This window comes from Mycolicibacterium iranicum, from assembly GCF_002101705.1.
GTDB classification, from domain to species: domain Bacteria; phylum Actinomycetota; class Actinomycetes; order Mycobacteriales; family Mycobacteriaceae; genus Mycobacterium; species Mycobacterium iranicum.
In genome coordinates this window covers 1-55,800 of sequence record NZ_LQPC01000015.1, presented here as the reverse complement: position 1 = coordinate 55,800, position 55,800 = coordinate 1, and the positions used below count along the sequence as shown (strand labels likewise).

The following is a 55,800-nucleotide window of genomic DNA, read 5'->3' as shown; positions in this document are numbered from 1 at the left end:
CCGGGGTGGCTGCGGCCTTTCGCCAGGTTCGATGTGCAGGATCACCTCTGGGAGGCCCCGATCGACACACTGCGCGGCCGCGTCGACGCGTTCCTTGCCACCAAAGGGATTGAACTTCCGGGCGGCAAGGTCTTCGCTCTGTTCCAAGCCAGGGTGCTCGGCCACGTGTACAACCCGCTGAGCCTGTTTTGGTGCCACGACGCCGACGGCGTGTTGCGTTACGTCATCGCCGAGGTGCACAACACGCACGGTGAGCGCCACGCGTACCTTCTCCCGCCTTCGGGCGTCCAGCCCACGATGGTCGACAAGAAGCTCTACGCATCCGCGTTCAACGACGTCGACGGGCACTATCTGGTTCAGGCTCCCCTGCCCGACGAGGACCTCGATGTCCGGATCTCGTTGCACCGCGATCACCAGCCGGCGTTCGTCGTGACGCTGCGAGGCAGCCGGCGTCCCGCAACGATTCGGCAGGTCCTCGCGCTGCAGATGATCTCTCCGCTGGCGCCGCAGATGAACGTGCTGAGCATGCGAATTCAGGGCACCCTGCTATGGCTGAAGCGGGTTCCGATGGTGCCGCGCACAGCCCACCACAGCGATGAGGACCGCGAGAAAGTGGACCAGCTGTGACCCGCGCGAAGCCGACCCCGACAGCAGCGACGTGAACGCGGTCGGCGGCCTGCGGACCAGGAATATCGGCGCCACGGCCCTACAAGGTGCCGTGACTGCAACTGCATCGGCCCTGGTGGACGCTAGGCTACGGCTCGTGACCGCCGAACTCGACGCATTGTTGCGCCAGGTGGCCCGTCGTGACGCCGAAGCGTTCGCCGCCTTCTACGACCAGACACGCTCTCGGGTGTTCGGACTGGTCACCAGGGTGCTGCGCGATCCCGGCTACAGCGAGGAGACGATGCAGGACATCTATCTGCAGGTGTGGCGCAACGCAGGTAATTACGATCCGTCGGCCGGTTCCCCGCTGGCCTGGCTGCTCACGCTGGCACACCGGCGCGCGGTCGACCGCGTGCGTTCCGAGGAGGCGGCCAGCTCCCGCGAGTCGCGCTACGGCGCGGCCACGGTCGAGCCCCCGCTCGACCACGTCTCCGACGCGGTGATCACCGGTGACGAACGACGTCAGGTGACCGATTGCTTGGACACACTCACAGACACCCAGCGGGAGTGCATCCAGCTCGCTTATTACGACGGCCTGACCTACGTCCAGGTGTCGGAGCGGCTGGCGGCAAACCTTGCAACCATCAAGTCCCGGATGCGCGACGCGATCCGCGGCCTGCGTAGATGCCTGGGGGTCGCATGACCAATCCACATTCCGCCGACGAGCTGCTGTCGCTGGCCACTCCGTACGCATTGCACGCGGTCAGTGATTCCGAGGCCGCCGACATCGATCGTCAGTTGGCAGGCGCGCCGCCTGAGGTCGCCGAGGCGTTCGCCGCCGAGGTGCGCGCGGTTCGCGAGACCATGGCCGTCATCTCGGCCGCCACCGCTGTTGAACCGCCATCGCATCTGCGGGGCGAGATTCTGCGACAGATCTCCGATGACAATGTCCGCACTCTGCCCCCGCAGCCACGGGAGCGGCGCTGGAGCCGGGCCGTGCTTGCCGGCGCGGCAGCTGTGGCCATCGGACTCGGCGCCCTTGTAGTCGGCTACACGCTGCGGCCGCCCGCGACCCCGACGACTGCGGAGGAGATCTTCGCCGCGCCCGACGTGCGCACCGTCTCAGGCGACATTCCCGGTGGCGGCACAGCCACGGTCGTGTTTTCCCGCGAAGAGAATGCGGGCGTGCTCGTCATGAACAATGTGACGCCGCCGCAGGCGGGCACGGTCTACCAGATGTGGCTCATCGATTCCGACGGTCCGCACCCCGCGGGCACGATGGATTCCGGGCAGGTCGCACCGTCGACGACGGCTGTGCTCCCGGACCTCGGGACGTCGCAGACGCTGGCGTTCACCGTCGAGCCGCCCGGCGGCTCGACGCAACCCACAAGCCCGGTGTTCGCGCAGCTGCCACTGGTCTGATTGCGCCGAGACTGAATCCTCGCAGGCCCCTACTCGCACTCTTGCCGCACAGATTCAGTTTCGGCCAGAGGTCAGGGCGCTTCGAGAGTCGCCGCAGCGGCTGCGGCGACCACGTCATCGACGTTGTGGCGCTGGCGCCATGCGCGGCGCTGGCGAGTCGCGCCGTTGCCGCGCTCGGCGATCCTCGCCAGCCCCGTTCTGACGAACTCGTGGTCACCCGCGACTTCCAGCGCGGGCCGGACATGGTCGACGAGCCCTTCCAACAGACCGAGCATCGGCGCCGCGCCGTGGTTCTCCAGGTCGAGGCCGTCACCGTCGATGCCGTTGCGGGCGGCCTTCCAGTACGCGGCCTTGAGCGCATACGGCGCCAGCGGCAGGACGGGCGCGCCACGACGCTCGTCGTCGAGCGCGGTCATCACGCACCCGCGGACCAGCGCGGCGAACACCACCGTCTCGGCCACCGTCGCCGGGACGTCGGCGACGCGCACCTCCACCGTCGGAAAGTTCTTCGACGGCCGCACATCCCAATAGACCATGCCGTCGTCGCGGATCACATCGCTGTGGCACAGCATGCGCACGGCGGCGTCGAACTCGTCGGCCGAATCGAAGTGCGGCGGCGGTCCAGCGCTGGGCCAGCGTGCCCACAACACGCTGCGCCAGCTGGCGTGGCCCGTATCGGCGTTGCGGTAGATCGCCGAGTTCGCCGTCAGGGCGAGCAAGAACGGCAGCCACGGTCGCAGACGATTGCTCACCGCGATCGCGGTGTCGCGATCAGGCACGGCGACATGTACGTGGCAGCCGCAGATGCCCTGCTCGTGGGCGATCATGCCGTACCGCTCGCCGATGTCGTTGTAGCGCGGCGTGTCGGTGACCGGGAAGTCGTGCGGCAGGGTCGGCGGCAGCCCGACAGCGAGTAACCGGGCGCCGGCACACTCGGCGGCGTGGGCGACGTTGCGGCGCAGCCTGACGAGGTGCTCTCGGAGTTCGTCGATATCGTCGACGACGTCCGTCGTCGTCTCGACCTGGCAGCTGGTGAGTTCGAGCTGGAGCTCGACATCGAGCTCGGCGGCGCGGTCTGCGACCACGCGATTGAGGGCGACGAGAGCCCCGGATTCCGGATCGACGAGGAGAAACTCCTCTTCGACGCCGAGGGTGGGGATGTCTGCCATTTCTCCAACGAACCGAAAATATTGATCCGGCCCGTCGGATGTTTCGACGACGGGCCGGATCGGGGTGATGAAAGTCGATTGCGTAATGCCCAGGCCCAATACGGTTCAAACCTGGCTCTACGATCACGATGTGGCAACGGAATTCCGCTTCGGTGTCGGCGTCACGCGGGCCAGCTCGCGAACCAAACTCGAAGACAGCGCACGTCGCGCCGAGGCTCTCGGCTTCGATGTGTTGCACGTCCCCGACCACCTGGGCGGTCCTGCGCCGTTCCCGGTGATGACGGCCGTCGCGATGGCGACCTCAACCCTTCGGGTCGGCACCTTCGTCATCAACTCGGCGTTTTACCGGCCGGCGTTGCTCGCCCGCGACGTCGGCGCGCTCCACGATCTGAGCGACGGCCGGTTCGAGCTGGGCCTGGGTACGGGCTACGTGAAAGAAGAATTCGATGCCGCCGGCATTGCGTATCCCAGCGCACGTGAACGGGTGGACCACCTGAAAGCCACCACCGAATACATGGCCGAGCACCTTCCCGACGTCCCGCTGATGATCGCGGGCAATGGCGACCGCGTGCTGCGGATCGCCGCGAGATCGGCAGACATCATCGGCCTCACCGGGGGTGACCGGGCAGCCACGCCCGACGAGGATCCGTTGGCGGACCGGATCGCGTTCGTGCGGGACGCCGCCGGGGACCGGTTCGGCGAGTTGGAGCTCAATGTCGCGATCACGGCGATGCCGGTCGACGACTCGGGGCAACCTGATCTGACGATCCCGCGAATCTCGTTGCCCGGCCTGTCCGACGAGGAGCTGCTGCGGCACCCCGGCGTGCTGTCGGGGACGACCCAGGAGATCGCCGACCGGATTCGCGGTTACCGCGACGTGTACGGAATCAGCTACCTCATCGTGCAGATGCGCCACGCCGAGGCGTTCAGCAAGGTGATCGAGCTACTCCGCTAGAGCCACAGATACAGCGCGGACAACACCGCCCACATCACGACGCAGTAACCCTCGAACGCTGCGCGCAGTGGGATCGGGGCGTGTCGCAGCTCCATGAAGTCGAGCCCGACCAGACGGACCTTGATCGCGGCGATGCCCAAAACCAGGACGGCCACCATCGACCCGGTGCCGTGTTCGGCACCGACGGCCCACGACACGACGGTCGCGGCGACGAGGAAGAGCCAGCTGGCGCCGGCGCGGTTCTTCAGCAGGTCGAGAGCTCTCATCAGCTCACCAGGTAGAGCAGTGCGAACAGGAAGATCCACAGCAGGTCGACGAGATGCCAGAAGCAGGCGCCCCCCTCGACCAGTGCGGTGCGGGTGACGCTCAGCTCGGCGTTGCGTGTCTGGCTCAGGACAAAGGACAGTGCGCCGAGTCCTAGGCAGACGTGGAACAGGTGCAGCCCAGTGAGAATGAAGTAGTAGAGATAGAAGTCGTTGGCGCCAGGCCCGTGCCCTGCCCCGGCGAGCGAGACGTACTCGTAGACCTTGAGCGCGATGAATGTCACGCCGAAACCTATGGCCGCCGCCACTGCGCGGGCTGCGATCTGATGCGCGCCTGCACGTAATGCGTTGAGCGACAAGACGACACACAGCGAGCTCGTCAGCAGTACCAGGGTGTTGACCACGCCGATGCCGATGTGCAAGGTGGCACGGGCGGTGTCGAAGACCTCCGGCGCTTTGGCGCGCTCGACGAGGAACGTGACGAAAAAGGCGCCGAAGACGAGCATGTCGCCGAACAGGAAGACCCAGGTCCCGCTCTCACCCGGGATCCGCCTCGCGTCGCGCGGCGGATGAGCAGTCGTGGTCACGCGGGGACGGGCTCGACCGAGAGGGCCTTCTGCTCGGCCTTGATCGACTTGAGCATCACCGCGGTGGTGGAGAACAGCCAGACCACGAGCACGAGACCCGGTATGTAGAAGGCGAATACGCCGTCCCATGCCAGCGGCCCGTCGTTGAAGACCACCACCACGCATCCCGGCAACGACAGGGTGGCAACCCATAGGTTGAGATAGCCGTACCACCGCGGGAAGGTCGGCGGGTCGGTCTTGTCCGTGAAGGCGGCGGCGGCCAGCGTCAGGTTCTGGATGATGATGGTCCCGACGATGCCGATGAACCACAGCCAGAACACGTCGTTGAGCGCCTGGGTGAGTTCAGCGGAGCGCTCTTCGGGACGGTAGGCCGCCACGCCGAGGAAGAATTGCGGAAACAGCAGTGCCGGGACGAAGACCGTAGCCGCCATCAGCTGGGTCATCGACAGCATGCCGAAGTGACCCTCGACCCTGCGGATGCGCAGCACAATCGTCGCAAGGAACGGCAGCGCGAGCACAGCACTGAGCAGCGCTCCCGACACTCCGAAGCGGATCCACAGTTTATGGTCGACGAAAAACGCGGCGATCTCGTCTGCCGGAGCGGCCGGGGACAGAGGCGGAAAGAGTTGCGCGATACCGGAGAAGCTGGCGCCGTACAGAAGGATCATGACGGTGCCAGACCAGGCGCCGATGCGTTGCAGTGTCAGCTCCACGTCAGGCACGCTACCGGCCTTGACATGAAGTTTTGACACTTTTGCCATAACTCTCATTTCCCATTGTGGGCGCGCAATAAGAGCCAGGTAAGCTTCCCCCGGTTGTCGCCCCCGTAGCTCAGGGGATAGAGCACGGCTCTCCTAAAGCCGGTGTCGCAGGTTCGAATCCTGCCGGGGGCACCCTAGTCCGACGAACGTGGGCCATACGCACGCGGATCGGACGAAAAGCGTACGCAGGGCCCACGTTGACCTTGATTTCACCCATTCCGGGGGATGTCCTCACCCCTCCAACCGGTCACATTGACATCAGCGTAAGCCGGGCACCGGCCCGCGAAACGTTGGCGATCGGGTCGGGAGGTAGCGATGCGGAAGTCCTACTACGCAATACCGTTTCTGGCGGCGGGAGCCGTGGCCACCGGGCTGGCGTCGGCGTCGCTCGCCTCCGCAACCCCAGTCATAGCGCCGATCCCCACCCAGTACCCATGGTGCGAATTCGACATGTTCTGCTACGACGACGATCTGGACATCGTCCTGAATCCTCGTGAGCAGCGCCGGGACGTCGAATACGGCGGTGGTGCCGCGTTCGGTAGCGAAGACGATGACTGGTGATGGCAGTACAGCCGGCACGATCGACCCGACCAGGTAGAGGAGTAGGAATGTCTGTTCTCGTCCGTTCCGCAAGCGCGATGGTGCTCGCCGGAGCTGCGCTTTTGGGCAGCAGCGCAATCGCCGCGTCGCAGCCACCGCCACCGGCACAGAACTGCTCGCTCGCAGACCAGGCGGGCATTCTCTCCGGCGTCTCGGCGTCGCTGTCGGCTTACATGTTCACCCACCCGGACGCGAACTGGTTCTTCACCAGCCTGCGCGGGCTGCCGCCCGAGGAGAGGCGTGCCAAGGTCGACTCCTACCTCGACATGAATCCGCACACAGCGGCGGAACTGCAGGGAATCCGCCAGCCGATGACCGATTTCCGCGCCCGGTGCGGGCTGCCGCCGGCCGGCATGCCCGACGCCTGAACCAGCAGGCGGGGATTCCGAGTCCCTGGCTGGCGGCGTCTCCCGAGACGACAATGGCCGGATGGATCGAGAGGCGCTGGCAGAGTTTCTGCGTCGCCGCCGCGAGGCGATGCGACCCGAAGACGTCGGGTTGCCGACGGGTACCCGGCCACGGCGCACCGTCGGCCTGCGCCGCGAGGAAGTCGCGCAGCTGACGGGGATGTCCGTCGACTACTACGGGCGCCTGGAACAGTCACGCAGCACGCAGCCCTCGCCCCAGATGGTGCGGGCGCTGGCGCGCGCGCTACGGCTCACCGACGACGAATCCGACCATCTGTACCGGCTGGCCGGCCATGCCGTTCCGGACCGCCTTGCCGCGTCGATTCACGTGCGGCCGGCGTTGTTGTTTCTTCTCGACCAGATGCGCGACGCGGCGGCATTCATCTGCTCCGACACCTACCTGCTTCTTGCCCAGAATGACCTCGCAAAACGCCTCATGGGCGACCGCACGACCGTCACCGGGGCGTTCGAGGAGAGCATCGCGTGGCAGTGGTTCACCGATCCGGACAGCCGGGCCAGCGTGCCCGCCGGCGACCACGACGAGCACAGCCAGATAACCGTCGCCGACCTCCGCGTGACGTGGGCACGCCGCCGCCACGACCGCGATGTACGCCAGCTGATCGAGGCGCTGCTGGCCAACAGCACCGAGTTTGCGGAGCTGTGGGCACGCCACGAGGTCGCCGCGCGACGCATGCAGCGCAAGACGTTCGCGACGAAGGTCGGCCCGATCACGCTCGACTGCGAAGTGCTGGCCACCTACGACGGCCAGAATCTGGTGGTGCTCACTCCCCCGGCCGGCTCGTCCGCGCTGGACGATCTACACCTGCTGCGAGTGCTCGGCGACCAAGCTGTCGACTCACACTGACCGCGGCGGGCAGGCTAGGTGCCCCTGGTATCGATGACCTTCTGAGCGACCTCGACGAGCTTGACGTTGCTGTCCTGAGACAGCTTGCGCAGCATCTCGAAGGCCGCGACATCATCGACGTCGTAGCGCTCCATGATGATCCCTTTGGCCTGACCGATCCGGTCGCGCGTCGACAGCGCCGATTCCAGTTGCTCACTTTCGCGGCTGGCCAGGATCGCGGCGGCCGCGTGCGCGGCGAGCACCGCACCGATCGTCTCGGCCTCCCCGTCAAACGCGTCGGCCTTCGTCGCGAACAGGTTCAGCGCACCTGCGGTCTGGCTGCTCGTGTAGAGCTTGAACGACAGCGCACTGAGGATCCCGAGTTCGACGACAGCCGCCGAGTACAGCGGCCACCGCTGCTCGGTACGAAAGTCGTCGGTGCGCACGATGAGATCGTCGAGCGCCGCCTGGTAGCACGGCCCCTCACGGTATTTCATCTGCAGCGCGTCGAGCCGGTGCGGCAGGTCCGACGTGGCCGCCACCGAGTCCCACTTTCCGGACTTGCCGATCAGCAGGACACCGGCGGTGTCGGCTCCCGGGATCAGGCGCTGCGCCTCGGCCGTGACGTCGGACAGGACGTCTTCAACCTTGCGGGGCGCTGCCACTGCGCGGGCCAACTCCGCCATGCGCTGCGCGAGCTCGTGGCCGGACGGTTCGGTCATGGCTACAGAATTCCAAATGCACAGCCCGGCGTACACAGCAGGGGGTTTGCTACCCCACGGCGGGGGCAATGCAGCCGTGAGACAGGCGTCGACGGTCGACAGTGACGCCTGTCGAGGTCTCGTCGGTTCAGACTCGAGCCGGCGGGGCCGCCTGCCTCCAGTCACTCTGCTAGTTGTAGTACGGTGCCGAGATGGACTCGACGGGCGTGTGGATCCTCGGTGGCTATCAGAGCGACTTCGCGCGCAACGTCGACCGCGAAGGCCTGGACTTTTCCGGATTGACGGCCGAGATCGTGAGGTCGACGCTCGACGCAGCCCGAATCGACGCCGGCGAGGTCGGCGTCGTCCACGTCGCCAACGCATTCGGCGAGCTGTTCGCGCGCCAGGGGCACCTGGGCGCCATGCCCGCCTCCGTCGAGGACGGACTGTGGGGGACCCCGGCGGCACGGCACGAGGCCGCCTGCGCCTCGGGCAGCGTCGCCGCCCTGTCCGCCATCGCCGACCTGCGGTCCGGCGCCTACCGGACAGCACTGGTCGTCGGCGTGGAATTGGAGAAGACGGTGCCCGGCGACGCCGCGACGTCGATCCTCGGGACCGCGGCGTGGACTGGCCACGAGGGTGAGAGCGCCAAGTTCATGTGGCCCCACATGTTCGACGCCGTTGCCGCCGAGTACGACCACCGCTACGGACTCGACCCGGCCCACCTGCGTGCCATCTCGGCGCTGAACTTCGCCAACGCGCGCGCCAACCCGCGCGCTCAGACCCGCGGCTGGTCGATACCCGAAACACTGAGCGACGACGACATTCAGAACCCCGTCGTGGAGGGCCGAGTCCGCCGCTTCGACTGCAGCCAGATCACCGATGGCGGGGCGGGCGTCGTCCTGGTCACCGACGACTGGTTGCGCGACCATCCCGCCGCGCGGCCGCTCGGCCGGATCGACGGGTGGGGCCATCGCACGGTCGGCCTGGGCCTGCGCCAGAAGCTGGACCGCTCCGCCGGCGAAACGCACGTCTTCCCTCACGTTCGCACCGCCGTTCTCGACGCCTTCGACCGCGCCCACCTCACGCTCGACGACATCGACGGATTCGAAGTCCACGACTGTTTCACCCCCAGCGAATACCTCGCCATCGACCACATCGGCCTGACCGCCCCCGGTGAATCGTGGAAAGCCATCGAGGCAGGCGACATTGAGCTCGGCGGCCGACTCCCGATCAATCCCAGCGGCGGCCTGATCGGCGGCGGACATCCCGTCGGCGCGACCGGGGTGAGAATGCTCGTCGACGCCGCCCGCCAGGTGAGCGGCACTGCGGGCGCCTACCAGGTCGACGGCGCAAAAGCATTCGGCACGTTGAACTTCGGTGGCAGCACCGCCACCACCGTCAGCTTCGTCGTCAGGAGAGCACCGTGAGCATGACCGAGATCGTCGGCAAGTTTCTGTCGACGCTGCCCGAAGACGACGATCACCCCTACCGCACCGGCCCCTGGCGCCCACAGACCACCGAGTGGGACGCCGACGACCTGGCCGTCGTCGAGGGGCAGATCCCGCTCGATCTCGACGGCGTCTATCTCCGCAACACCGAGAATCCTTTACATCCCGCGTTGAAGAACTATCACCCGTTCGACGGGGACGGCATGCTGCACATTGTCGGCTTCCGCGACGGCAAGGCGTTCTACCGCAACAGATTTGTGCGCACCGACGGCTTTCTCGCCGAGAACGAGGCAGGCGGCCCACTGTGGCCCGGCATCGCAGAACCGATCGAGCTGGCGCGGTGCGACTACGGCTGGGGCGCCCGCACATTGATGAAAGATGCCTCGTCCACCGATGTCGTCGTGCACCGCGGCACGGCGTTGACGAGCCACTATCAGTGTGGCGACCTGTATCGCATCGATCCCTGCACCGCCGAGAATCTCGGCAAGGAAACCTGGAACGGCGGCTTCCCGTCCGACTGGGGTGTCTCGGCTCATCCGAAAGTCGATGACCGCACCGGCGAACTGCTGTTCTTCTCCTACAGCAAGCAAGCCCCGTATCTGCGCTACGGCGTGGTCGACGATGCCGGCGAGGTCGTGCACGGCGTCGACGTGGAACTGCCGGGTCCGCGGCTGCCCCACGATATGGCGTTCACAGACAACTACGTGATCCTCAACGACTTTCCGCTCTTTTGGGACACAGCGCTGCTGGAGCACAACATCCACCTGCCCAGGTTTCATCGTGATGTGCCCTCGCGGTTCGCCGTGATCCCACGCCGTGGTGAGCTCTCACAGATCATGTGGTTCGAGGCTGACCCCACCTATGTGCTGCACTTCCCCAACGCCTACGAGGACGGCGACGAGATCGTGCTCGACGGCTTCTTCCAAGGCGATCCCGAGCCCGCCGACAACGGCATGGGCAACAAGTGGCAGCGAGCTTTTCGCTTCCTAGCGCTCGATCGCATGCAGGCCAGGCTGCACCGGTGGCGGTTCAACCTGAAGACCGGCGCGGTGCGCGAAGAACAGATGACCGACAGCATCAGCGAATTCGGCATGATCAACCCGGCAAACGCCGGTCGCCCGTACCGCTATACATATGCCGCCACCGGCAAGCCCTCCTGGTTCCTGTTCGACGGGCTGGTCAAGCACGATCTGCACACCGGCTCCGAGCAGCGGTACGCGTTCACCGACGGGGTCTACGGAAGCGAGACCGCGATGGCGCCCCGAGTCGACAGCAGCGCAGAAGATGACGGCTACCTTGTCACGCTGACCACCGACATGAACGTCGACGCCTCGTACTGCCTGGTGTTCGACGCCGCGCGTGTCGAAGATGGTCCGGTGTGCAAAATCCAACTACCCGAACGGATTTCCAGCGGAACCCACTCGACGTGGGCACCGGGTGCGGATCTACCCCGCTGGCGAGAGCGCGACTCGGCCGCCGCCGCGATCGGCTTGTGAGCGAACCCAATGCCGTCGCGCGGATGCTCGGTCTGCTCGGTGACGAATGGACGCTGCTGATCGTGCAGCGGGCCCTGCTGGGCGCCCGCCGCTACCGCGACTTCGTTTCCGTGTTACCGGTATCCAACGCCGTGCTGTCGAACCGACTGCAGTCGCTGACCACGGAAGGACTCCTGTCCCGCAACGAGTATCAGGTCAATCCTCCGCGTTCCGAATATCTGGTCACCCCGAAAAGTCGCTCACTGTGGCCGATGCTGACCTCGATCTGGGAGTGGGAGCGGCGCTGGATCCCCGACCACCCCGAACCTCTGCCCCGGATGCGCCATGCGAAGTGCGGCGAGGAGTTCGCCCCCCGAGTGGTCTGCCGTGTGTGCGACGAATTCGCAGACGACAAAAGCATTGCCGCACAGTGGGGTCCGAGCGGGTCGTGGGAGCGTTCCGTTCCGTCCGGCGCCACCCGCCGGCGCTCGGCGACCCGACGTTCGGGCGCCGCCGCGATGTTTCCGCAGACGATGAGCGTGATCGGTGACCGATGGGGGTTCGCCCTGCTCGTCGCCGCGTTCGTCGGCGTCAGCCGCTTCACCGACTTCCAGACTCAGTTGGGCGCCCCGCCGGTGACGATCGCCGACAGGCTGACCGTGTTCACGGAGGAAGGAATCCTCGTTCAGAGTGAGGGCCGATACCGGCTCACCGAAAAAGGGCGTGCGTTCTTCCCGGTGCTGGTGTTCGCGCTGGCGTGGGCACAGCGGTGGTTCCCGGCGCCCGACGGTGCCGCCGTGATCCTGACGCACACCGCGTGCGACAGGCGTTTTACTCCCGCCCTGGTCTGCGACCAGTGCCGTGGCCGTCTCCGAGGCTCCCAGATCCAACCGGTCTCATACACAATGCAGTCATGACCACCCTCCAAAACCGCCCCAACAGCGCGCTTCTCGTCGTCGACGTGCAGAGTGCCGTCGTCGACGGCGCATACCGGCGTGACGACGTCGTCGCCAACATCGCCGCGCTGGTGGACAGGGCGCGCCGCGAACGTGTTCCCGTGGTGTGGGTGCGCCACCACGACGAGGGTCTCGTGAAGGGCAGCGAGGGCTGGCAGATCGCCTCGGGGCTCACCCCGGGAGCCGACGAACCGGTGGTGGACAAGAACTACGGCGATTCGTTCGAGGCCACCGATCTGGAGGACGTCCTCGCCGAACGGAGCGTCGGACGTCTCGTCGTCACAGGTTGCGAGACCGACGCCTGCGTGCGCTCGACCTTGCACGGCGCCTTCACCCGCGGCTACGACGTCACCCTCGTGGGTGACGCGCACACCGCGGGCGACAAGACGCAGTGGGGTGCGCCGCCGGTCAAGGCGGTGATCGCGCATACAAACCTTTACTGGGAACACCAGGCCGCTCCGGGCCGGACCGCGGCAGTCGTATCGAGCGACGACGTCGACCTGGGCCGAGGCTGACGCGCCCAAACTGAACTTATGGTCGCATTTTCGGCCCCTTGGATCCCGACCAAAGGTTCAGATTCGGCGCCGGTCGCCGCGATCCAACCGGAATCGCAGGTTGTTGCGGACCGAGGGCCACTCGATGTCGAGGATCGAATAGACGACGGTGTCGCGCCGCGAACCGTCGGGCAGCAGCTGATGACTGCGCAGCACGCCGTCGAGCTTGGCGCCGACGCGCTCGATCGCTGCACGGCTCGCCGAGTTGAAGAAGTGGGTTCGGAATTCGACTGCGACACAACCTAACTCGTCGAAGGCATGCCCGAGTAACAGCAGTTTGCACTCGGTGTTGACGCCGGTGCGCCGCACCCGGTCGACATACCAGGTGTAGCCGATCTCCAGCCGGCGGTTGGGGCCGTCGACGTTGAGATAGCTGGACGATCCGATCAGTGCGCCGGCGTGGTCGCGCACCACGAACGTCAGCCCGGTGTCAGGCCCCTGCGCGGCCAGGCGCGCGTCCACCCAGTCTCGCGCACTCGCCGATTTCGGCGCCCCGGTGAACCACAGCGAGTCAAGCGCACCATCGGCGACTTCGGCCTCGATCTCCGGAAGATGTTCGCGAGCAAGCGGTTCCAGCGTCACAAAGCGATCACCCGCCAGCGCGATCGGCTCGACGAAGCCGCTCATCGGTGCGCTCTGCTCTTCGCGCAAGCGCTCCTCGGTGCGCTCTGCTCTTCGCGCAAGCGCTCATCTCGCCCACGCCGCGAGCATGGTCCACACCGACAGCACCGCGGCCACCAGGGCGATCGCACCGCCGACGTAGAGGCCGTAACCGGCGGACACCGGCGGGTAGACGTAGAGGCGGTAGTACCAGACCGCCAGCGCTACCAGCACAAGCGAAATCGCCAGCGCAGCCGACGATGCCAGCCGACCGGAGATCCCGCGCGCGGCCATCGCGCCTGCGACCACCAGCGTCGATGCCAGCAGCACGACCAACTGACCCACCCCGAATCCGGGAGGCGGTACCGGCATGGCGCCGGCCACACCGCCGATAGCGTTGGCACGTCCCCCGCTCTCGGCGGACGTCAGCCACGGCAACCAGGCACTGACCGCGACGGCGAGCGCGCACAGCGCGACCAGCCACCCCGGAAGCGCGCGAGCCATGCGCAGAACACTACTAGGGTGAGCCGATGAGCGATCTTCCCGAATGGGCGCGTCGTCTCGACCTCTCGCCGCATCCCGAGGGCGGCTGGTTTCGGGAGACCTGGCGCAGCGAGTTGACGGTCCCGCAGTCAGTGCTGCCGCCCGACTACACCGGCCCCCGCAACGCCGGGACCGCGATCCTGTTCCTCCTCATGCCGGGTCAGCAGTCCGCATGGCACACGGTGCGCAGCGCCGAACTGTGGCTCTATCACTCGGGCGGGCCTCTCTTGCTGGAAGTCGGCCAGCGTCAGAACACCGCCACCACCCATGTTCTCGGCGCAGACATCATGGCCGGCGAGAACCCGCAGTTCGTCGTGCCGCCGGGACACTGGCAGCGGGCGAAACCGCGCGACGACCAGCCCTGTCTGGTGAGTTGCGTCGTGGTGCCCGGTTTCGATTTCGCCGACTTCGTGCTCGCGCCCCCTACCGACTGAGCAGGTCGACGGCGGCCGACACGAGTTCGGCGTTCCCTGCGGCAACCGATCCGTCGGGCAGCGTCAGGGTGTCTTCCAAGCCGATGCGCGTCTGCAGACCCCGCAGCCCCGCGTGTTGCAGTAGTGGCCAACAGCTTTCGTCGAGGCCATGCAGCAGGACGGGTGCGGGTGAGTCCGCCGCGGCCACGAGGGCGAGGATTTCGTCAGCTGTGGCGACGTCACCGTCGGCGCCCAGTTCGATCATCACGCGCATGCAGTGCGCGGCGACGTCGGAGGTCGCCCAGGACCGCGCTGCCTCGGCGTGGAAGATGCCGACCTCGACTCCGAGGCCCCGATCGAGCAGCAACCGCGCCAACTCCGGCGAACCGGGCTCGTGCCAGTTCAGCGACGCGAAGTCCGGTAGTACCTCCCAGCCGGCCACCGCATCCAGACGCTGCTGCGCATCGGGCAGAGCCCAGAACCCGGTCGTGACACCCAACGGCAACCCCGGCAGCGTCTCGCGCACAGCTGCGACGGCGGCGTCCACCTCGGCTGCGAGCAGCGAGTCCCTGCCGTCGGCGTTCTTGGGATGCATGTGCACCGCCTTCGCGCCCGCACGATGAGCGGCGACGGCCTCGGCCGCGAGCTGCCCGGGAGTGACGGGCAGGTGCGGATGCTGGTCGGGTGTCCGCGCACCGTTGATGCACGCCTTGACATAGATCGTCGGGGTTTCGGTGTCCTGGTGTTCGCCGGGCATGGGGCCCATCCTCGTCTGCGGCGGACTGCTGCGCGAGGTAAGCAGATCAGCGCCGCACCCCGCGCGAGCCGCCTCGACCCGTGCATCGCCAGGCGGGTATGGTCGGCAAAGCCGCGGTGCTCGCCTCATGGAGGCGCACACCCCTAGAGCGGGTCAAGGCCGAGTTGAACAGACAGCCGGGCCATGTCACGTCGCAACAGCACTTTGCAGACAGGATTGGGTCGCATGCCGAATACGTCAACCGAAGGTCCGAACGCCACCGCCAAGTCCGCGTGGCTGTCGAAGTCGGCGTCGGACACGCGCGGGTCGGACAAGAAAGAAGTCCAGTTCCACTACGACATCTCGAACGACTTCTTCAAGCTCTGGCAGGATCCGTCGCAGACCTACAGCTGCGCATACTTCGAGAAGGACGACTACACGCTCGAGCAGGCTCAGCTCGCCAAGGTCGACCTGTCTCTGGGCAAGCTCGGCCTCGAGCCGGGCATGACACTGCTCGACATCGGCTGCGGCTGGGGCTCGACCATTCAGCGCGCCGTGGAGAAGTACGACGTCAACGTCATCGGCTTGACGCTGTCGGAGAACCAGAAGCAGCACATCGAAACCAACCGGTTCCCGAACATCGACACCACCCGCAGCATGGAAGTCCGTCTGCAGCCGTGGGAAGACTTCGAGGGCAAGGTCGACCGGATCGTGTCGATCGGCGCCTTCGAGCATTTCGGCTTCAACAAGTACGACGACTACATGAAGAAGACCTATAGCTGGATGCCCGATGACGGGGTGCAGATGCTGCACACGATCATCATCCCCAGCGACGAAGAGATCAAAGCCAAGAAGCTGCCGCTGACCATGTCGAAGGTGCGCTTCATCAAGTTCATCATGGACGAGATCTACCCCGGCGGACGTCTGCCGCTGGCCGCGCAGGTCACCGACGCCGCGACCCGCAACGGCTACACCGTCACCCGCGAGCAGCATCTGCAGCCCCACTATGTGAAGACACTCGACACGTGGGCAGCGAACCTGAAGGACAAGAAGGACGAGGCCATCGAGATCACCTCCGAGGAGATCTACGAGCGGTTCTACAAGTACCTGACGGGTTGCGCGGACCTGTTCCGCGACGGTTACACCGACGTCGTCCAATTCACCATGGAGAAGCAGTAACTGACGGCCGTGTAGTAATTTGGCGACACGCGTTACCTGATATGGAGGTCGGCCGGGGATGACAGGGAGCAGGGTGCAGCAGCCGCCCGAGAGTGGCGACGACATGAAGCCTCACTTCGCGGAGGTTCAGGCTCACTACGACCTCTCCGACGATTTCTTCGGTCTCTTCCAGGATCCGTCCCGGACGTACAGCTGCGCGTACTACGAGCGTGACGACATGACGCTCGCCGAGGCTCAGGTCGCGAAGATCGATCTGTCGCTGGGCAAGCTGAATCTCGAACCGGGCATGACGCTGCTCGACATCGGCTGCGGCTGGGGATCGGTGCTGAAGCGGGCGATCGAGAAGTACGACGTCAACGTCGTCGGCCTCACGTTGAGCCGCAACCAGTGCAAGTACGCCCAGGAACTGCTCGATGGCATGGACACCGAGCGGTCCCGGCGGATCCTGCTCCGCGGCTGGGAGCAGTTCGACGAGCCGGTCGACCGCATCATCAGCATCGAGGCGATCGAGGCCTTCCCGCAGGAGCGCTACGCGCCGTTCTTCAAGATGTGCAGCAGCGTGCTGCCGAGTGGAGGGCGCTTCCTACTGCAGGCGATTCTGGGACACCCGCTCAAGAAGTGGCCCGAGTTGGGCATTCCGATCGTGATGTCCGACCTGAAGTTCATGCGCTTCATCGCCAAGGAGATCTTCCCCGGCGGTTCCGTGCCCGGCGAGGAGAACATCGTCGCCCTGTCCGCCGAGGCCGGATTCACGCTGGAACAGACGCAGTTTCTCAACGAGCACTACGTGCGGACGCTGGACACCTGGGCCGAGGCTCTGGAAGCCCACCACGAAGAGGCTGTCGCGGCCACCTCCGAGGAGGTCTACCAGCGCTACATGAAGTACCTGACCGGATGCAGCGACTTCTTCAATCGGCGTATCAGCGAACTAGGACAGTTCACACTCGTCAAAGCCTGACCGGCCGTCAGGCCCGGCCGAACACCAGCGAGACGTTGTGGCCGCCGAACCCGAACGAGTTGTTGATCGCGTACTCGAAGTTTCCGCGGCGCGGCTCTCCCGCGACGACGTCGAGGTCGATCTCCGGATCGAGGTTCTTCAGATTGCGGGTCGGGGGGATGATCCCGTCCCGCAATGCGAGAAGCGTCAGGATCGACTCGACAGCACCCACGGCTCCGACCGAGTGGCCGAGCGCACCCTTCGGGGCGTAAACCGCGGGCTTGTGCTCGCCCAGCGCATTGTTGATCGCCACCCCCTCGGCGACGTCGCCGACCGAGGTGCCGGTGGCGTGCGCGTTGACATGGTCGATGTCGGTCGCTGAGAGCCCGGCCAGCTCGACGGCGTGGGACATCGCGTAGCCGGCCCGTTTCCCGTTGGGGTCGGGAGCAACCATGTGGAAGCCGTCGGAGGTGATGCTGGCGCCCATCAGTCTGCCGAGGATGGTGGCACCACGAGCCTTGGCGTGCTCTTCGGTCTCGATGACCAGCAGCGCACCACCCTCGCCGAAGACGAATCCGTCGCGGTCCTTGTCGAACGGGCGACACGCACCTTCCGGGTCGTCGTTGTTCGTCGACATCACGATGCGCATCTGCGCGAACCCGGCGATCGGAACGGCTTCGATGCGGGCTTCCACGCCACCGCAGATCGCGATGTCGGCCTCACCGAAGACGATCTGTCGCCATGCCTGGGCCACGCCTTCGGATCCGGACGCACACGCTGACACCGGCGACAACACCCCGGCGCGCGCATGACGCTCCAAGGCGACCGCCGCCGAAGGCCCGCTGGGCGCGTACTGCTGCACCACGGTCGGGTTGACCTGGTCGAGCCTGCCCTCCCTGAGGTGGTCGTAGGCGAAGGCCAGCTCCTCGATGCCGCCCATGCCGGTGCCGATCGACACCGCGAGGCGGTTCGGATCGACGTCTGGTGATCCCGCGTGTTCCCAGACGCGACGGCCCAGCACCACCGCCATGCGCTGCACGTAGGACAGCGCGTAGTTCTCCTCGGACGTCAACTCCTCGTCGAACGTCTCCAGCAGGTGCCCGCCGATACGGACGGGCAGGTCGAACTCCTCGATGAACGAGTCCTCCAGGATGCGGATACCGCTGCGTCCCTCGAGCAGGGCCTGCCATGTCGACTCGGCGTCGGTCCCGAGCGCCGTCGTCATGGCCATCCCGGTGACCACCACGTTTGGAAACTTCGTCATAGATCCCCCTCGTACACTCCGTTCCCTCGATAGGCCACGATAGCTATCCGGATCCGCTCGCCTCACTCGAGACTTCTCCATGAGTAGCCGCTGCCGCTACGGGTAACAACCACCGTGTGAGCAAGGATGATTTCAAAAAGGGCGACAAAGTCACCTGGCAAAGCCATGGCAGCACCGCCGAGGGAACTGTTGAGGAGAAGATCACCTCCGACACCGAGGCGGCTGGCCGCACTGTGCGGGCATCTCAGGACGAGCCGCAGTACCGAGTTCGCAGCGACAAGAGCGGCAACGACGCCGTTCACAAACCCGAGGCGCTGAAGAAGAAGTCGTGAGCCGCGATTGTCCGGCGGGCCAAGCCGAGCACCTTCAGCGCGGCCGCCCTACTCTGCGATTTCGGCGTGCTCAGGTGCAGGAGGCGCGACCGAGCACGCCGAAATCACGGAGTCACGCCGGGGCGTAGCCGAGCGCGGCCTTGGTCTCCAGGTACTCGTCGAACGCGAATTGGCCCCACTCGCGGCCGTTTCCGCTGCGCTTGTAACCGCCGAATGGCGCGGCCATGTCGAAGCCGTGGTTGATCGCGACGGAACCGGCGCGGATCCGGCGGGCCACGGAGCGCGCCTTGTCCAGATCGGCACCGGACACGTAGCCGGCAAGCCCGTAGTCGGTGTCGTTGCCGATCTCGACGGCCTGGTCGATGTCGTCGTAGCCGAGGATGCACAGCACGGGGCCGAAGATCTCCTCGCGCGCGATCGTCATGTCGTTGGTGACGTTCGCGAACACCGTCGGCTTGACGTAGTAGCCCTTGTCGATGCCCTCGGGACGGCCGGTGCCGCCGACGACGAGGGTGGCCCCCTCGTCGATGCCCTTCTGGATCAGCCCCTGGATCTTGTCGAATTGCGCCTTGGAGGCCACCGGCCCGATGGCGCTCTTGTCGCCGGGGTCGCCGACCTTGACCGCACCGGCAACCTCGCGCGCAATCGCGATGGCTTCGTCCATGCGGGAGTTCGGCACCAGCATGCGCGACGGCGCGTTGCAGCTCTGTCCGCTGTTCATCATCATCACCGACGTTCCCGCGGTGACGCTCTTGGCGAAGGCGTCGTCGTCGAGCACGATGTTGGGACTCTTGCCGCCGAGCTCCTGGGTGACCCGCTTGACCGTCGGCGCGGCGTTGCGGGCCACCTCGATGCCGGCGCGGGTGGATCCGGTGAACGACACCATGTCGATGTCGGGGTGGCTGGACAATGGGACTCCGACGCCCGGGCCGTCCCCGTAGACGAGGTTGTAGACCCCGGCGGGAACACCTGCGGCGTCGAGGATCTCGGTGAAGATCTGCGCCGAATACGGGGCGACCTCCGAGGGCTTGAGCACCATCGTGCACCCGGTCGCCAGTGCCGGGTAGACCTTGCACGCGATCTGGTTGATCGGCCAGTTCCACGGCGTGATGAGCCCGCAGACCCCGATCGGCTCCTTGACCACCAGCGTGCTGCCGTGCTGCTCCTCGAACTGGAAGTTCTTCAGGACGTCGATCGCGGTCGCCAGGTGGCCGAGACCGAGATTCACTTGTGGGCCCGCAGCCAAGGAGGCGGGGGCTCCCATCTCTTCGGTAACCGCCTCGGCGAGGTCGCCGACACGCTTCTGGTACTCACCCATGATGGCCTGGAGCAGGTCCAGGCGCTCCTCGCGCGTGGACTGCGACCACGTGCCGAACGCCCGCCGCGCCGCGGTGGCCGCAAGGTCGACATCGGCCGAGGAGCCCAGGGCGATACGGCCGGATACTTCCTCGGTGGTCGGGTTGTCGACCTCCAGGGCATTGGGCCGCACCGGCTCCACCCACTGGCCATCGATGTAGTGCTTCAGGTAATCGCGCATAATGTGCAGTCTTCCTCACATCGCAGAGTTACTGGGTGCCTTCGGCATACCAGGTGCGGAACCGGTCGTATTTGGGCATTTCCTCGGAGTTCGCCTTCGGATCGATACACACGTGCACCACGCCGACCTTTCCGCTGGCGTAGGAGCGCGCGATCGCCGGCCCGATCTCATCCTCCTTCTCGACGTACTCGCCGTGGCAGCCGAAGCCCTCGGCCACCTTGTCCATGCGAACGTCCTTGCTCCAGTGCACCCCTGGCTGCGGGGAGGGCTGCTCGAACGTGCGCTTGTAGACGCCGACCTCAAGGCCCCACTGATGGTCGACGCCCACCACGCACACCAGCGGCAGATTCAGCCGCGCCGCCGTCTCGAGCTCGGCGATGTGGAACAGGAACGCCGAATCACTTGTCAACAGCATGACCGGACGCCTGCCGCCCTCGGCGACCGACGCGCCGACGGCGTACGGAAGGCCCGTCCCGAGATGACCGAAGTTCTGATTCCAGATCACGTCGCGCGGTTTGGACTGCGAATACGTCCACTGGAAGATGACGGTCGCACCGCCGTCTCGAACCAGGATCGGGTCCTCGAGTTCGTTGAACGCCTTGGTCGATTCGACGACGTAGCGCGCCGGGTGGATCGGGGAACGACCCGACGGCGCGTTCTCGGCGAGCTGGGCGAGTTCCTCGGCGTCCGCTTTCATCAGCGCGTCGAGGTTGGGTGACGGTGTGCGCGGAGTGTCCTTGAGCGCCTGGACAAGCTGCGGCACGACACCGCGCAGGTCGCCGACGAGCGGCACGTCGAACTGGCGGTTGACGCCGATGGCGGTCGGATCTTGTTCGACGTAGACCCATTTGCGGTTCGCATCGTTACCCGCCCAGTGCTGGGTCCGGCCGTAGTGCATGGGCTCACCGAGTTCGGTGCCCAGCGCGACGCAGAGATCGGATTCCTCGACTGCCTGGTTCGCCGCCGGCGAGAACAGGTACGGGAACGTCCGGTCCTGCAGCCCCGGGATGTAGGAGGTGCCGCCGGAGGTCTGGATGACGGGGCAGTTCATCAGGTCGGCGAGCTGCTTGACCTCCTGCTGGGTGCGTGAGGTGTGCACCCCGTGGCCGACGAGCAGGATCGGGCTCTTGGCTTCCCGGATGAGCGTGGCCGCCTTTGCCACCTCCGCCGCCCCGGCCCCCTGGTTGACCAGACGGTAGCGGTGGGGCGGCAGCGGATCGGCCACGTCGAGCTCTTCGAGGATGACGTGCGACGGGTATTCGACGTAGCTGGGGCCGGGAGTGCCCGACATCGACCGACGGATGGCCTCCCGGATGATCTCGTCGGTCTGGTCGGCATACTCGATCGAGCTGCTGAACTTCACCGACGCCTCGAAAAGTGGTTCCTGCTGCACGAATTGGATACGACCGCGACGCACCCGCCGCTCGGTGACCCGCGCCCGCTGCCCGCCCAGAAAGATCACCGGTGAGTTCTCGACGAGCGCGCACTGAATCGCTCCGGCGATGTTGGCCATGCCCGGGCCAAGAGTGCCGATGCACAGCCCCGGCTTGCCGGTCATTCGCGACGCCGCCTCGGCCATGAAGCCGGCGCTGAGTTCGTGGTGCGGCGCGACGACCGACCAGCCGCGCGCTTCCGCCTCGGTGAACATGTGCACGAAATTGGGATCAGGGATGCCGAACAGGGTGTTGACGCCTTCGGCCTCGAAGAGATCCAGAATGCGTTTGTACACGGGTACGCCCATGAGTACTCCTTCTAGTGGTAGCGCTGTGAGAGTCGTTGACGTTGTGTTGCAGGTGAACCGAACAGTGAGCGGTTCAGGGTGGCGCGCTTGAGGTAGCGGTGGATTCCGCTCTCCCACGTGTAGCCGATGCCGCCGTGCAGCTGCATGGCCTTGCCTGCGATATCCACTGCGGCCGAACAGGTGTGGGACTTCGCCATCGCCGCGGGAACCGCCGCATCGGCGCCGTCGGCAATGGCTGCGACCGCGTCTGCCACGAGTTGGCGAGAGACCTCGATGGCGACCAGCATATCGGCACACGCGTGTTTGACCGCCTGGAACGATCCGATCGGGCGCCCGAATTGATGCCGCATCTTCACGTAATCGACTGTGGCCGTGAGCATCCGCTCAGCAATGCCGAGGCTGTCGACGGCGAGGGCGACCGTGGCTCGATTGTGCACCGCTGATGCGCAGTCGGACGGCACGATCATCTCGGGAACCACCCCGTCGGCGATCACGGTCGCCAGTGTCCTGGTCTCGTCGACGACGGGCGCTGCGCTGACGGTCACCGCCGTTGCGGGGACGACAGCCACACCGCCGTCGACGAGGAAGAGCAGCCGGTCGGCGCCGACCGCGTCGGGGACGAACTCGGCTCGCCCGGTGAGTTTTCCTGAGGCCGTCGTGAATTGATCGGTGACAACGGCGAAGCGGCTGCTGCCGTCCGCGACGGCGGCGAGCAGTTCGTCCGGAGCGTGCTGCAGCGCAGCCACCGCGAGCGCCGCGCTGCCGAAATAGTGGTTCGCGCTGGCGGCCCGGCCGATCTGGCGCAGGATCAGTGCGGTCTCGATGAACGTGGCACCGGCGCCGCCGGCGCTCTCCGGTACCTCCAGCCCCGTCCATCCGGCATCGACGAGTACCGACCAGCCGACCTCGCTGTCTTTGGCGAGTATGTCGTTGGCGACAGAGGACAACTCGTCGTGGAATTCGGCGAAGGTGCTCACGCCACACTCGGCTCTCGGGGCAGCCCCAGCCCGCGCTCCGCGATGATCGTGCGCTGGATCTCGCTGGCTCCGCCGGGAATCGTCCACTCCCACGAGCCCACGAAATCCAGTATCCACGAGCCGGATTCCCATCCGCTCGACATCGGTTTGGTGACGACGGTATGGGCAGCGGGCCCGCTGATCTCGGCCCCGAAGTCGGTGAGGCGCTGCAAGAGTTCGCTGTAGTAGAGCTTGACGATCGACGGATCTGCAGGCCCGGACGCTTCACCCTTTACGAGTCGCCGGCACATTCCGCGCAGACCGGTGAGCTCGATCTCGAACTGTGCGAGACGGTCGGCGACGACCGGGTCGTCGACGGGCGCGGCCTCCACGAGCCAGCGAAAGCCCGCATTGCCCAATCGTTCTGCGAGCTCCAGCATCGTCATGCCGCGCTCTGCGCCCAGCGTCGCCTGCGCCACCTGCCACCCGGCGTTCTCGGCGCCGATCAGGTTGGCCGCAGGGATCGCCACCTCGTCGAGGAAGATTTCGCAGAAGTGCGAATCGCCGACGGCGTTGCGGATCGGGCGGACGTCGACGCCCGGGCTGGTCATGTCGAGCAGGAAGTACGAGATCCCCTTCCTTTTGGGCGCTTCGACGTCCGTGCGGGCCAGCAGCAGGCACCAGTCGGCGTGCATGCCGCCGCTCGCCCAGAGCTTCTGCCCGCTGACGATGAACTCGTCGCCGCGCCGCTGCGCAGTGGTGCGCAGCGCGGCAAGGTCGGATCCGGCCTCGGGCTCGGAGAAGCCCTGCACCCAGATCTCGCCGTCGAGGATCGCGGGCAGGTGGCGTCGGCGCTGCTCGTCGGTACCGGCAACGAGCAGAGTCGATGCGGCGTGATGGATTCCGACAAAGGCGAGCACGAGGCGTGGGGCGTCGTGGGCGGCCAACTCCTGATAGAGCACCACCTGGTTCTCGACCGAGAGCCCGCCGCCCCATTCGGCAGGCCAGTGCGGCACCGCGTATCCGGCGCTGTGCAGTTCGGCGAACCATGCTTTCTGGAAGCGCACGAACTCGTCGTCGCTGACGCCGGTCTGGGCGGCCCGCCAGTTCTTGGGGATGTGGTCGCGACACCAGGCCCGGACTTCCCGTCGGAACTGGGCTTGTGACTCAGAATCTGCCGAATTGTCGGTCATATCCGCAGTTTCGACGCTCATGCGTAGAGGCCCGTCAGTCCGCGGCGACCGGCTGCGCGTGTCAGGTGGTCCTGGGTCGCCGAGAGGCCGAACGGTAGGCGGCGCAAGGGCTGGCTGTAGCGGGACAGCCAGGACAGCCGGGTCTCGTCGCAGAAGCCGACCGCGCCGTGCAGCTGGTGGCACACCCGGAACACGACGTCGGCCGCTTCGATCGCGGCCATCCGCAATGCCAGGGCATCGTCGAGCGCGTGCGGCTGGTCGGTGGCCACGGCCCACAGCGCGTGCTTGGCCAGGATGTCAACGCCGCTGCGTTCGACCTCGGCATCGGTCAGCTGGAACTGCACCCCCTGGAACGTCGACAGTGTCTGGCCGAACTGTTTGCGGAGGCTTACGTGCGCGACCGTGAGCTCGAGCGCGCGGTCGAGCATGCCGAGCAGTGTCCAGCACGGCAGCACCAGACCGAGCGCGACATCTCGGGCGCCTACATCGTCGAGGGGCTCGGTTTCCAGCTCGGCGACGAAGCCGGCACCGGTGACGCCGAAGCGAGTGACTCGCGATCGGCGGCCGTCGAGATCGACTGCGATCCAGCGCAGGTCGATACCTGCGATCCCGGCGGACGGGCGGACCCCGCCGATGACGACAAGTCCGTCGGCATCGATGTCGGTGGGCGCGGCGAGCCGTTCGGCGAGGGGATACGGCAGTGCCCAGTAACCGGCGCTGCGGCACAGCGCCGCGGCGGCTTCGATTCCGTCGCTGTCGGAGCGCGGGTCGAGCTCCCACGCGCCGAGCCCGTCAAGCACCGATCCGACGAGCGATGCGCGCGTGTCGGGAGCCGCCTCGGCCTGCTCGACCAGCCGGTCGCCGCCCGCAGCTTCGAAAGCGTGCAGCGCCTGGCGGCCGAATTCCAAGGCGTCATCAGAGAGGTCCAGGATCATTTGACCGCCGCCAGCATCGAACGTGAAAGCAGAATGCGTTGCATCTCAATACTTCCCGAGGACACCGTGGATGCCTGCGAGTATCTCCAATGGTCCTCGACCTCGCCGAGGAACCACGCCGCGCGATGATCGTCGTGACGCACCTCGGCCGCGATGTCCATCAGCACCTCCGCACTGTCCTGGTCGAGTTTCGTGACCGCGATGCGGTAGGCCGACGCGTCCCCGGGGGTGATCCGCCCGCTGCTCTGCTGGGCGACCACCCGGTAGGCGAGCAGTCGTGCCCGGCGACAGTGTGCGAGCATGCGAATCCACCGGCCGCGCAACTCTGCGGGCAGCGACTCCCACCGCTCCCCCAGCACCGCCGGTGCGGCGGCGAGCAGCCGCTCGCATCGCGCGTAGCGTGCGATGCCGACTCGTTCGAAGGACATGACGTCCTGCACGATCGACCACCCGTGGTCGACGGTGCCGAGCACATCCGCCTGCGTCACGCGCAGGTTGTCGAAGAACACCTCGTTGAGGTGGTGCGGGCCCATCATGCACCTGATCGGGCGCACGGTGATCGCCGGATCATCCATCCGCACAAGGAAGATCGTCAGGCCCTGCTGTTTCTTCTCACCGCGGGAGGTGCGGGCCAGCAGGAAGCACCACTGCGCCATCGTCGCGTAGGACGTCCAGATTTTCTGTCCGCTGACCAGCCACCCGTCTCCGTCCGGCCGGGCCGTGGTGCGCAGCGACGCCAGGTCCGACCCGGCCTCCGGTTCCGAGAAGCCCTGGCACCAGATCACCTCACCGGCCGCGATGGGCGGCAGATGGTTGCGCTGCTGCTCCTGGGTGCCGTGCCGCATGATGATCGGCCCTACCCAGTTCACGCCCATGTACTGCGCGCCGCGCGGCTCGTGGTGCGCCCACATCTCCTCTCGCACGACGGTCTGCTCCCACACCGAAGCACCACCGCCGCCGAACTCCTCGGGCCAGGCCAGGCACAGCAGGTTGCGCTCGGCGAGCGTGCGGCAGAATCGCTGTGCGGTGTCCAGGTCGGCAGGATCGTCGGTGAATGCGCCCAGGAAGTGTTCCGGCACATGCGCTTTGATCAAGTCGCGCAACTGGACCCGAAGATCCGCGGCTTGCTTGCCCATGTCGAAGTCCATCAGCTCACCCGCTCCGAACTCAGGCCCAGCTCGTCGAGAACGGCGGCTGTGTCCGCCCCGAGTTCGGGCGCGGGTCCGCGCACCCTGCCCGGGGTCCGGGAGAACCAGGTCGGCACACCGGGGAACTTCACCGGCCCGTGCGGGGTGTCGACCGTCTCGAACAGTCCCACCGCGTTGAGGTGCGGATCGTCGAACAAGGCGTCCGGGGTGTTCAATCGCGCGGCGGGAATCTCCAACTCGCGGAACAGCTCCAGCCACTCGTCGGTGGTTCGCTCCTCCAGGGTCTGCGCCACCAGGCCGTAGACCGTGTCGATCTGGTGTGCCCTCGATTCGAGCGTCGCGTAAAGATCGGACGCCCAGGCCGGGGCGACCGACTCGATGAATGCGTTCCAGTGCTTGTCGTTGTAGATGAGGGCGGCGATGTAGCCGTCCTTCGTGCGGTATGGCCTGCGGTTGGGTGCGACGGTGCGCGGATAGACGGCGGGCCCGAGCGGGGGGGCGAACATGGCACCGTTGGCATGCTCGACCAGCATGAAAGACGCCATTGTCTCGAACATGGCGACCTCGACCTCTTGGCCTTCCCCGGTCCGCTCGCGATGGAACAGCGCCATCGTGGTCGCGTACAACGCAGTCAGCCCGGCCACCTTATCCGCCATGATGGTGCCGACATAGTCCGCCTCGCCGGTGAGTTGCCTTTGCACAGCGGGGATTCCGCATTCGGCCTGAATCGTGTCGTCATAGGCCGGACGATCGCGTTCCGGCCCGCGCCTGCCGTAGCCATAGCAGTTGGTGTAGACGATGCGCGGGTTGATGGCGGCGACGTCCTCGTAGCCGAAGCCCAGCTTGGATATCGCCTTGGACCGCATCGAGTGGATGAACACGTCGGCCCGTTCCACGAGCCCGCGCATCGCCGCCTTGCCCTCCTCGGAGCGCAGGTCGAGCACGATACTGCGCTTGCCGCGGTTGACGTTGACGAACACGCCGCTCATACCCGACACCGGCCCTACGGATATGAACCGGGTGTTGTCACCCTCCGGCGGTTCGACTTTGATGACGTCGGCGCCCATGTCGGCCATGATCTGGGTGCAGTACGGGCCCATCACCATCGCGGTGAGGTCGACGACGCGGATCCCCGCGAGCGGGCCGGTATCAGGCATTGACAGCTCCTTGCGGGGCTGTCTGCTCTTCACCCGAGCGGCTCATCGCGGCGGCCATCGCGAAGCTGTACCGGATGTGGTCGTTGTGGCCGTCGGGGACCACGGGGAACGTCACGGGCTCGGTGCGGTCACGGATCGCATCCAGGTGGGCGCCGACCTCCGCGATGGTCCAGGACGGACGGTAGACGCCTGGCGACTCGGTGACGGCGGCCGTCGCGACTCGTCCGGCAAGGGCGATGAACATCTCCCCGGTCGCCGAACAGCTTTCGTGCGAGAGATAGCCAACGACGGGTGCAACGAGTTCGGGCCCCATCGGCGGATACGCGGACGTGTCAATGCCCTCGGCCATCCGCGTCACGGCGGCGGGGACGATCACGTTGCTCTTCACGCCATGTGCGGCGCCCTCCATCGCGGCGACATTCGACAACCCGATCACGCCGGCCTTGGCGACGGCGTAGTTGGCGACGTCGTGGTTGCCGTACAGGCCGCCGATCGACGACGTGAGCACGATGCGTCCGTATCCGGCCTCGCACATCATGGGGAACGCGGGCCTGACGACATGGAACGCGCCCCGCAGGTGTACGTCGAGGACTGCGTCGAAATCCTGGTAGCTCATGTCTTTCAGCGAGGCTCGCCGCACGATGCCGGCATTGTGGACCAGGATGTCGATGCCGCCGAATCTTTCGCAGGCGGTGTCGATGATCGCCCGACCGCCTTCGGGGGTGGCCACCGAAGCGGTGCTGGCCACCGCGTGCCCTCCGGCGCCGGTGATCTCACGGACGACGTCGTGCGCCGGGCCCGTGTCGCCCCCATCCCCGACGCCGCAGCCGTCGAGCGTGCCGCCGGGGTCGTTGACGACGACCTTGGCGCCCTGGGCGGCCAGCAAGAGCGCGTACGCGCGACCCAACCCCCGGCCGCCGCCGGTGACGACGGCGACGCGGCCGTCGAACCTCAGATCAGCCACGGCCGAAACCCCGAACGTTGCGTAACGCTGCGGCGTTTTCAGGGGCCATTTTCCGCCTTGGCGTTACGCAAGTCGTCTCAGCCACGAAGTTCCAGCCCGTCGAGGTCGCCCTTGTCCCGCCACTCGGTGATGAGATCGTCGAAGGCGTAGAAACCTGGCGAGTAGAAGTCGCCGAGGAAGGAGCCGTTGCGCTCGGCACCCCCACGTCCCTCGTTGTTGTAATAGCCCGGCGTGCAGGACAGTTCGAACGCTGAGTTGTCGATGGACAGTTCGCGGACCGTCGCCACCCAGGCGTCCTGACCCTCCTGGCTGGGCTCGACGGTGGTGGCACCTCGGCGCTGGGCCTCGGCGATCAGGTAGGCGATGTGCTTGGCCTGCTGTTCGAACATCGCCGTGGTGTTGGCCGACACACCGCCCTGGATGAAGCCCATGAAGAACTGGTTCGGGAAACCGCGACTGGTCATCCCGTGCAACGTCTTGTAGTCGTTGCGCCAGTAGTCGAAGAGCGAGAGCCCGTCGCGGCCCTCGATGCAGTCGATCGCGAATCGGCGGCTGATCTCGGTGGAGATCTCGAAGCCACTCGCGAAGATCACGCAGTCAACCTCGTATTCGATGCCGTCGGCGACGATGCCCTTCTCGGTCAGGCGTTCCACACCTTTGGTCGCCGAGACGTCGACGAGTGTCACATTGGGGCGGTTGAACGTCTCCAGGTACTTCTCGCTGGACGTCGGCCGCTTGCACATGAAGCGGTAGTACGGTTTGAGCGCCTCCGCGGTCTCGGGGTCTTCGACGATCTCGGCCACGCGGCGACGCAGCCGCTCCATGATCTTGTAGTCCTCTTCCTCCCGGAAGGCCATGATCTGCTCGATGGTCACGGCCGTGGGGTCCTCGCTGCCGGCGATCCGCGCGGTCAGGTTGCGCCCGAGCTCAGTCCAGAAGTCGCACACCAGGTCCGGCTCGCCGAACACGACACCGACGAACGGTGACCAGTTGTGGAAGTTGCGCTTACGCTCCTCCTGCCAGCCCGGCTGCAGCGACGCTGCCCACGCCGGATCGGTCGGTGGGTTCGAGCGCTGGTCGACCGACGATGGCGTCCGCTGGAACACGTAGAGATGCTGAGCATCCCGGCCGAGGTGCGGCACCACCTGGATACCGGTTGCGCCGGTGCCAACGAGCGCGACCCGCTTGTCGGCGAGCTTGTCGAGCCCGCCGTCGGCATCACCGCCGGTGTAGTCGTAATCCCATCGGGCCGAGTGAAACACATGGCCGGCAAAGTCTTTGATGCCCGGGATGCCGGGAAGCTTTGGGCGGTTGTAGGAGCCCTGCGCCATCACCACGAAGCGCGCCCGGATGTTGTCGCCCCGGTTGGTGGTGATCCGCCAGCGTGCAGATCCGTCATCCCAACGAAGCTCCCGCACCTGCGTGGAGAACAGCGCACCGTCGTAAAGTCCGAAGTGCTTACCGATGTTGCGGCAATGCTGGAAGATCTCGGCGCCGTCGGCGAACTTCTTCGAGGGCATGAAGCCGAGCTCTTCGAGCAGCGGTATGTAGCAGTATGCGTCGTTGTCGCATTGGATTCCGGGGAAGCGGTTCCAGTACCAGACGCCGCCGAAATCGCCCGCCATCTCGACGACGCGAATCCCCTCCACACCGGCCTTTTTCAGGTAGGCACCGGCGAGCAAACCGGCGAAGCCGCCACCGAGGATCACGACGTCAGCGTCCTCGATGATCGGGTCGCGCTCGACCACCGTCGTGTAGGGGTCGACCTCGTAGAAATCGGCGAAATCCCCGTCCAGTTCCAGGTATTGATCCGCACCCTCGGGTCGTAGCCGTTTAGCGCGTTCGGCGGCGTACTTCTCCCGGATGGCGGGGATGTCGATGTCGGTGGGCGTGTCAGTGGGCCCGCACGAGGTCTCGGTCGTCGTCATATCTCTCCTACTAGGGCGAATTCGGCGCGCTCAAGGACGCTGAGCGTCGTCAACCGCGCCCGATTCGCTAAAGCGCTTGGGGGTCTCCGGTGCCCATGTACTTGGACAGCTGGTGGTGCAGGTTCACCGTGCTGCGTTCGCGATAGGGGTTGGGCAGCGTGCCGGGGAAGCCCGCCGATTTCATGCCCTGCTGCACCGCGGCCATGTTCGAGAAGTCCTGCGGCAGAACCGAGAGCCAGTTCGGCGAATCCTTGGGAGTGTAGGCCCATTCCGTGTCAGGCTCTTCACCTTTGGGGTACAGCTCGAAGACGGCGACCTCGAAGATGCACTTGTCCGGGTGGTAGCTCGGATCGGGACGCGCGGAGTAGCACAGTGCGCTCGTCAACCCCTGGCCGATCTGGAAGTTGGGGAAGATCTGCCAGGCCGTTCCGCTCTGGCCGAGGATGTCGGACGGGATGGTCGGCCAGATCACGCCGCGAGCCTCGTCGTCGCGCCGGGCCGACGCGAGCCAGTGTTGCAGCACCTGGTCGGCGGGCGTGCCTTCGGGCAATTCGTCGACGAGTCGCTTGGCAGCGTTGACGAGGGTCTGCGTGGTGGTCGCGTTGGTCTCTTCCATGGTGTAGACCTGCATCTCGGCCGTCGAGATACGCGGATCCCCGGTGCCGAGACGGATCTTGGACTTGGTTTCGTCCATGCCCTTGGGCGCGTCGTAGCCGATGTTGCTGTGTCGGCCCTGCGCCTTAGCCCAGCCCTTGAACTCGCCGAACTTGTTGAACTCCGGGTGGGTCGTGAACACGTGGTAGGTCTCGTTGAAGGCCTCCATCGCGACCTTCCAATTGCATTCGAAATACAACCATTTGCGCCACTTGTAGCGCATGTTCTCCAGACCGAACGGGTCGAGGATCTTCGACGCCGGGAACAGGTAGTCGGCCAGGGATTCACAGTCGGGGTCCATGTTGATGAACAGCCAGCCTCCCCAGGTGTCGACCTGCACGGGAGCCAGGTGTGTGTTCTCCCGGGTCAGCTTTCCCTTCCAGTCGTCCTGTTCGCGAATGTGCGTGCATGTTCCGTCCAGACCGTATGTCCAGCCGTGGAATCCGCAGACGAACGATTTGCGTGCCCGCCCGACCGCGTTCTTCGCGCCGTCCGGGGTGTCGACGAGCCTGCGGCCGCGATGCATGCACACGTTGTGATGCGCGGCAAACGAATCGGGGCCGGTGCGGACGACGATGATCGAGTCGTCGAGGATGTCGTAGGTCAGGTAGCTGCCCACCTCGGGGATCTCCTCGACGCGGCCCACCTGCTGCCACACCTTGCGCCACAGCTTGTCCCGCTCGGCACGGGCATACGCCTCGGAGGTGTACGCGTCGACCGAAATGGTCATCGGGTCCGAAAGGTCCTCGGCGATCTCGCCCGTCGACTCGTCCTTGTCCGCGTCGATCTCGATCGCGGCGTCGAGGTCGGATTCGGTATGGGTCACTAGATCCTCCTTATGGCTTCGCGGAAGGACTGGTCTTTCAGGAACAACGACGTGTTGTCGGCACCGAGGTGGGACCACTTCAGGTTCAGCCCGCCGTCGACGAGCAGTGTCTGCCCGGTGACGTAGCTCGAAAGATCCGAGAGCAGGAAAAGGATGGCGCCGGCCTGCTCTTCCGGAGTTCCCCTGCGTCCCATCGCGATCGCGGTGCGGTCGCGTTCGGGATCGTCGTCGACGTACGTGCGGGAGGCTGCGGTTTCGGTGACTCCGGGAGCGACGGCGTTGACGCGGATGCCGTCGAGGGCGAGTTCGACGGCCATCGTCCGCGTCATGGCGACCACCGCGGCTTTGGCCGTGCCGTAGGCGATGTGGAAGGGCGCGGTGTTCATGCCGCTGATCGACGACACCGACACGATGGAGCCCTTTGTGCCGTTGGCTCGGATCTCTGCGGCGATCGCCTGGCTCATGAAGAAGGCGGTCTCGAGGTTCGCGGCGAAGAGGGCTCGCCAATCCTCGCGGGTGACGCGGGTGGCAGGCATCCACGTCGCGGGCGCCGCGCCGCCGGCGATGTTGACGAGCCCGTAGAGGTCACCGTCGACGCCGCGGACGTGGTCGAGGACGGTGGCGATGCCGTCGTCGGTGGATGCGTCGGCTGCGACCGTGACGACGGGCAGCCCCTGCTGCGCCAGCGGGGCGACGTGCTCGTCCAAATTCTGCTGGGACCGACTGACCGCGACGACGGTGGCGCCCGCCTCGGCGGCGAGGCGGGTGATCGTCGTCCCGATGCCGCCGCCACCTGCTCCGGAGACCACGACGACGCGGCCGGCCAGGCTGAGCGGAACTCCGGCTGTCATCTCAATTGTCCGGACAAATAATGGTGCTCTGCATATTGCAGAACACTATTCCGCAGGGGTTATGTGGCAGTCAAGATCGACCGTGCGGCCTTGCAGCGACTATTGTCTGGACTAGAACGTCTTGCTAACGTCCGGATCCATGACACCGCGCACGACGGCGCAGCTGCCGTCAGCCAGGTACACCCCGGCCGATCCGTCGGCCGCTGAGGGCTGGCGCGTGGAGCACCTCACTCCACCGAGCCGTCTGTTCGGGGCCAACGGCCTCCGGACGGGCCCCGATGGGCGGATGTACATCGCCCAGGTGACGGGCAGCCAGATCAGCGCGCTGGACATCGCGACGGGAACGATCGAGACGATCAGCCCTAAAGGCGGTGACATCGTCACCCCCGACGACCTGGCCTTCGACCCCGCCGGAAACCTCTACGCCACCGAATACATGGAGGGCCGCGTCAGTGCCCGCGACACCGCTGGCCGGACGCGGGTACTGCGTGACGACATCCCAGCGGCCAACGGCATCACGACATATCAGGGCAGATTGTTCGTCAACGAGTGCCGCGAAGGCGGCCGCCTGATGGAATTCGACCTCGGTGGCGGACCGCCCCGCGTGCTCCTGGAGAACCTGCCGTCGCCGAACGCGATGGAAGTCGGCCCCGACGGATTGCTGTACTTCCCGGTGATGACCGCGAATGAGATCTGGCGGGTCGGTCTCAACGGCGGGGAGCCCGAGCGTGTCGCCACGGAGCTCGGCGTGCCCGACTCGGTGAAGTTCGACGCCCAGGGCTTCATCGTCTCGACCCAGGTCGCCAGTGGGCAGGTGCTGCGCATCGATCCTCGAACGGGCGCCAAAACCGTTCTGGCTCAACTGACCCCGGGCCTGGACAACCTGACGATCCTCGACGGCCGGCTGTTCGTGTCCAACTTCACCGGTGAGATCACCGAGGTTCTCGGCGGCGGTGAGACGCGGACGCTCTTGCCCGGCGGATTCAACTGGCCCCACGGTCTCGCGGTGGGTCAGGACGGCAGGCTCTACATCGCCGACGGCACCTACTTCTATGCGCTCGACTCCGACGGCACGCGCGAAGCGGTGGCGATGTTGTTCACTCCCGGTTATCCCGGTTACATGCGTGGCCTTGCCGCGACCGGCGACGGACACTTCGTCTGCACGACCTCGCTCGGCCAGGTCGGGAAGTACCGCCCCGGTGGCGAGACTGATTATCTGGCAACAGGTTACGATCAGCTCTATGGCGTCGCCGTCAGCGGTGACGGCCAAATTGTGTTCGCCGAGCTTGGAGCCGGACGCGTGCACGGCCTGCGGGGCACGTCGGCCGAAGTGCTCGCCGACGGGCTTGCCGAGCCGTCGGGAGTCGTGTTCGGTCCCGACGGCGCACCGCTGGTCGCCGAGTCCGCGGCAGGCAGGGTGGTGCGACTTTCCCGCTCGGGTGTCGAGACCGTGGTCGACGGTCTCGACACCCCGCAGGGCCTCACCGTCGACGACGGAACCCTCTACATCGTCGATGCAGGCGCCAAAGAGGTGCTCGGCGTCGACCTGACGACGGGCCACCGCACTGTGATTGCCACCGGGCTCGCGATCGGTTCCCCGCCGGGAGTCACCCCGAAGCCGCTCAAAGGAATCGAGCCGTTCTCCGGTCCGCAGGGGCCATTCGCGGGGATCACGTCGGGACCCGATGGCACGCTCTACGTCTCGGCCGACGGCGAGGGCAGCGTGCTGGCGGTTCGCCGGACATGACGACCACGGCGGGTGATCACCGCTATCTTCAGGTGGCGCGCGCCCTGCGCAAGGAGATCGTCGACGGGGTGTACCCGGTCGGCTCCCAGCTGCCCACCGAGCACGAACTGTGCGAGCGATTTGCGGTCAGCCGCTATACCATTCGCGAGGCTCTGCGCCGCCTGCGCGACGACAACCTCATCGCGTCCAAGCCGCGAGCAGGAACACTGGTGGTGCCCCGCCCCAGCACCAACTCCTACGCCCAGGACGTCATGTCGATCGACGACCTGCTGGCCTTCGCGCAGGGCGCGCGTTTTGCGATCGAGACCAACGCGATGATCACCGTCGACGAGACGCTCGCTGACCGCACTGGCCTGCCCTCGGGCACAGAGTGGCTGGCCGTCAGCGGATTTCGGCGCGCCGACGACACCGCGGCGCCGATCTGTCGCACCGAATACTTCATCAACCGCAGCTTCGCCGCGGTGGGCCGCTTGCTGCAACGCCACAGCGGGCCGATCTTCCCGCTGATCGAGGACCTGTTCGGCGTCAGCGTGGTCGAGGTGCACCAGGAGATCTCCGCCGTGGTGGTCTCAGCGGAGTTGGCGCAGCGCCTCGCCAGCCAACCGGGCTCGGCCGCACTCCAATTGCAGCGCACCTACACGACGTCCGACGGCGAGATCGCGCAGGTGACTGTCAACACGCATCCGTCGTCGAGGTTCCGGCATGCGATGACGATGCGTAGGGTCAGGGACTCCCTGTGAGCACGCTGGCCGAGGCGCTGCATGAGGCGGCCGCGACGACGCCGGACCGAATCCTGGTACGCGACGGTGACATCGCATTGGACTGTGCAACCCTGCTCGACCGGGCGACCGGCCTGGCCCACGGGCTCATTCGACGGATGCCGGTGGGCAGCGTGGTCTCGTTCATGGTCCCGAACTGGCATGAGGCCGCGGTCGTCTACCTAGGTGCGACGCTGGCCGGCATGGTCGTCAACCCGATCCTGCCGTCGCTACGCGACCATGAGCTGAGATTCATCCTCGCCGATGCCGACAGCCGAGCCATCTTCATCCCCGAGACGTTCGGCGGCCACGACTACGCCGCCATGCTGGACAGGATCGTCGCGGGCCTGCCGAACCCGCCCGAGGTGGTCACCCTGCGCGGCGGGTCCACCGCCTTTGCGGACCTGCTCGACGAACACTGCGAGGGTCCATTGCCGACACTCGATCCCGGTGCGACTCGCATGATCATGTACACATCCGGCACCACCGGACGACCCAAAGGCGTTCTGCACACGCACGCTTCGCTTCATGCACTAATCGCGCAACTCGGCAGGTACTGGCGCATCGATCCGGGGGATACCTTCCTGGTGCCCTCGCCGATAGCGCATATCGGCGGGTCCATCTATGCGTTCGAATGCCCGCTGCTGCTCGGCACCCAGGCCGTCCTGATGGAGCGCTGGGAGGCCGACGCCGCGGTGACGCTGATGCTCGAACACCACTGCACGCACATGGCCGGCGCAACGCCGTTTCTCACCGGCCTGCTGGCTGCAGCGCAGAACCGGGGCACGCGTCTTCCCGATCTGAAGGTGTTCATCTGCGGCGGAGCCTCGGTGCCGCCGTCGTTGATCCGCCGTGCCGCAGACTATTTCGACCGCGCCGTCGTCACCCGGGTCTACGGGTCGACAGAGGTGCCGGTCACCACCGTCGGGTCGCCGGACGACGCGCACCGTGCGGCCGAGACCGACGGGCGTCCGGGGATCGCAGACGTGACCCTGGTGGACGGCGAGATCCGCGCCCGTGGACCGCAGATGCTGGCCGGGTACCTGCACGCTGAGGACACCCGGGACGCATTCGACGATAACGGCTACTTCCGTACCGGAGATCTCGGTCGCTGGACCGACGACGGCTATCTCGTGGTGACGGGCCGCGCCAAGGACATCATCATCCGCAACGGCGAGAACATCTCGCCCAAAGAGGTCGAGGACATCCTCGTCACGCACCCGGGGGTCGCGGAGGTCGCCGTCGTCGGCGTCCCCGATCAGCGCACAGGTGAACGGGCTGTCGCGGCAATCGTCGCCGCCGGGTCACCCGCGCCGGACGTGACAGAACTGAGGGAATTCCTGTTGGGGCACGGCGTCGCAAAGTTCAAGGCCCCCGAGCAAGTGGTGTGCATCGACGCGCTTCCGAAGAACGATGCGGGCAAGGTGCTCAAGCATGCCCTCAAAACCGGACTGTCGAAGGAGTCGTGACATGTTGGTAGCGATCGTCACCGGAGCCAGCAGCGGTATCGGATTCGGCTGCGCCACAATGCTTGCCGAGCAAGGTATGGCGGTGCTGGGCACGGGACGCGATGCCGGCCGGCTCGCGGAGTTGGAGAAGCAGTCCGACCGGATCGCGACACTGGCGGTGGATCTGACCGACGACGATGCGCCCAAGCGGATCGTCGACGCCGCCGTCGAGCGCTGGGGCCGCATCGACTTCCTGGTCAACAACGCCGGGATCGGCAGCCCCAAACCCCTGCACGAGACCGACGACGAGATGCTCGACCATTTCCTCGGCGTGATGCTGCGGGCACCGTTCCGGCTGGCCCGCGACGTGATCGGGCACATGCAGCCGGGGTCGGCCATCATCAACGTCACTTCGACATTCGCGGTCGTCGGCGGGTTGCGCGGCGGCGCCTACTCCGCGGCCAAAGGCGGACTGACGTCGCTGACGACGCACATCGCCTGCCAGTACGGTCCGCTAGGAATCCGTTGCAACGCAGTGGCTCCCGGTGTCACCCTGACTCCGATGGTGGCGTCCCGGCTCGAAGACGAGCGTTTCCGCAAGGTCAACACCGAGATGACGCCGCATCAACGACTCGGCCGCGTCGAGGACATCGCATCCACCGTCGCCTTCCTGTGCTCTGAGGGCGGCAGCTTCATTAACGGACAGACGATCGTGGTCGATGGTGGCTGGAGCTCGACGAAGTACCTCTCCGACTTCGCGTTGAACAGCGAATGGGTGGAGCGGCGGTGATGAGCGCTTGCGCGAAGAACAGACAGCAGTGATGAGCGCTTGCGCGAAGAACAGACAGCAGTGATGAGCGCTTGCGCGAAGAACAGACAGCAGTGATGAGCGCTTGCGCGAAGAACGGACAACTGTGAATCTGTTCGCGCTACTCGACCAGACCGCGGCCCGCCACGGCGACCGCGGCGCGGTGTATCACGGTGAGCGACAGGTGCATACGTGGGCATCGCTGCGTGAGCGGGCCTTGCGTCTGGCGGGCTCGTTCCGAGAGTTCGGCCCGGGCGCCCGCATCGCGGTGGCCAGCGAGAACAGGCCGGAGATCATCGAGCTCATGTTCGCGATCTGGGCTGCCGAATGTGTCTTCGTGCCAATCAATTTCAAGCTGCATCCGCGCGAGATGGAGCAGATCCTCGAGGACTCCGGCGCAGGCCGCGTGTTCACGTCGCCCAAGATCGCCGCCAAACTGGCATCGGAGACGTCGGTACCCATCGAGATCATCGCTTCAACGGAGTACGAAAACCGTTGCCGCGCTGAATCGTTGACGGTGCCGCGGAATACCGAGCCGGCTCTGCTGGCCTGGCTGTTCTACACCAGCGGCACCACGGGGAAGTCGAAGGGAGCGATGCTTTCGCACCGCAACCTCCTGGCGATGACCGTCGCGCATCTCGCGGACTTCGACTCCCCCGACGAGAACTCCAGCCTCATCCACGGCGCCCCGATGTCACACGGCTCGGGTTTGTACGTGCCGCCGTACGTTTTGCGCGGTGCCCGTCAGGTGGTGCCGGCGTCCGGCGCGTTCGATCCTGACGAGTTCCTCGATTTGTGCGAGCGCCATCCTGGTTGCAGTGCGTTCCTCGCGCCGACGATGGTCGCACGCCTGGTGCAGACCGGGCGGGCCCGCCCGGCCAACCTGGACACGATCGTCTACGGCGGTGGACCGATGTACGTCGAGAGCCTGAAGAAGGCGATGGCCGCATTCGGGCCGATTTTCGTGCAGTTGTACGGACAGGGTGAGTCGCCGATGACGATCACCGGGTTGCGACGCCAGGACCACGAGGACGCCCCGGACGCAGTGCTCGGTTCGGTCGGGTATGCGCGGTCGGGTGTCGACGTCGCCGTGCTGGGTCCCGGTGGTGCGCCGGCAGGTATCGACGAAATCGGCGAGATCGTGTGCCGCGGCGACGTGGTGATGTCCGGGTACTGGAGGAACCCGTCGGCGACCGAAGCCGCGCTCCGGAACGGGTGGCTTCGCACCGGCGACATGGGATCATTCGACGCGAACGGATACCTGACGCTGCGGGACCGGTCCAAGGACGTGGTGATCAGCGGCGGCAGCAACATCTATCCCCGCGAAGTGGAAGAAGCGCTTCTCGAACACGCAGCCGTGGTGGAGGCAGGTGTGGTCGGCGCCCCCGACGAGGAGTGGGGCGAGGTGGTCGTCGCTTTCGTCGTGGGACAGGTCTCCGCCGCCGAACTCGACGCGCACCTGCTGGAACGGATCGCGAGATTCAAACGGCCGAAGCGGTACGAATTCGTCGACGAGCTGCCCAAGAACAGCTACGGCAAGGTGCTCAAACGGGAGCTGCGCGCCCGGCTCGGATAGCCCGGTCTGACACGGAGCTCGAACGTGCAATACCTGCAACTACGTCGCCAGCAGGGCTATCATGGCCGCGTGGGTGGGGTGCGGGCCGGCTGGGCCGCAGTCAAGCGCGCGCAAATGTGGCCGGGAATCGCAACATCGGTGTTGTGGGCCCGGACCGCTGGTTCATGCCTGGTGTTCGGCGGCATCCTCGTCGCGCTCGTGACCACATTGGCACCCGACTATTTCGACAACTCCGCCGTCCAGTACGTCAACGCGGCGATCGCCACCTCGATGGGGCTCTTCATCCTGTGGCGGGGTAGCCGCGTCACGCACCAGCAGTTGCACATCATCGTCGTCGCGGCGGCCGCGATGATCACGATGTGTGTCCTCGCTTCGAGTCCCACTGCCGCGGTGTCGATCGCTACGCTCTACATCTTCATCGCCTGCGGGGCGTTCTTCGTCGCGTGGCCCACCGCAATGGTCTATCTTGCGATCGCGATCATCTCCTGCATGACGGCTATCGCCCTCACACCGGGGACGCCGTGGTGGGCGGGCTTCTTCACGTCCGCGTGCACCGTGGCGATCGGAACCCTGATCATCATCCTGGGTCACAGTGTTTCCAGGGCAGAACTCGACGATGCGACAGGGGTGCCCAATCGGCGCGGATTCGACCGCGTGATGGCCGCGGAGATCGCGCGGGCGCACTCCGTTGAATCCGGTCCGGCAGTGATCCTCATCTGCGTCGACAGCTACGCGTCCATCCATGAGGAATTCGGGTCCCGCGCGGGCGACGAGTTGATGCAGCAATTGGTCGCGTCGTGGCAGAACCTGCTCGAACCTGAGCAGGTCATCGCGCGGCGGAGCAACGACGAGTTCATTCTCATGCTGCCCGCGGCGACCGAGCAGGATGCGCTGTCCCTCACGCAACGACTGCGCAGCGCGACATCGCAGGAGTTCTCTGCAGGGGTGAGCAAGTGGGACATCGGCGAACCCCTTGGCCCCGTCCTCAAACGCGCCGATGTTGCCCTGCGACGGGCTAAGTCGATCGGACGCAACCGCACGATGCTGGAGTCCGCCCACCTGCCGACGCTCGCGGTACAGCTGCGCGACGCACTTGCAGCGGGCACGATCGGCGTCCGATACCAGCCCATCGTCCGCCTGTCGGAAGGGGACGCTGTCGTCGGTGTCGAGGCGTTATTGCGGTGGGAGCCGGCCCACGGCTCCGACCTGCAAGCCGGGGAAGTGATCCGGGTCGCCGAGGACAACGATCTGATCTCAGAGCTCGATCAGTATGTGTTGCGGCACGCGTGTATCGACGCCCTCTGGATGCAGCAGAACACGCCTCACCTGCGGTTGTCGCTGAGCGTCAACGTTTCCGGGCTCGAACTGGTGGAGAAGGGTTACGTGGACCGGGTGCTGGAAACGCTCGCATCAACCGGATGGCCGCCCACCCAGCTCGTCCTCGAGGTAACCGAGACCGTCATCGACGTCGACAGGCCATCGTCGATCCTTGCTTTGCACGAACTTCGGACGCACGGCATCAGGATCGCCATCGACGATTTTGGCACCGGGTACTCATCGCTGAGCAGGCTCCAGAAACTGCCGACCGACCTTCTCAAGCTCGATGCCTCGTTCATCGCGTCCATCAGCTCGGCATCGTCCTCCGCGCCACCTTTGCTGCACGCCGTGGCGGGGCTCGCCGACGCGCTCGGTCTTCCGATCGTCGCCGAGGGTGTTGAGACCGCGCACGAGGCAAACGTGCTGCGCGGCACGGGATTCACCATGGCGCAGGGTTTCTACTTCGGCAGGGCACAGACCCGCGAGGACGTCGTCAGTGTCGTCGCGCGCGACAGATCGTGAGATGCGCTCAGGCGGGATCGGGGTCTGCGTCCTCGGCGGTCGCCGGCGCGCCTCTGCGGCCGGGGCGTTCGGCGAGCAGACGGTCGCGCGCGTCGAGCGCGGCACGGAGATCGGCCAATAGTGGGTCGAGGAACCCGGACCGGTACTCGCCGTCGCCGACCGCACGCGCGCAGATGTACATGTAGGTCAACGCCATCAGGAAGACCACGACACGGATCAGGGCAGGCGGCGCCGGAATCGTCACCCCCAACCAGACCCCCTGGGTGGGCCCGCCGCCCGTCAGATGATTGACGTTGGCCGCGTTCATGACGATCAGGCCGAGCACGAGGTACAGCGAACCGATGACCACGGCGATGGACACCGCCTGGATGATCTGCGAAACGGCTGCCACCACAACGACGTTCACCCTCTCTGTCAGCGTCAGCGGTCGACGCTGGGCGGGTGCATCGGAGTCCGAGTTCGATTGGGAGCCCCACATCAGCGGTCTGACCGAGTCGAGCAGGCCCGCGATCAGATACGAGGTCGCCACTGCCCCCAGGAAGAGCACCATCAGCCCGACTCGCAGACCGTCGAGGTTGGACGAGATCGTCCACAGCGGCGAGTTGAAGAACACCAGGATCGTCAGCAGCACCACCGGCAGTGCGCGGAACAGCAAGCGGGTCGCAGATGTGAAGTGCCGCGCCGTGGTACGCAGCGCCCACCCCGCAATAGCGCCGAGCCCCAGTCCGGTGGCGAGGATGATGGCGCCGATCGCCGCGGCGTCAGTTGCGAAGTCCGACAACGCATCCAGAGGGTCGTCCTGATAGAAGTCCGCGAACACGCCCGCGACGATCGACACCGCCGCGACGATCCTCCGTCCCGCGGTGCTGGTCATCCGCGATACGGCCCAGATGACGGCGACGACAGCAGGAACGATGAGGAACAACACGACCACGGCGAGCAGCGCGAGGACGCCGGTGTCGTCGTCGGTGTCGACGTCGGTGCCCCCCGACGCCCACATGACGAAGAAACTCATCACCATCAGCACAGCCCACCCGGCGAGCACGGGCGCTGACCGGCTGAGCACGTGACGCCAGCGGCCGCGTCGCCCGATCACCGACGGAAGGCCGCGCTCCAGAAACCAGCGTTCCGAATCCGGTCCAGCGACCGGGCCGGCTGAACTCACCTGCAACCCCCCGAGATCTTCGCGCCCGACGCGGGCCGTCAGCGCACTTTAGCTGAAAGAGCCAGCGGGGTCGCCGATCACAGGGGCGTCACTCGGTCAGCCGGGTTACCGCGACAGCGATGTTGCCTTGACGTGGCAAACCTGTGATGGCGTCGTAGTCGACGTCGGTGGGCACCAGTCGGCCGACGTTCGTCCCATGCTCGCGGAAGTTGCCGTCCTCGGCGGGCATCCCACCGAACGCGTGATGCATGGCCACGACGTCGCGGCGCAGCGTGTCATCGGCTTCCAGGACCGCAGGTACGCTGTCGTGATTCGACGTGACGCGCACCGAATCGCCGGACTCGAGTCCCAGTGCGTTGACGGTGTCCGGATGCATGTACACCGGGTTGTAGGGCTTGCCTCGGTTCAGCGCGGCGAGCGCAGTACCTGATGAATTCATGAAATTCTGGTGCCGTCGCGGAATCAATCGAAACGGGAACGCGGAGTCGGATCGCTCGGAGAGAAAATCCTCCGCACGGACGGCGGCCACTTCGGCCAGCATGTGGATGTTCCCGACGTCCAGCTTGTCCGAACAGTCCGGGTCGCGTTCGGCGACGACTACGTCGACGTCGAAGATCTTGCCGTGCGGATGCTTGCGCACCTCGCCGAGAGGGATGCGCGACGTGGCGCACATCTGCGCGAACAGGTCTTCGGTGGTGAGTGCGGTCTCGCCGTTCATCTGCAGCACGATCGGGGGCGACTCCATGAACCGCCCGCCGCCGCCGCCGAAGAAGTTCACGAACCACAACTCCAGATCCATCCGCCTGGCCAGACCGAGGAAGAATAGCCACTCCTCGATCAAGTCTGAATCCTCGGGCGGGTCAACAATTCTCGGCACATACTGCCCGTAGGCCGCCGGGATTCCGGTTCCACTGGTGTAGTACTTGATGAGTTCACTGCCCATCGTCATCGCCGGGGTTTCCATCTGCATCATGGGCGCGATCACGTAGTCGGCGAGCTGCGAGGTCAACGACATCTCGGTGTCGAGGGTCACCAGAAGGTCCAGGCTTTCCAGAGCCCGGTGCGTCTTGCGTTGATCGGGCCAGGCCGCCATTGGATTACCGCCGATGCAGATCAATGCCCTGACCTGCCCGTCGCCTTCCAGCAGGATCTCGTCGGCGAGCGCGGCGGTCGGCATGCCACTCACTGTGTCGGTCAGCCCCCGCACACGGAGTCGCTCGCCGTAGCCCCAGCCCTCGTAGGGTGGATGCGCCTGCGCTTTCGCCGTGAACGCCGGCAAAAGGGTATTCGGCCGCGTCACCCGTTCACCGGCGCGCTGCCATCGACCGCAGATCGTCGTCAGGCAAAGACACAGGTATTCGAGCAGGTTCCCGTGCATCGCGAAATTGGCGCCGGTGCCGGCGTTGACCATCCCGCGCTTGGTACCGTAGGTCGCGAAAACGCTTGCCGCTTCCAGGAGCTGAGCTTTCGGCACATCGGCGCGTCGCGCCACGTAGTCGGGGGTGAAACCGACCACCGCGCGGGCCAGGTCGTCGAAGCCTGCGACGTTCTCGTCGATGAAGTCGCGGTCGTGCCACTGCTCACCGATGATGATGTTGATGATGCCGGCCAGAATGGTCACGTCCTCGCCGGGCCGCGGCTGGAGGTGGATGGCGGCCCGGGCCGCGGTCTGCGACCGTCGCGGATCGATGACGATCAGCTTCATGCCGCGATCGATTGCCGCCCTGAGGTTTTGCGACGGGTTCTGCCCAGGGATGCCGATCGCTTTGGACACCAACGGGTTCGTCCCGACAAGCATCCAGCTGTCGGCCTCGTTGAAGTCGATGTCGCCGCCGAGCCAGTGGCCGTGCGCTGCCAGGGCGATCTGCTTTCCGGGTTGATCGATGGTGTTCGCGGTGAAGAACATCGGCGATTCGATGCCGCGCATGAAGGCGTTGCCCATCAGTGCCGAGGCCGGATACGGCAGTCCATTGGTACCGAGGTACATCGCCACCGACCGCGGTCCGTGTTCGGCTATCAACTGCTGCAACCTGGCGGCGATCTCGTCCATCGCCCGCTCGGAGACGATTCTGGCGTAGCTGCCGTCGGCCTGTCGCTTCTGACTGTGCAGGAGCCGAGCGGGGTTGTTGTGGATTTCGGGCAGCGCCCGGCCCTTGATGCAGGTGTAGCCCTTGAACATCGGGTTGTCCGGATCACCGGCCACCTTGGTCAGCCGCCCGTCGGTCACCGTGGCGAGGACGCCGCAGTGCGCCGAACAGATTCGGCAGATACCGGGCTGGGTGGCTGAGTGGGGCATGGTCCGCCATGCTAAGCGACTGCACAGCATGGCGGGTGCCAATCGCGCGGAACGTCATCGATGACATGAGCGCCACCGAGAAATTGGGATCGGTAGCTCGTTGCTCCGCCTTCACTTGTCCCATCGGCGCCGCACGAGTGGCGCAGCAGCAGGAGGAACAGACATGAACACCATCAAGCGCGCAATCGCGGGAGCAGCGCTCTCGGCCGGCATCGCCATCGGCAGCCTGGGAATGTCGGCCGGCGTGGCTCAGGCGGGCACCCCTCCCACCGGCCCGCTCACCTGGTGCCCCGGCGATCCGCCGGTCGAGACGGGCAACAAGAAGTTCAACCCCGTGATCTGGGATAACAACATCTGCCACAGCTACTACATCGTCTATCACGGCCAGGGCAACGTCGCCCAGAACATCTGGGATGGCCCGAACCCTCCCGGCCCTCCGGGCGACGGCGGCCCCTACTTCACACCCCCGCTCCCCCCGGGCTGGTGCTGGAGCCTCTTCCTCCCGGGACCCTGCCCCCGCTAGGGATCTCGACGAGGGGTCACCCCGCGGATGCCCGGAGGCTGCATCCGCGGGGTTTCTCCGGTTCTGCCGGGCGCATTGATGCGGAATCTGCCACGCGCAGGTCGCCGCATCGTCCGCCCTGATCCTGCGACGCCTGCTTCCCGTGTTGTGACCGGGAGGCCGCTCACCACATCAGGCCGCGGATCATCGCCACGGGCGGGATGTCCTCGACGGCAATGATCCCGGCCGGCGCGCGGCAGACCCAGTCGATCGCGTTGACCGCCCGGGCCGCCGTCGAGACACAGCCGGCGTCGGTCACGTCGAGGACGGGGTGCGACAGGTGGGTGGTCAGCTCGATGCGCGGCTCGCCTTCGACGATGACCCTGTGCACACCGGCCTGTCCCTCGGGTGGGTACTCCCACTCCGGAGCGGCGGCCGGGGTGAGCCGCGTGGTGTGCTCGACGGTGATGACGGGGACGTCGCCGCGCACCCCTTCGACGGCGAAACGTACTCCGGCGAGCTGTCCTGGCTCGACGGTCATCATCGTGCACTCGATGCGTTCGGAGGTGTACCAGGGCTCGTAGCGTTGACGAACCTCGTCCAGTTCCACGTCCAGGTGGCTTGCGAGGTTGCGCACCAGACCGCCGAACATCGACGTGATGACGCCCGGCAGGAAAGCCATCGGCAGGTCATCCTCCGGCGTCGTCCCGAAACCCATGGCGGTGCCGGTGTATTCGTAGTCGTCGTAGTTTCCGTAGTCGAAAATCTCCTTGACACTCACGGATTCGGCCCTTGTTACCAGGCTCAACGCAGCGTGGACGGCGGTGTCTCCCGAATACCCGGGGTCGATACCGTTCACGTACAGCGATGCATTGCCGGCTGCACAAGCCTGTTCCAGCGGCCCGCGCAGCCAGTCGTCGGCCTGGCGGGGCGTGACCAGCCACACCATCGACGTGCCGACCACGTTGATGCCCGCCGCGAGGAGCTTCGACATCTGATCGATGGCCTCCATCGGCCTGGTCTCACCCAGCGCCGTGTACACCACACAGTCCGGGTTCAGCGCGATCAACGCATCGATGTCGTCGGTCGCTATGACCCCCGTGGGTTTGTCCAGTCCGCACAACTGGCCGGCGTCGCGACCGATCTTCGACGGACTGGCCGCGTGGACGCCGACGAGTTCCAGATCGGGCCGTCCGATGATCGCCTTCAGTGAATGCCGGCCGACGTTGCCGGTTGAGAACTGCACCACTGTGTGCATCGCGCGAGACCGTTTCTGCTCAGTAGTCGGGAATGGGCAGCAGCGAGTTGTTCGAATCGATGCCTCCCCAGGTCCTCGACGTCGTCCAGGCGGCGATGCGACGGCGTCGCCTCCAACGTCTTCTCCAGCGACACGGGTCGGCCGTCGAGTGAAAACCGTTCCAGTGCCATGAGTTCCGCCCCGTCGCGGCCGTGCCCATCTGACGACCAACTCTGACCTAAGTCAACCATATCGACAGCGCAGTGACCCCATGAGTTGGAATACTCGCATGATAATTGCTGCACAAAAATGCATTTGAATCTACACGGCGCCAAGACGCGCCGTAGAGTAGCCGTTGACTGTGACCATTTACTGACTATAGTCAGCCTTCATGAACTTGCCGACGCTCATACGTGGCCGTGGCAAACCAGCATCCAGCCCGCGGACGTCCGCGAGCGGGCTCGACGAACACATGGAGGCTTCGCAGCGGGCGCAACGACAGGCTGACAAGTGGCTGATCTCGGGAAGTCTTCTGATCGGCACCGCAGCCCTCGGAATTTTCGGCCTCCCCCTGTTCCTGCGGGGCGTGTGGCTGCTTCGCAAGGCGCAACGCGACGGACTCTCCGTGCGTCCGATGCTGGTCACCCTGATCGGATATCTCGTCATCATCGACGCCGCGATCAACACCGTCGGCTGGGCGCTGGATCTCGTCGCCAACCACACCATTCTGGCGCGAATCCTGTTGAACGGCTGGGGCGCAATGTTTGACGCCGGCTACTTCTGGCACTACAACGAGCTCTGGCTCGGCGGGGCTGCCGGTCCGGGTGAGAAAGCCATGGAAGTCGGCATGATCCTCACCGTCTTCACGATGCGCATCGCTGCGGCCATCGGCTTCCTGCAGATGAAACGCTGGGGCCACCAGTGGATGATCATCACCTGCTGGATGGGCATCGTGATCTGGTGTCTCTATGTCTTCAACATGACGATGTACGCCGACGTGCGCTTCGCCGGTGTCGTCCTTCCCGTCGTCGGCTGGTGGCTCTACGACATCTTCTACATCACGCCGTTCCTGGCCATCCCGTACCTGCATTCGGTCAATCGCGAGATCTTCTCAGACTGACTCTAATCATCGAAGGACACGGAAGGAGGAGACGATGGCGCCACAGGTCAAACCGTCGGCGCGCGAACTGCGTCGACTGCAGACGCGCGAGCGAATACTGGGCGCCGCCATCGCCGAGTTCCAGGCTGCCGGCATGGCCGGCGCCGATGTCAGTGCCATCGTCTCCGCCGCCGGTGTCGCCCACGGCACGTTCTTCTTCCACTTCCCCAGCAAGGAGCATGTACTCCTTGAGCTGGAGCGACGCGAAGAAGCCCGCATGGCAGCCGAATTCACGCGCTTCCTGGATTCAAGGCATGATCTCTCTGCGGCCTTGACCAAGGTCGTCGACCTGATATCCGGGCTGGAGCAGCGACTCGGCCCGCTGCTGTTCAAGGAATTCCTGGCGCTACATTTTTCACCGACGCGACCCAGCAGGGACGAGTGGTCCGACCATCCGATCGTCGTCTCGCTCGTCCGCGAGATCGAACGCGCCCGTGGAGACGGCGAGGTCCACCCAGAGGTCGACGCGTTCTACAGTGCCGCCTTCTTTCTGCTCGGCATCTACGGCGTGCTGACCACCGTCGGCAGCGCTGAGGGACGAGACGCGATGCTGGGGAATCTGATCATCACTGCCCGACGGGGACTGCAAAAACGATGAAAACCCGTTAACACGAGAGGAATTGACGTGGTCGGCTGGATCTGGGAGATATTGCGCTACGTGGCCGCTTGGGGCGGCACCGGACTCATCATCTGGTTCTGGTACTGGATGTTCTCCAACATCGGCACCTTCTGAGGACGCACACCGCGATGTCTGAACTCTCCGACACGCACGCCATGGCGATCGAGCGCAGTTGCGCGCTCACCGCGGTGGCGTTGAGCGGTCAGCGCCGGATCGGTGCCCATCTCGTGAGCGGGCAGCACCGCGGCTTCGGCTTGAGTTCCCTGCTCGACGTCGTCCATGTGCCCTACCCCGTGCCCGACCGCGACTGGACGCGCCGATCTCTCACATGCGTTGTCGCACTGCAGTGTTCGCCGTCGAAGGACCGGATCACCGAGTACCGCATCCACGAGCTGTCAGCACGGGAGCTGAGCGCGCTCACGCTCGTCGAGGCCGGTGTCGCCCTCGGATGGGTCTCGGCGAACTGGCCCGGGCTGCTCCCCGAGCTTCGGCGCCTGCTGCCAGATCTCGATGTCGCCGATCCCGACATGGACGCCAAGGAGATGCTCAACCGCGCGGTCGAACTGGCGCGCAGCCGCCAAACCCTGACGTCACATCCGATCGTCGGGACGTTGCCGCGCGGCTACACCGCGCCGCAGAGCCTGACCGACAAGCTTCGCCGCACGCTGGGACGGCTTCCGTGGACGATCAATCAGAAGCGTGTTCCCGCACCGCATTCGGTTCCCGCCGGCGGCGACGGGGGCATCAAGAACCCGAACCTGCCGCCGCCGAGCCGGCCCCAGGACAATGACCTCGACATCACCCCGGACCACCGTCCTGGTATCCCCTACCCGGAATGGAACGCGTGGACCGAACGCTTCATGCCAGACCACGTCGCGGTACTCGAACGTGCCCACCACGGTTCCGGTGGCCAACCCGGTGCCATCGCCGTCGATGTCCGGAGGTGGTTCGAGAAGAACACCCACCGCGCGATGAAGAACCGGTTGGAGGACGGCTCCGATATAGACGTCGACCAGTACGTGGGCCACTACATCGACGTGACCACCGGAGAAGCCGTCGAACCACGGATCTTTCGTGAGTTGCTTCCCGCCAACCGCGACGTCACCACCGCGCTCCTACTCGACGGCAGTTCCTCGCTGGGTGTCCACGGCGGGTCGGTCTTCAAGCTCGAACTCGCCTGCGCCGACGCCCTGTCGCGCGCAATGACAACGGCGCGCGAGCGCCATGGCATCTTCGTCTTCACCGGGAACACCCGCCACCGCGTGGAGGTCAACTGCCTGAAGGACTTCGCCGATCGGCGCTTTGTCCCGCCGGGGAGTCTCGGGCTCTCAACGGCCGGGTACACCCGCCTCGGCGCCCCGCTGCGTCACCTGACAAGCAGGCTGCTGGCACAGCCCTCGGAGCGACGTCTGCTGATCGTCATCGGCGACGGCCTGATTTCCGACGAAGGCTACGAGGGGCGCTACGCCTGGGCGGACGCCGCACACGCCGTCGACGAGGCCAATGACGCCGGAGTCTCCGTGTACTACGTCGGCATCGGTCCGGTGCGTGTCGACCCACTTCCAGAAGTGTTCGGATCCAAACGTTCTCAACGTATTCGGCGCGTCGAAGATCTACCCCGCGTTCTCGCTCACGTGCACAGGGAGCTGGTAGCAGCATGAGTAGCTCTGACATCTACCTCGCGAACGGCAGTGAGGTGCAACTGTTCGAGCAGGCCTACCGGCAGCGTCTGCCGGTGATGCTCACCGGCCCCACGGGCTGCGGCAAGACCCGGCTGGTCGAGCACATGGGCCTGCTGCTGAGCCGACCCGTCGTGACGATCAGCTGCCACGACGACCTGACCAGCTCCGATCTGGTGGGACGATTCATGGTGACGGGCGGTGACGTCACCTGGACCGACGGGCCCCTGACCCGTGCTGTCAAGGCGGGTGCCATCTGTTACCTCGACGAGGTGGTGGAGGCCCGGCACGACTCGCTGGCGGTGCTGCATTCGCTGACTGATCACCGGCGCACCCTGTATCTCGACCGTGCCGGCGAGGTCGTCCAGGCACCCGAGACATTCATGCTCGTCTGCTCCTACAACCCGGCCTACCGCAGCTCGCTCAAAGAACTCAAGCCGTCGTTCCGGCAGCGGTTCGTCACCCTGCCGATGCAGTACCTTTCGCCCGATCGCGAATCCGAGGTGATCGTCGCCGAAGCGGGCATCGGACTGGCGAGCGCGCAGCGACTGGTGAGGTGCGCCAACGCCATCCGCACGGCCGACGAAGCGTTCCATTTCGAACCACCGTCGACACGCGTCCTTGTTACCGCGGCACACCTGATCGCCGCGGGCGCCGCTGAACTCGAAGCGGCCGAGGCGTGCGTCCTCGCCCCGCTGTCGAGTGACGGTGCCATCTCCGAAGGTCTTCGCGAAGTGGCAGCGGCCTGCCTCGCCGACGCCGACAGCCCGAGCCCGAACCGCTAAGAAGGAATCGTCGACATGGTTGACCAGAAGGAACGCAAGCGCAAGAAGGCTCTCATCATTCTGCAGATCGTCATCTATGGCTACCTGCTCACGATGTTCGGAATCCAGCTCTACATGTCCTTTGCCCGGGGGTGGTGGGAGCTGTGAATTTCCCTCTGCTGAAGCAGAAGTCGACAATCAAGGCCAGCGTCCCGTCCGGTTCGGTCAATCTCGAAGAGCACCACGATGAATCGCGCACAGCTCAACGTCGCGCCGACAAATGGATGATCGCAGGCGCCGCACTGATGGGCATGTGGGCGCCCGGCATCATCGGTCTACCGATCTTCCTACGCGGAGTCGCGTTGCAACGCCAGGCGCTGCGGGCCGGTCTGTCCGTCCGTCCCATGATCGTCACGCTGATCGGCTACCTGACGCTGATCGACGGCATGCTCAACAGCCTCGGTTGGGCCCTTGACCTGGTCGCCAACCACACGCTCATCAACCGGGTGCTGATGGTCGGCTGGGGCGCGATGTTCGACGCCGGCTACTTCTGGCACTACAACGAGGCATGGATCGGCGGCGCGGCGGGGCCGGGCGAGAAGTCAATGGTCTTCGGCATGATCCTCACCGTGTTCGCGATGCGGTGCGCCGCAGCGATCGGTTTCCTGCAGATGAAGCGCTGGGGCCACCAGTGGATGATCATCACCTGCTGGATGGGCGTGCTCATCTGGTGCCTCTACGTGTTCAACATGACGATGTACGCCGATGTGCGCTACGCCGGCACCGTGTTCCCGGTCATCGGCTGGTGGCTCTACGACATCTTCTACATCACCCCCTTCCTCGCGATTCCGTACCTGCACACCGTCAACCGCGAAATCTTCTCGGACTGACTGAAGGAGCACACCATGACTGCGCCAGAGACCACACAGGAGAAGACCGAGGACCTTCCCCCCGGCACCACGCCGTACTACGCCCGCATGCACAAGTGGATCAAGCGCGCGGTGCTCGTGTGCCTGGTCGCCCTCGTCATCGAGGGTGCGTTCACGCTGCCGTTCATGGCGGTCTATTACGGCTACCCCACCCTGAGCCTCACCGAGATCTGCAGCGAGCTTCTGAAAGTCCGGTACTCCGACGGCAAGCTGGAATGCCAGGTGCCCTACCCGGCGCTCGGCCCGCCCGAGGGCGCCGAGGGCAAGGACACCGCACAGGACGAGTGGGGCATCCAGCCGGTGCCCCAGTACAACCGGATAGGGTTCCGGGAACTGGTGAAGATTCATGAAGATAGGGAGGCTCGCGAAGCAGCACAGGGGAATTCACCGTGATGCTCACTCCGGAACAGCACGCCGAGAACTGGGATCTGCGCCACGCCGATTTCACCGACAACGATGTCCTCTACGACGTGTACTCGGTCATGCGCGAGAAGTCCCCGTTCGCCCGAACCGACAAACCGTTTCTGAGCGCGACACCGGCGGGCGCGTGGGTCGCGGTCCGCTACGACGAATGCGTGCGCATCCTTCAGGACTGGGAGCACTTCTCCAGCAATCCGACACCGGAGGGCGCCGAGCAGCTCGCCGGTGATCTCGTGATCACCCTCGACCCGCCACGGCAGCAGAAGTTCCGCAAGGTCCTCAACCCCTACTTCTCCCCGGCCAGGATGAAAGCCCTGCGCCCGGAGATCGCCGCCGAAACCGATCGCCTGATCGACCATTTCATCGAAGATGGCTGCGGCGACCTCGCCCAGGTCGCCTGGCGACAACCCGGCATCGTGTTCTTCAAATACCTGCTCGGTATGCCAGTCGAGGACGTTCCGCTGTGCGTCGAACTGACCGACACCGCCCTCAACGGCGCGACCGAGGAGGCGCGGATGGGGGCGTGGGGTGGTTTGTATCAGCACCTGCGCGACGCCGTCACCGCCCGCTTGGAGCAACCGTCACGCGATGACATGATCGACGTTCTGCTCTCCGCAGAGATCGACGGCGAGAAGCTGTCATTCGGCGACGTCGTCTCCAATGCCATGCTGCTGGTTCAGGCCGGTCTCGAAACGACCGCCAGCGCAATGTCATTCGCCTATCACTATCTGGCCACCAATCCAACGGAGCGGGACCGCCTGATCGACGAACCCGAACTTCTCGCCCGTGCGGTCGAGGAGTTCATCCGGTTCGCCGGATCGATCCACGGCATCCCTCGTACCGTCGCCAAGGAGGTCGAACTCAGCGGCTGTACGTTCAGTCCCGGCGAATCGGTGATCGTCAACTACGCCTCCGCCAACCGCGATGAACAGCAGTTCCCCGACGCCGGCCGGTGCGTCCTCGACCGCAGGGAGAACCGGCATCTCGGCTTCGGCGCGGGCGTGCACAGGTGTCTCGGCTCCAACCTCGCGCGACTGGAATTTCAGGTGGGTCTGGAACGAGTGCTGTTGCGGATGCCAGACTTCACTCTCGCCCCTGGCGCGGAAGCGAAGTTCCACGGCAACTCCGTCACCCGTGGGTTCCGTTCCGTTCCTGTCGTCTTCACACCGGGTACGAGGTTGCGACGATGATCCGTGCGGAACTCCAGCCACAAGCTAGGAAGCCATGGTAGAGCGGCGATATCGAGTGATCCAGTGGATGACAGGTGATGTCGGGCAGGTCGGTGTGCGACATTTCGCCGACAACCCGACCTACGAGCTCGTCGGGGTGCTGGTGCACAGTGCGGACAAGGTCGGCAGGGACGCGGGCCAAATCGCCGGCATCGCGCCGATCGGCCTCGCGGCGTCCGACGACGTCGACGCCATGATCGCCCTCGAGGCCGACTGCGTCTTCTACACGCCGATCATCATGGACGTCGACACCGTGTGCCGGCTGCTGAGATCGGGCAAGAATGTCGTGACAACAGCCGGCTTTTTCCACCCTTCACCCGATTTCCGCGAGTCCGCCGAACTGATTCGGGCCGCCTGTGACGAGGGCGGGGCGTCCTTCCTCGGCGGCGGCATCCACCCCGGCTACGCCGGCGACCTCCTGCCGCTCACGCTGGCGCGCGTCATGAGCCGCGTCGACACCATCCACGTATACGAGGTCGTCGACGTGCTCAAGGATGCCCCACCGGACCACATCGACTGGATGGGCTTCGGTAAAGACAAGGACGAATTCCTTTCCGAGCCAACGCTCCTCGGGCTCGGTTTGCCATTCTTTGCCCAGTCCATGCACATGATTGCCGACGGCCTCGGCGTCACCATCGACGAGGTGACGGCCGCTGACGTCGACATCGCGACCGCTGTCGAGGACGTCCCGCACGACGGCGGAGCCATTCCGGCAGGGACCGTCGCCGCGCAGCGTCACGAGTGGACCGCGTGGGTCGGCGGTAAACCCCTGATCGTCTTCCACGCGGTCTACCTCACCGCAGCGCCCGACCGTCTTGACCCACCGTGGGACTGGGGCGAGACGCGCTACGAGATCGTGATCGAAGGCGACCCACCAACCGAACTGACCCTCAAAGGTGTGCGGCAACCCGACGGAACCATGACTCATCCCGGGTACAACTGGACGGCCATGGGGGCGATCAACGCAATTCCCGACGTATGTGACGCACCGCCGGGATGGCTCAACCATCTGGACCTCGGCCTCATCCGACCCCGCGGGCTGGTGCGCGGATGAAGACGAACCTCTCATGATCGGCGCACTGCCCCACATGCTGTACAGCGACCTGCCCATGGCCGCTGACCGCGGCGTCGGCGTGACCGGCCGCTCCCTAGAGTTCGAAAGATGAAGTACAAGATCGACCCAAACGTCCTGCATGGCGTCGTCAAGCAGGTCGTCGGGCTGCCGGTGGGCAGTGAGCTGATTCCTCGCACCGTCGAATTGGTGGCCGCCGCATACCCTGACCTGGTCGATCCCGGACCTGGTCGATGGGTCGGCAGCAAGGCGGGCGGTGTCCTCGGAAAAGTCCGGTTTCTCTACTTTACGCCCCGCGAGTACCTCGTGATCTTCGGATCTCCCACCGGCACACAGGGTTTTTCGGGGAGGTACAAGCATGTCGACATCCACAAGTTTCTGCTGGCCGGGCGGATCGACTCGTACGACCTCGAATCCGACGACACGGTGCCGCTACCGCCGCTGCTTCCCGGCGAGCGCACCTGCCTCGAGCGCGGCCATGCCCGCGGTTTGACCATCCACCCCGGGTCGTGGCACCTCGAATACGGGCGCGGCGCGGTGGCCACCACCCTCCCCTTCGCGATGGTGGATACATTGTTGTTGTCGCTCGAGTTCGAATCGGTGCGCCGCTCGACAGTGGAGTTCGCGAAGCTGGTGCGGCGACGAAGAAAGTAGGCCGCATGCGCGTCGTCATCGCCGGAGGGCACGGCAAGATCGCACTCCTCACCTCGGCCCTGCTCTCGGCGCGGGGCGACTCGGTGGCAGGCATCATCCGCAATCCCGACCACGCCGATGAAGTTCGCGTGGCCGGTGCGGAGCCGATCGTGGTCGACCTGGAGAACACCACCAACGGCGTTGTTTCGACGCATCTGCGCGAAGCGGACGCGGTGATCTTCGCCGCCGGCGCAGGACCCGGTAGCGGCGCCGCGCGCAAGGAGACGGTCGACCGCGATGCCGCGATCCTGCTGGCCGATGCCGCCGAGGCGGCCGGAGTGCAGCGCTACGTCATGATCTCGGCGATGGGCGCCGACGCCGACATCCCCGTCGAGGACGACGAGGACGTCTTCGTCACCTACCTGCGGGCCAAAGGCGCCGCCGACGACGTGATCCGTTCGCGTACCGAGCTTCTCGCGACGATCGTGCGCCCCGGTCAGCTCACCGACGACGATGCCACCGGGAAAGTGACGATCGCCGAACATACCGGCCGCGGCAGCATCCCACGCGCCGACGTCGCCGCCGTGCTGGTCGCGGTGCTGGATGCACCGCAGACCGCGGGCACGACGTTCGACGTCATCTCCGGCGAGACTGAGATCGACGCAGCGCTGGCGGCATTTGTGCTCTGATCAGACATCGTCCGTACGGCGAGCAGACACAACCTCGCACGATCCATGCGGGGATCGTGCGAGTTCGTGTCTGCTCGCGATCTAGGAGAAGACCGCCTTGAAGCGGTTCAGCGACTCCTGGATGTCACCCTTGAGCGCGGACGCGACCACCATGCCGATCGGCCCGAACAGCGCAGGCCCGCCCAGATGGATGTCGAATATGACGGTAGAGCCTTGATCGCTGGGCTTGATCTTGCCCATCAGCTTGACCTTGACACCGCCCTTGCCGTCGCCGTTGAGGGTCATCGCCTCCGGCGGCTTGTAGTGAACGACCGTCCACTGCACCCGGTTCGGCATGCCCTTCACTTCGACGATCGAGGCGATCTGGGTGCCCTTCTCGATGACGTCGGGCAGCGTGGAGCGCCACACCCGGTGAATGGACAGCCACTCCTTGTACCGGGATAGATCCGACGCGGCTTCCCATGCCTTCTCCGGCGGGAGCGGAACGTCGACGGAGACCGAGAGTTTGGCCATGCCCTACGAGGTGGGCGGCGCCGTCGGCGGGGCCTGCGGCGGCGGCGCCCACCTCGTAGGGCATGGCCAAACT

General features: G+C 65.7%; 57 protein-coding genes and 1 tRNA gene (1 of these 58 only partly in view). 34 read left to right on the top strand and 24 right to left on the bottom strand.

Features of this window, described 5'->3' with window-relative positions; genetic code table 11:
• The 3 genes from AWC12_RS02965 to AWC12_RS02955 all read left to right on the top strand — a co-directional run.
• Nucleotides 1-627: the 3' portion of a DUF1365 domain-containing protein gene (locus AWC12_RS02965; RefSeq protein ID WP_024447324.1), read on the top strand. Its footprint begins 117 nt before the window's first position; only the last 627 of its 744 coding nucleotides appear in the window; its start codon lies beyond the left edge, outside the window; its stop codon occupies nt 625-627.
• A 64-nt stretch (nt 628-691) separates the two neighbouring features.
• Nucleotides 692-1,309, top strand: coding sequence for a sigma-70 family RNA polymerase sigma factor (locus AWC12_RS02960; protein ID WP_412093752.1), 618 nt, complete (start codon nt 692-694; stop codon nt 1,307-1,309).
• Nucleotides 1,306-2,028 (top strand): anti-sigma factor, encoded by a 723-nt coding sequence (locus AWC12_RS02955; RefSeq protein ID WP_085172289.1) that lies wholly within the window; start codon nt 1,306-1,308, stop codon nt 2,026-2,028. Before AWC12_RS02960 ends, AWC12_RS02955 begins: the two co-directional genes overlap by 4 nt.
• 71 nt (nt 2,029-2,099) lie before the next feature.
• On the opposite strand, the gene AWC12_RS02950 is transcribed toward AWC12_RS02955, so the two are convergent.
• Nucleotides 2,100-3,197: a glutamate--cysteine ligase 2 gene (locus AWC12_RS02950; RefSeq protein ID WP_085172287.1), complete on the bottom strand. Its 1,098-nt coding sequence runs from the start codon at nt 3,195-3,197 to the stop codon at nt 2,100-2,102.
• Nucleotides 3,198-3,327: 130 nt separating this feature from the next.
• Here AWC12_RS02950 and AWC12_RS02945 point away from each other — a divergent pair, with 130 nt between their 5' ends.
• Nucleotides 3,328-4,152, top strand: a complete 825-nt coding sequence (locus tag AWC12_RS02945; protein ID WP_085172309.1) for an LLM class F420-dependent oxidoreductase — start codon at nt 3,328-3,330, stop codon at nt 4,150-4,152.
• Here the strand turns inward: AWC12_RS02945 and AWC12_RS02940 are convergent.
• The 3 genes from AWC12_RS02940 to AWC12_RS02930 are packed head-to-tail and all read right to left on the bottom strand — an operon-like array spanning nt 4,149 to nt 5,763.
• On the bottom strand, nt 4,149-4,418 hold the full coding sequence (locus AWC12_RS02940) for a cytochrome C oxidase subunit IV family protein (protein ID WP_024447319.1): 270 nt from the start codon (nt 4,416-4,418) through the stop codon (nt 4,149-4,151). The genes AWC12_RS02945 and AWC12_RS02940 overlap by 4 nt on opposite strands.
• A complete protein-coding gene (locus tag AWC12_RS02935; protein WP_085172285.1) occupies nt 4,418-5,002 on the bottom strand; it encodes a cytochrome c oxidase subunit 3 in 585 nt (194 codons plus the stop codon). Before AWC12_RS02935 ends, AWC12_RS02940 begins: the two co-directional genes overlap by 1 nt.
• A complete protein-coding gene (locus tag AWC12_RS02930; RefSeq protein WP_081660049.1) occupies nt 4,999-5,763 on the bottom strand; it encodes a hypothetical protein in 765 nt (254 codons plus the stop codon). Before AWC12_RS02930 ends, AWC12_RS02935 begins: the two co-directional genes overlap by 4 nt.
• A gap of 59 nt (nt 5,764-5,822) precedes the next feature.
• Here AWC12_RS02930 and AWC12_RS02925 point away from each other — a divergent pair.
• The 4 genes from AWC12_RS02925 to AWC12_RS02910 all read left to right on the top strand — a co-directional run bounded on the left by AWC12_RS02925 (nt 5,823) and on the right by AWC12_RS02910 (nt 7,635).
• Nucleotides 5,823-5,895, top strand: a tRNA-Arg gene (locus AWC12_RS02925).
• Between the two features lie 183 nt (nt 5,896-6,078).
• Nucleotides 6,079-6,324: a hypothetical protein gene (locus tag AWC12_RS02920; protein WP_024449583.1), complete on the top strand. Its 246-nt coding sequence runs from the start codon at nt 6,079-6,081 to the stop codon at nt 6,322-6,324.
• 47 nt (nt 6,325-6,371) lie between these two features.
• The gene (locus AWC12_RS02915) at nt 6,372-6,731 is read left to right on the top strand and encodes a heme-binding protein (RefSeq protein ID WP_024449584.1); all 360 of its coding nucleotides are present in this window, start codon (nt 6,372-6,374) and stop codon (nt 6,729-6,731) included.
• Nucleotides 6,732-6,792: 61 nt separating this feature from the next.
• Complete coding sequence (locus tag AWC12_RS02910; protein ID WP_085172283.1) at nt 6,793-7,635, top strand: helix-turn-helix transcriptional regulator; 843 nt, start codon at nt 6,793-6,795, stop codon at nt 7,633-7,635.
• Nucleotides 7,636-7,649: 14 nt separating this feature from the next.
• Here AWC12_RS02910 and AWC12_RS02905 read toward each other — a convergent pair whose 3' ends face one another.
• Nucleotides 7,650-8,336 carry a GAF and ANTAR domain-containing protein gene (locus tag AWC12_RS02905; RefSeq protein ID WP_024449586.1) on the bottom strand — a complete coding sequence of 229 codons (687 nt, stop codon included), beginning with the start codon at nt 8,334-8,336 and terminating at the stop codon, nt 7,650-7,652.
• Between the two features lie 191 nt (nt 8,337-8,527).
• On the opposite strand from AWC12_RS02905, the gene AWC12_RS02900 reads away from it, so the two are divergent.
• From AWC12_RS02900 to AWC12_RS02885, 4 genes are read left to right on the top strand one after another with little or no spacing between them, the layout of a single operon-like run.
• Complete coding sequence (locus AWC12_RS02900) at nt 8,528-9,745, top strand: acetyl-CoA acetyltransferase (protein ID WP_085172281.1); 1,218 nt, start codon at nt 8,528-8,530, stop codon at nt 9,743-9,745.
• Nucleotides 9,746-9,747: 2 nt separating this feature from the next.
• On the top strand, nt 9,748-11,262 hold the full coding sequence (locus tag AWC12_RS02895; RefSeq protein ID WP_085172279.1) for a carotenoid oxygenase family protein: 1,515 nt from the start codon (nt 9,748-9,750) through the stop codon (nt 11,260-11,262).
• Between the two features lie 23 nt (nt 11,263-11,285).
• Complete coding sequence (locus tag AWC12_RS02890) at nt 11,286-12,158, top strand: winged helix-turn-helix transcriptional regulator (protein ID WP_036466319.1); 873 nt, start codon at nt 11,286-11,288, stop codon at nt 12,156-12,158.
• Nucleotides 12,155-12,712, top strand: coding sequence for a cysteine hydrolase family protein (locus tag AWC12_RS02885; protein ID WP_085172277.1), 558 nt, complete (start codon nt 12,155-12,157; stop codon nt 12,710-12,712). The genes AWC12_RS02890 and AWC12_RS02885 overlap by 4 nt, the downstream gene beginning before the upstream one ends.
• A 57-nt stretch (nt 12,713-12,769) precedes the next feature.
• Here the strand turns inward: AWC12_RS02885 and AWC12_RS02880 are convergent, their stop codons facing one another.
• Nucleotides 12,770-13,378, bottom strand: coding sequence for a GNAT family N-acetyltransferase (locus AWC12_RS02880; protein WP_024449591.1), 609 nt, complete (start codon nt 13,376-13,378; stop codon nt 12,770-12,772).
• A 60-nt stretch (nt 13,379-13,438) separates the two neighbouring features.
• On the bottom strand, nt 13,439-13,855 hold the full coding sequence (locus AWC12_RS02875) for a hypothetical protein (RefSeq protein WP_036464664.1): 417 nt from the start codon (nt 13,853-13,855) through the stop codon (nt 13,439-13,441).
• A gap of 26 nt (nt 13,856-13,881) precedes the next feature.
• Between AWC12_RS02875 and AWC12_RS02870 the strand changes: the two genes are divergently transcribed.
• On the top strand, nt 13,882-14,328 hold the full coding sequence (locus tag AWC12_RS02870) for a cupin domain-containing protein (protein ID WP_024445662.1): 447 nt from the start codon (nt 13,882-13,884) through the stop codon (nt 14,326-14,328).
• Here AWC12_RS02870 and AWC12_RS02865 read toward each other — a convergent pair.
• Complete coding sequence (locus AWC12_RS02865; RefSeq protein ID WP_024445663.1) at nt 14,318-15,064, bottom strand: 3-keto-5-aminohexanoate cleavage protein; 747 nt, start codon at nt 15,062-15,064, stop codon at nt 14,318-14,320. The genes AWC12_RS02870 and AWC12_RS02865 overlap by 11 nt on opposite strands.
• Before the next feature lie 225 nt (nt 15,065-15,289).
• Here AWC12_RS02865 and AWC12_RS02860 point away from each other — a divergent pair, with 225 nt between their 5' ends.
• Together AWC12_RS02860 and AWC12_RS02855 are read left to right on the top strand one after the other, a co-directional pair.
• Nucleotides 15,290-16,222: a cyclopropane mycolic acid synthase family methyltransferase gene (locus AWC12_RS02860; RefSeq protein WP_085172275.1), complete on the top strand. Its 933-nt coding sequence runs from the start codon at nt 15,290-15,292 to the stop codon at nt 16,220-16,222.
• A gap of 58 nt (nt 16,223-16,280) precedes the next feature.
• Nucleotides 16,281-17,180 carry a cyclopropane mycolic acid synthase family methyltransferase gene (locus AWC12_RS02855; protein ID WP_024445665.1) on the top strand — a complete coding sequence of 300 codons (900 nt, stop codon included), beginning with the start codon at nt 16,281-16,283 and terminating at the stop codon, nt 17,178-17,180.
• A 7-nt stretch (nt 17,181-17,187) separates the two neighbouring features.
• Here the strand turns inward: AWC12_RS02855 and AWC12_RS02850 are convergent, their stop codons facing one another.
• Nucleotides 17,188-18,423 carry a KasA/KasB family beta-ketoacyl-ACP synthase gene (locus AWC12_RS02850; RefSeq protein WP_024445666.1) on the bottom strand — a complete coding sequence of 412 codons (1,236 nt, stop codon included), beginning with the start codon at nt 18,421-18,423 and terminating at the stop codon, nt 17,188-17,190.
• Nucleotides 18,424-18,539: 116 nt separating this feature from the next.
• Between AWC12_RS02850 and AWC12_RS02845 the strand changes: the two genes are divergently transcribed.
• Complete coding sequence (locus AWC12_RS02845) at nt 18,540-18,755, top strand: hypervirulence associated TUDOR domain-containing protein (protein ID WP_024445667.1); 216 nt, start codon at nt 18,540-18,542, stop codon at nt 18,753-18,755.
• Between the two features lie 112 nt (nt 18,756-18,867).
• Here the strand turns inward: AWC12_RS02845 and AWC12_RS02840 are convergent, their stop codons facing one another.
• From AWC12_RS02840 to AWC12_RS02790, 11 genes are all read right to left on the bottom strand, one after another.
• Nucleotides 18,868-20,292, bottom strand: coding sequence for an aldehyde dehydrogenase family protein (locus tag AWC12_RS02840; protein ID WP_085172273.1), 1,425 nt, complete (start codon nt 20,290-20,292; stop codon nt 18,868-18,870).
• Between the two features lie 28 nt (nt 20,293-20,320).
• Entirely contained in the window at nt 20,321-22,033 is a 1,713-nt protein-coding gene (locus AWC12_RS02835; RefSeq protein WP_085172271.1) for a thiamine pyrophosphate-binding protein, read from the bottom strand.
• Nucleotides 22,034-22,044: 11 nt separating this feature from the next.
• Complete coding sequence (locus tag AWC12_RS02830; protein ID WP_085172269.1) at nt 22,045-23,010, bottom strand: acyl-CoA dehydrogenase family protein; 966 nt, start codon at nt 23,008-23,010, stop codon at nt 22,045-22,047.
• Entirely contained in the window at nt 23,007-24,203 is a 1,197-nt protein-coding gene (locus AWC12_RS02825) for an acyl-CoA dehydrogenase family protein (protein ID WP_085172267.1), read from the bottom strand. Before AWC12_RS02825 ends, AWC12_RS02830 begins: the two co-directional genes overlap by 4 nt.
• A complete protein-coding gene (locus AWC12_RS02820; protein WP_085172265.1) occupies nt 24,200-25,117 on the bottom strand; it encodes an acyl-CoA dehydrogenase family protein in 918 nt (305 codons plus the stop codon). The genes AWC12_RS02825 and AWC12_RS02820 overlap by 4 nt, the downstream gene beginning before the upstream one ends.
• Complete coding sequence (locus AWC12_RS02815; RefSeq protein WP_085172263.1) at nt 25,114-26,265, bottom strand: acyl-CoA dehydrogenase family protein; 1,152 nt, start codon at nt 26,263-26,265, stop codon at nt 25,114-25,116. Before AWC12_RS02815 ends, AWC12_RS02820 begins: the two co-directional genes overlap by 4 nt.
• Nucleotides 26,265-27,422, bottom strand: coding sequence for a CaiB/BaiF CoA transferase family protein (locus AWC12_RS02810; protein WP_085172261.1), 1,158 nt, complete (start codon nt 27,420-27,422; stop codon nt 26,265-26,267). The genes AWC12_RS02815 and AWC12_RS02810 overlap by 1 nt, the downstream gene beginning before the upstream one ends.
• Nucleotides 27,415-28,386: an SDR family NAD(P)-dependent oxidoreductase gene (locus AWC12_RS02805; RefSeq protein WP_085172259.1), complete on the bottom strand. Its 972-nt coding sequence runs from the start codon at nt 28,384-28,386 to the stop codon at nt 27,415-27,417. Before AWC12_RS02805 ends, AWC12_RS02810 begins: the two co-directional genes overlap by 8 nt.
• A gap of 77 nt (nt 28,387-28,463) precedes the next feature.
• The gene (locus AWC12_RS02800; protein WP_085172257.1) at nt 28,464-30,314 is read right to left on the bottom strand and encodes a flavin-containing monooxygenase; all 1,851 of its coding nucleotides are present in this window, start codon (nt 30,312-30,314) and stop codon (nt 28,464-28,466) included.
• 67 nt (nt 30,315-30,381) lie between these two features.
• Nucleotides 30,382-31,794 (bottom strand): aromatic ring-hydroxylating oxygenase subunit alpha, encoded by a 1,413-nt coding sequence (locus AWC12_RS02795; protein WP_085172255.1) that lies wholly within the window; start codon nt 31,792-31,794, stop codon nt 30,382-30,384.
• Nucleotides 31,794-32,645, bottom strand: a complete 852-nt coding sequence (locus AWC12_RS02790; protein WP_024445678.1) for an SDR family NAD(P)-dependent oxidoreductase — start codon at nt 32,643-32,645, stop codon at nt 31,794-31,796. Before AWC12_RS02790 ends, AWC12_RS02795 begins: the two co-directional genes overlap by 1 nt.
• Before the next feature lie 139 nt (nt 32,646-32,784).
• Between AWC12_RS02790 and AWC12_RS02785 the strand changes: the two genes are divergently transcribed.
• From AWC12_RS02785 to AWC12_RS02760, 6 genes are all read left to right on the top strand, one after another.
• Entirely contained in the window at nt 32,785-34,392 is a 1,608-nt protein-coding gene (locus AWC12_RS02785) for a Vgb family protein (protein WP_085172253.1), read from the top strand.
• Nucleotides 34,389-35,132: a GntR family transcriptional regulator gene (locus AWC12_RS02780; RefSeq protein WP_085172251.1), complete on the top strand. Its 744-nt coding sequence runs from the start codon at nt 34,389-34,391 to the stop codon at nt 35,130-35,132. The genes AWC12_RS02785 and AWC12_RS02780 overlap by 4 nt, the downstream gene beginning before the upstream one ends.
• Nucleotides 35,129-36,619 (top strand): AMP-binding protein, encoded by a 1,491-nt coding sequence (locus AWC12_RS02775; protein WP_085172249.1) that lies wholly within the window; start codon nt 35,129-35,131, stop codon nt 36,617-36,619. Before AWC12_RS02780 ends, AWC12_RS02775 begins: the two co-directional genes overlap by 4 nt.
• 1 nt (nt 36,620) lies before the next feature.
• A complete protein-coding gene (locus AWC12_RS02770) occupies nt 36,621-37,388 on the top strand; it encodes an SDR family NAD(P)-dependent oxidoreductase (protein ID WP_085172247.1) in 768 nt (255 codons plus the stop codon).
• 124 nt (nt 37,389-37,512) lie between these two features.
• Nucleotides 37,513-38,982 carry an acyl-CoA synthetase gene (locus AWC12_RS02765; protein WP_085172245.1) on the top strand — a complete coding sequence of 490 codons (1,470 nt, stop codon included), beginning with the start codon at nt 37,513-37,515 and terminating at the stop codon, nt 38,980-38,982.
• Nucleotides 38,983-39,051: 69 nt separating this feature from the next.
• The gene (locus AWC12_RS02760; RefSeq protein ID WP_024445684.1) at nt 39,052-40,821 is read left to right on the top strand and encodes a bifunctional diguanylate cyclase/phosphodiesterase; all 1,770 of its coding nucleotides are present in this window, start codon (nt 39,052-39,054) and stop codon (nt 40,819-40,821) included.
• 7 nt (nt 40,822-40,828) lie between these two features.
• Here AWC12_RS02760 and AWC12_RS02755 read toward each other — a convergent pair whose 3' ends face one another.
• Entirely contained in the window at nt 40,829-41,986 is a 1,158-nt protein-coding gene (locus AWC12_RS02755) for a hypothetical protein (protein WP_133057302.1), read from the bottom strand.
• An 88-nt stretch (nt 41,987-42,074) separates the two neighbouring features.
• On the bottom strand, nt 42,075-44,282 hold the full coding sequence (locus AWC12_RS02750) for a molybdopterin-containing oxidoreductase family protein (RefSeq protein ID WP_085172307.1): 2,208 nt from the start codon (nt 44,280-44,282) through the stop codon (nt 42,075-42,077).
• Between the two features lie 163 nt (nt 44,283-44,445).
• On the opposite strand from AWC12_RS02750, the gene AWC12_RS02745 reads away from it, so the two are divergent.
• Nucleotides 44,446-44,805 (top strand): hypothetical protein, encoded by a 360-nt coding sequence (locus AWC12_RS02745; RefSeq protein WP_051226586.1) that lies wholly within the window; start codon nt 44,446-44,448, stop codon nt 44,803-44,805.
• Nucleotides 44,806-44,968: 163 nt separating this feature from the next.
• Here the strand turns inward: AWC12_RS02745 and AWC12_RS02740 are convergent, their stop codons facing one another.
• Nucleotides 44,969-46,042, bottom strand: a complete 1,074-nt coding sequence (locus AWC12_RS02740; RefSeq protein ID WP_085172241.1) for an NAD(P)H-dependent amine dehydrogenase family protein — start codon at nt 46,040-46,042, stop codon at nt 44,969-44,971.
• Between the two features lie 370 nt (nt 46,043-46,412).
• Between AWC12_RS02740 and AWC12_RS02735 the strand changes: the two genes are divergently transcribed.
• From AWC12_RS02735 to AWC12_RS02690, 11 genes are all read left to right on the top strand, one after another.
• A complete protein-coding gene (locus tag AWC12_RS02735) occupies nt 46,413-47,141 on the top strand; it encodes a hypothetical protein (protein ID WP_024445688.1) in 729 nt (242 codons plus the stop codon).
• Nucleotides 47,142-47,175: 34 nt separating this feature from the next.
• Entirely contained in the window at nt 47,176-47,778 is a 603-nt protein-coding gene (locus AWC12_RS02730; protein WP_085172239.1) for a TetR family transcriptional regulator, read from the top strand.
• A 149-nt stretch (nt 47,779-47,927) separates the two neighbouring features.
• On the top strand, nt 47,928-49,460 hold the full coding sequence (locus AWC12_RS02725) for a nitric oxide reductase activation protein NorD (RefSeq protein ID WP_085172237.1): 1,533 nt from the start codon (nt 47,928-47,930) through the stop codon (nt 49,458-49,460).
• Entirely contained in the window at nt 49,457-50,263 is an 807-nt protein-coding gene (locus AWC12_RS02720) for an AAA family ATPase (protein ID WP_085172235.1), read from the top strand. Before AWC12_RS02725 ends, AWC12_RS02720 begins: the two co-directional genes overlap by 4 nt.
• 15 nt (nt 50,264-50,278) lie before the next feature.
• On the top strand, nt 50,279-50,410 hold the full coding sequence (locus AWC12_RS31840; protein ID WP_024445692.1) for a hypothetical protein: 132 nt from the start codon (nt 50,279-50,281) through the stop codon (nt 50,408-50,410).
• Nucleotides 50,407-51,132, top strand: a complete 726-nt coding sequence (locus AWC12_RS02715) for a hypothetical protein (RefSeq protein ID WP_085172233.1) — start codon at nt 50,407-50,409, stop codon at nt 51,130-51,132. The genes AWC12_RS31840 and AWC12_RS02715 overlap by 4 nt, the downstream gene beginning before the upstream one ends.
• Before the next feature lie 15 nt (nt 51,133-51,147).
• Nucleotides 51,148-51,564, top strand: coding sequence for a hypothetical protein (locus AWC12_RS02710; RefSeq protein ID WP_085172230.1), 417 nt, complete (start codon nt 51,148-51,150; stop codon nt 51,562-51,564).
• Nucleotides 51,564-52,781: a cytochrome P450 gene (locus AWC12_RS02705; RefSeq protein WP_085172229.1), complete on the top strand. Its 1,218-nt coding sequence runs from the start codon at nt 51,564-51,566 to the stop codon at nt 52,779-52,781. The genes AWC12_RS02710 and AWC12_RS02705 overlap by 1 nt, the downstream gene beginning before the upstream one ends.
• A gap of 34 nt (nt 52,782-52,815) precedes the next feature.
• Nucleotides 52,816-53,874, top strand: coding sequence for an NAD(P)H-dependent amine dehydrogenase family protein (locus AWC12_RS02700; RefSeq protein WP_085172227.1), 1,059 nt, complete (start codon nt 52,816-52,818; stop codon nt 53,872-53,874).
• A 108-nt stretch (nt 53,875-53,982) separates the two neighbouring features.
• Entirely contained in the window at nt 53,983-54,546 is a 564-nt protein-coding gene (locus AWC12_RS02695; protein WP_085172225.1) for an isomerase, read from the top strand.
• Between the two features lie 5 nt (nt 54,547-54,551).
• Complete coding sequence (locus AWC12_RS02690) at nt 54,552-55,214, top strand: NAD(P)H-binding protein (RefSeq protein ID WP_085172224.1); 663 nt, start codon at nt 54,552-54,554, stop codon at nt 55,212-55,214.
• Between the two features lie 81 nt (nt 55,215-55,295).
• Here the strand turns inward: AWC12_RS02690 and AWC12_RS02685 are convergent, their stop codons facing one another.
• A complete protein-coding gene (locus tag AWC12_RS02685; protein WP_024445699.1) occupies nt 55,296-55,727 on the bottom strand; it encodes a type II toxin-antitoxin system Rv0910 family toxin in 432 nt (143 codons plus the stop codon).
• Nucleotides 55,728-55,800 lie beyond the last annotated feature (73 nt).

Coding starts and splice junctions, on each gene's coding strand:
- AWC12_RS02955 (WP_085172289.1), top strand. CDS start 1,306: ATGACCAATCCACATTCCGCCGACGAGCTGCTGTCGCTGGCCACTCCG.
- AWC12_RS02950 (WP_085172287.1), bottom strand. CDS start 3,197: ATGGCAGACATCCCCACCCTCGGCGTCGAAGAGGAGTTTCTCCTCGTC.
- AWC12_RS02940 (WP_024447319.1), bottom strand. CDS start 4,418: ATGAGAGCTCTCGACCTGCTGAAGAACCGCGCCGGCGCCAGCTGGCTC.
- AWC12_RS02930 (WP_081660049.1), bottom strand. CDS start 5,763: ATGGCAAAAGTGTCAAAACTTCATGTCAAGGCCGGTAGCGTGCCTGAC.
- AWC12_RS02920 (WP_024449583.1), top strand. CDS start 6,079: ATGCGGAAGTCCTACTACGCAATACCGTTTCTGGCGGCGGGAGCCGTG.
- AWC12_RS02915 (WP_024449584.1), top strand. CDS start 6,372: ATGTCTGTTCTCGTCCGTTCCGCAAGCGCGATGGTGCTCGCCGGAGCT.
- AWC12_RS02910 (WP_085172283.1), top strand. CDS start 6,793: ATGGATCGAGAGGCGCTGGCAGAGTTTCTGCGTCGCCGCCGCGAGGCG.
- AWC12_RS02905 (WP_024449586.1), bottom strand. CDS start 8,336: ATGACCGAACCGTCCGGCCACGAGCTCGCGCAGCGCATGGCGGAGTTG.
- AWC12_RS02900 (WP_085172281.1), top strand. CDS start 8,528: ATGGACTCGACGGGCGTGTGGATCCTCGGTGGCTATCAGAGCGACTTC.
- AWC12_RS02895 (WP_085172279.1), top strand. CDS start 9,748: ATGACCGAGATCGTCGGCAAGTTTCTGTCGACGCTGCCCGAAGACGAC.
- AWC12_RS02890 (WP_036466319.1), top strand. CDS start 11,286: ATGCTCGGTCTGCTCGGTGACGAATGGACGCTGCTGATCGTGCAGCGG.
- AWC12_RS02885 (WP_085172277.1), top strand. CDS start 12,155: ATGACCACCCTCCAAAACCGCCCCAACAGCGCGCTTCTCGTCGTCGAC.
- AWC12_RS02880 (WP_024449591.1), bottom strand. CDS start 13,378: ATGAGCGGCTTCGTCGAGCCGATCGCGCTGGCGGGTGATCGCTTTGTG.
- AWC12_RS02875 (WP_036464664.1), bottom strand. CDS start 13,855: ATGGCTCGCGCGCTTCCGGGGTGGCTGGTCGCGCTGTGCGCGCTCGCC.
- AWC12_RS02870 (WP_024445662.1), top strand. CDS start 13,882: ATGAGCGATCTTCCCGAATGGGCGCGTCGTCTCGACCTCTCGCCGCAT.
- AWC12_RS02865 (WP_024445663.1), bottom strand. CDS start 15,064: ATGCCCGGCGAACACCAGGACACCGAAACCCCGACGATCTATGTCAAG.
- AWC12_RS02860 (WP_085172275.1), top strand. CDS start 15,290: ATGCCGAATACGTCAACCGAAGGTCCGAACGCCACCGCCAAGTCCGCG.
- AWC12_RS02855 (WP_024445665.1), top strand. CDS start 16,281: ATGACAGGGAGCAGGGTGCAGCAGCCGCCCGAGAGTGGCGACGACATG.
- AWC12_RS02850 (WP_024445666.1), bottom strand. CDS start 18,423: ATGACGAAGTTTCCAAACGTGGTGGTCACCGGGATGGCCATGACGACG.
- AWC12_RS02840 (WP_085172273.1), bottom strand. CDS start 20,292: ATGCGCGATTACCTGAAGCACTACATCGATGGCCAGTGGGTGGAGCCG.
- AWC12_RS02835 (WP_085172271.1), bottom strand. CDS start 22,033: ATGGGCGTACCCGTGTACAAACGCATTCTGGATCTCTTCGAGGCCGAA.
- AWC12_RS02825 (WP_085172267.1), bottom strand. CDS start 24,203: ATGAGCGTCGAAACTGCGGATATGACCGACAATTCGGCAGATTCTGAG.
- AWC12_RS02820 (WP_085172265.1), bottom strand. CDS start 25,117: ATGATCCTGGACCTCTCTGATGACGCCTTGGAATTCGGCCGCCAGGCG.
- AWC12_RS02815 (WP_085172263.1), bottom strand. CDS start 26,265: ATGGACTTCGACATGGGCAAGCAAGCCGCGGATCTTCGGGTCCAGTTG.
- AWC12_RS02810 (WP_085172261.1), bottom strand. CDS start 27,422: ATGCCTGATACCGGCCCGCTCGCGGGGATCCGCGTCGTCGACCTCACC.
- AWC12_RS02800 (WP_085172257.1), bottom strand. CDS start 30,314: ATGACGACGACCGAGACCTCGTGCGGGCCCACTGACACGCCCACCGAC.
- AWC12_RS02790 (WP_024445678.1), bottom strand. CDS start 32,645: ATGACAGCCGGAGTTCCGCTCAGCCTGGCCGGCCGCGTCGTCGTGGTC.
- AWC12_RS02785 (WP_085172253.1), top strand. CDS start 32,785: ATGACACCGCGCACGACGGCGCAGCTGCCGTCAGCCAGGTACACCCCG.
- AWC12_RS02780 (WP_085172251.1), top strand. CDS start 34,389: ATGACGACCACGGCGGGTGATCACCGCTATCTTCAGGTGGCGCGCGCC.
- AWC12_RS02770 (WP_085172247.1), top strand. CDS start 36,621: ATGTTGGTAGCGATCGTCACCGGAGCCAGCAGCGGTATCGGATTCGGC.
- AWC12_RS02750 (WP_085172307.1), bottom strand. CDS start 44,282: ATGCCCCACTCAGCCACCCAGCCCGGTATCTGCCGAATCTGTTCGGCG.
- AWC12_RS02745 (WP_051226586.1), top strand. CDS start 44,446: ATGAACACCATCAAGCGCGCAATCGCGGGAGCAGCGCTCTCGGCCGGC.
- AWC12_RS02740 (WP_085172241.1), bottom strand. CDS start 46,042: ATGCACACAGTGGTGCAGTTCTCAACCGGCAACGTCGGCCGGCATTCA.
- AWC12_RS02735 (WP_024445688.1), top strand. CDS start 46,413: ATGAACTTGCCGACGCTCATACGTGGCCGTGGCAAACCAGCATCCAGC.
- AWC12_RS02730 (WP_085172239.1), top strand. CDS start 47,176: ATGGCGCCACAGGTCAAACCGTCGGCGCGCGAACTGCGTCGACTGCAG.
- AWC12_RS02725 (WP_085172237.1), top strand. CDS start 47,928: ATGTCTGAACTCTCCGACACGCACGCCATGGCGATCGAGCGCAGTTGC.
- AWC12_RS02720 (WP_085172235.1), top strand. CDS start 49,457: ATGAGTAGCTCTGACATCTACCTCGCGAACGGCAGTGAGGTGCAACTG.
- AWC12_RS31840 (WP_024445692.1), top strand. CDS start 50,279: ATGGTTGACCAGAAGGAACGCAAGCGCAAGAAGGCTCTCATCATTCTG.
- AWC12_RS02710 (WP_085172230.1), top strand. CDS start 51,148: ATGACTGCGCCAGAGACCACACAGGAGAAGACCGAGGACCTTCCCCCC.
- AWC12_RS02705 (WP_085172229.1), top strand. CDS start 51,564: ATGCTCACTCCGGAACAGCACGCCGAGAACTGGGATCTGCGCCACGCC.
- AWC12_RS02700 (WP_085172227.1), top strand. CDS start 52,816: ATGGTAGAGCGGCGATATCGAGTGATCCAGTGGATGACAGGTGATGTC.
- AWC12_RS02695 (WP_085172225.1), top strand. CDS start 53,983: ATGAAGTACAAGATCGACCCAAACGTCCTGCATGGCGTCGTCAAGCAG.
- AWC12_RS02690 (WP_085172224.1), top strand. CDS start 54,552: ATGCGCGTCGTCATCGCCGGAGGGCACGGCAAGATCGCACTCCTCACC.
- AWC12_RS02685 (WP_024445699.1), bottom strand. CDS start 55,727: ATGGCCAAACTCTCGGTCTCCGTCGACGTTCCGCTCCCGCCGGAGAAG.